The following is a 57,671-nucleotide window of genomic DNA, read 5'->3' on the forward strand; positions in this document are numbered from 1 at the left end:
GCGCAGAACACGCTCTTCCACCCGCCGCATCAGCCGCACTGTCCAAGCCATCCACGTACTACTGACCTGCGACTATTCACGATGAAAGAGGCTCACTGAAGTTTGATCGCCGTAGCTACGGGGCTTTCGGGGCCGACGTCTCCGGCTTGCACGGCGGCCGCCGCCTCCAGCAGAGGCCAGCCGTCAACCTCCACCGCCCGCCGCTCCTCCGGTTGCCACCCACGGGCCAGCGCTGCACCGAGCAGCGCCCGAACGGCGCCCGGCTCGTGCAGGTTCAGGTCTGCGCCCTGGGTGAAGCCCACGTCCCCGGAGCCGAAGGGGGCCCCGCCCGGGACGTACCGGCCGGGCCCGTCGGCAAAGACAATGCGCAGCGGCCCGCCGGTGCCGGCAGGCTGAGGGGACAGGGTGAGAATCTGGCGGCAGTCCATGGACCGCCCATCGTGGCCCCTTCGGTGGCTGTGGCGCATCGTCCACATGTACACGCGCCCGTCGGCGACCAGCCGACGGGGCTTCTTCGAATGGCGAGGCACACAGGTGAGGCTACGCGACCCGCTCCACAAGACACCCCGCGCGGTGAGCAAGATTCGATGAGACGAACAGGATGGTCGTCAAACTTCGGTGAGACCGGTCAAGGTCCGATGCGACAGGACATCCCTCCAGCCCCACAGGTCGCCCAGGACGCACTGGTGGATCGAGTCAGAAGTAATCCATGTGAATTCAAAAGCGCTATTGGATGCGCGATTGGACATGCAATCCAAGGTAGGGTGGGAGGGTGGAGGTGAGCTGCGTGCCCACTGAGAACGAGCTGTTCAGTGCAGTCGATGCGCTTTTGGAGCAGGTAGCGCAGGATGACCTGCCCTCGCCTGCCGAGCGCAGGCGCCTGCGGGAGGCCGCCGGGCTGACTCAGGGCCAGATCGCCAGCGCTTTGGAGACGCGTCGTGAGACGGTCGCCAACTGGGAGCTGGGCAAGACTGAACCTCGACCGCCGCAGCGTGCCGCCTACGCCCGCCTCCTGGAGAAGCTCGCTGAACGCTTCCCCGGCCCGGCCGCGGAGCCCGAGGTCCCGGAGACGGAGACGGAGACAGTCGCGGACCCCGCCGTGCCGGAGCCTGTGACAGAGCAGGCGCTCGAGCAACTGGCCTCCGAGCTAGCGACTGCAGTGCCAGTAGGCGAGGCGCCGGCGGATGCGGCTGGCTCGCACCGTCCGACCGGCGATGCCAGGCTGTCGGCGTCGCCGCGGCGCCCCGGCCCTAAGAAGGCGGCGAAGAAGCCGGCTGCCCCGGCCGCGGCTGCCGATCCGCGTTTCGAGAATGGTCCGCTGGCCGTGGTGGACGTCGACGAGGACGGTCAGGTCCTGGCGTACTGCGTTGGCGGTCTGGTCCTGGATGTGCCCGCGAAGTCGCTGCCGTCTCTGATCGAGTGGACGCTGGCCGAGGCCAGGCTCGGGCAGGCTCGCCTGCACCGCAACGGCCGTGACGCCGATCCGGTCCTGGTCCTCACTCCGGCCGCGCTGGAGCGCTACGGTCTGCCCGCCTCTCTGTCGGAGGAGGAGCGGCGCGCCGGACGGCTCCCGGACGGACACAAGGTGGTCAAGCAGCTCCACCGTGCCGAGTGGAAGCTGACTAAGCGCGGGTTCGGGCCGTGGGCGCGGATCTACCGCCCGGCCGAGGGCTCGCGGCGCCAGTGCGTGCAGCTGTGCATCCCGTCCTGGAATGCCCTGGATGCACGGGAGTGGAACAGAAGGGACGACCCGCAGCTGCCGACGATGCACCCGGCGGACCTGGCCCGGTACCTGGGCGCTTTTGCGCAGCGGGTGATGACGCCGCGCGGCACCGCGGCCGTCACCGGCCTGGAGCTGATGACCGCGCTGCGCCCGCCGACCCGTGCGGAGAAGGATCCGGTCACCGGAGAGTTCAAGCAGGCCTTCAACACCGACGCGCTCACCGCCGTGTACGACGTGGTGGAGTGCGAGGTCCCCGACGAACACCCCATCCTGAAGGGGAAGTTCGCCCGGCATCATCTGCGTACTGCGGCGGAGATGCTGATGGAGGAGCCCTACGACTGGTGCCGGCCGCTGACCGATGAGGAGTGCACACGCCGGTACCTGGTCGCGATCGACATCAACATGTCGTTCGCCGCGGCCGCCAACGGGCTCACCGTCGGTCTGAACGGCCCCACCCACCTCACCGGCAACCCGGCGTTCGACCCCTCCCTGCCGGGTTCCTGGCTGGTCGACCTGTCCCACGTCGACCTCTCCCGCGTGGACATCGCCGGCCGCACCGTCGACGGTGACCGCCTCCCGAGCCCGTTCACGCCCAAGGGCGAGACGCCCACCGGCCCGGCCTGGTACGCCACCCCGACCGTCGCCTACGCCGTGGAGCTCGGCTTCGACGTCGCGCCGATCGAGGCCTACGTGCGCACCCAGACCGGCCGCTACCTGGACCCCTGGTACAAGCGGCTGCGCGACGCCTACGTGGCCACGATGGCCGACCTCGGCGTGACCACCGACCTGGGCGGCCAGGAGTTCCTGGATGCGATGGCCCGCTCCAAGCAGGTCGACCCGGCGATGGCGCTGCTGGCGGGCGCGATCAAGGCGACCGCGAAGGGCGGGATCGGCAAGCTCCGCCAGCGCAACCGGGGCCAGGTGCCCTACTACGAGCCGTGGCCGGCCCTCGCGCGGGAGACGTGGCGCCCCGACATCCGGGCCGCTGTCCTGGCCAACCAGCGCATCGGCATCCACCGCAAGCTGATGAAGACCGCCGCGGCGGCCGACCTGTACCCGGTCGCGATCGGCACCGACGCCATCGTCTACCCCTCACCCGGCCCCAGCCCCCTGGACGTCCTGCCCCACACCGCGGAGGGCAAGCCGGTGCCGGGCGCGTTCCGGCTCGGCGTCTCACCGGGCATGGTCAAGCACCAGGGCACCCAGACCGTCCTGTGGGCCGAGGAACAGTTCGAAGAGCAAGGCGGCGTGTTCAACATCGCCAACCTCATCAAGAACGACCCCAGTGCCGGCGAAGGGGAGTAACACGCCATGGTCGACCGCATCGGGGACAGCCTGGATCGAGCCCTGGAGCAGGCCTTCACCCGGCCCGCCCCCAAGAGCGCCCAGGCCCAGATGAAGTACCTGGTCAAGCAGCTCAAGACCACCAAGCAGGTCGCCCAGCTGCTGGGCATCTCCCAGCGCACCGTGGAACGGTACGTGGCCGGCACCCTCAAGCGCCCCCGCCAGGCACTGCGTCAACGCATAGACCGCGAGGTCAAGAAGCGGTGGCAGCCGCAAGTGCGGGCCAGGGCGAAGAAGAAGGCCGCCACCACCGACGGTCTGGTCGTCTCCACCCGCGCCCGCTTCGGATTCACCGCCGCGCCCGGCACCACCGACGACGCCCGCATTCGCGACATCACCCAAGCCCTCCCACCCGAGTTCGCAGCCCGCCTGTTCACCGCCCGCGACCAGGGCGCCACCGAACACCAGCTCCAGCAGATCGCTGCCGAAGGCCTCGCACAGATGTACTTCCGCGCCAACAACACCCGCGCGCACGGCCTGGGAGTGGAGTTCACCGACGTGGAGCAGATCGAGATCGAGCTGTAGGCGCGCAAGGCGCCCCGTACGCTCGAGCGGGCCCTGTGAGCGTGCCGCACGGCGGTCCGTTGGGGAAACCACGCAGCCCGGCGAGACCGCGAGGGCGACCCGGAGATGGGTCTCTCCCGGATCGCCCTCGCGATCTCGCCGGGTCAGATGCGCCCGCGCGGGCCTTGGTCGTCGTCCGGGGCGAGGATGCGGCACTGGAAGCATGCCCAGCACCGCGTTGGAGGCGACGTCGCGTATCTCGTCCAGGATCCGGGCGAACTGGACGGAACCGACGGGCGCGTTCCAGGCGCGCTGCAGCTCGAAGGGATAGTCCTCCAGACCGTGGTGTCGGTGGACGACCCGCAAGTCGAAGGTGATCTCTGCCGCGTCGTCGAGCTTGTCGACCAGACGCACCACGAACGAGAACTTCACCGCGGCCTTGCCGAGCTGGTCCGGCGAGGTGAACTGCGCTCCGCGCTGATGTCCCCGCGGGGGCATCAGCCTCGGCAGCAGATGCGTCGCGTCGCTCGGCTCTGCCTGCGCCTCGGAGTAGAAGAACTTGCCCTGGAGCATCTCGTCGACCACGCCCCAAAGGCCCGTGAAGAGTTCGTTGAGCTCCCGGGCGACCCGGTCAAGGGAGTTCCGGCGTTCCAGGGCCAGCTGCGCGGCCTCGTGCGACGCGGCGGTCAGGACGGCGAGCCGGTCCTGCATCTCGGTGATCGACGCGGTCTCGCGGAACTCGGGCGGCTCGGCCAGGCAGGCACGGACCTCCTTCGCGAACTCGGCCATCGTGGCCGGCCCACCGGTTGGAGCACGGTGCAGCGCTGCATCAGCCGGTCCAGCTCGCCCGCCCACGGCAACGCGATGTGCCCCTGGAGGCTGTACTCGCCGCCGGACCAGTACTCCCCGGGCAGCAGCCAACGGGTCCGACGCAGCAGCACCTGAGCCGGCCTCCACAGATCAGGCACCCGAGTTCAGTACGGGATGGATTCAGTACATGCCGCATTCAATACACCATGTATCGTGAGCCTGTGAGCCCACCAGACGCCGTGTCCGGACCAGAGACCCGCCCGCCCCGCCGGCGGGTGCACACCCGTGCGCGACTGCTGGATTCAGCTGAACGCGTCCTCGTGGAGCGCGGCTACACCCAGACGACGATCGAGGACCTCTGCGCCGCCGCGGGGTACACGCGAGGCGCGTTCTACTCCAACTTCCGCAGCAAGGACGACCTGGTCCTCGCGCTCTTCGATCGGCACTCGGCGGACCGTCTCGACCAGTTGGAGCGGCTGCTGGTCGGGCCCGGGACCACCTCGGCCGAAGGGGTGGCGCGGGCGTTGCTGGAGGTCGACCCGCTGGAGCGGAACTGGATCCTGCTGTTCCTGGAGTTCCGCATCCACGCCGCCCGGGATGCGCGGCTCGCCGCCCAGCTGGACAAACACGACCGAGCGGTCCGGGAGGCTCTGGCGGAACTGCTCCAGCGGTGCTGTCCCGCGGTGGCTCGGGGGGCTGCGCCCGTCGGTGGTGTGGCGGCTACCCTGCTGGCCGTGCGTGAGGGCATCCTCGCGCGGACGGCGGGTGAGGGACCAGGGGTGCCGGAAGCCCTGGACGCCGCTGTCGCCACGCTCTCGGCGATTCTGCCAGCGCTCGGCATCCTGCCGGCCCCCGCGGCCCCGCAGCCGGAGTCATAGGACACGCGGGCCTGGCCCTGCACACGGATTTGCGTCAGGGGCACCGGTCAGGGGCCGGCGCCCGGTTCCCCCAACTTCCGCGAGGGATCACATCATGCAAGGCACGCCTCCCCATCCGGACGCCCGGCGGATACATTCCCGGCGCTGGAAAGCGCTGATAGTCATCGCGCTGGCTCAGCTGATGGTCGTTCTCGACACCACGGTCGTCAACATCTCCCTGCCCTCGGCACAGCACGACCTCGGCATCACCGACGGCAATCGCCAGTGGGTCATCACCGCCTACTCGCTGGCGTTCGGCGGACTGCTGCTCTTCGGCGGCCGCATCGCCGACCTGGCCGGGCGGCGCCGTATGTTCATCATCGGCCTCATCGGCTTCGCGGGAGCCTCCGCGCTGGGCGGTGCGGCGGTCGGCACGGCAACCCTGCTGGCGGCCCGCACACTGCAGGGGGTGTTCGGGGCATTGCTGGCGCCGGCCGCCCTGTCCCTGCTGTCCGTGACGTTCAGCGAACCGAAAGAGCGTGCCAAGGCGTTCGGCATCTACGGCGCCGTCTCCGGTGGTGGCGGCGCCCTCGGACTGATCCTCGGCGGAGTGCTCACCCAGTATCTGAGCTGGCGCTGGGCGCTGTACGTCAACATCCCCTTCGCGGTCGCCGGGATCGTCGGCGCCCTGACGGTGGTCCGCGAACCCGATGAGCGGCCCCAGCGGTCCCGGCTGGACATCCCCGGAGTCCTGCTGGCGACCGGTGGCCTGGTCCTGCTCGTCCTCGGCTTCTCACAGGCCGAGACACACGGGTGGCGCGCGCAGGACACCGTGCTGCCGCTGGTCGGTGCGGTGCTCCTGCTCGCCGTCTTCGTCCTGGTCGAAAGCAGGGTCGCGACGCCGCTGCTCCCTCTACGGGTCGTCACCGACCGCAACCGCGGCGGGGTCTACCTCTCGCTCGGCCTGTCGGTCATCGGGATGTTCGGCCTCTTCCTCTTCCTGACCTACTACCTACAGGTTGTGAAGGGGTACACGCCCCTCGTCACCGGACTCGCGTTCCTCCCGATGATCCTGGGCATGGTCACCGGGTCCACCCAGATCGGCTCCCGGCTGATGAACGTGCTTCCGCCCCGGCTGCTGATGGGGACCGGTTTCCTGGTCTCCGCCCTTGGCATCCTGCTGCTGACTCAGCTCGAGGTCGAAAGCTCCTACGCCGCCGTGGTGTTGCCCGCACAGGTCCTGCTCGGGCTCGGCATGGGAACGGCCTTCATGCCCGCGACGAGTCTGGCCACGCACCGCGTGCAGCCGCGGGACGCCGGTGTGGCCTCCGCCATGGTCTCCACCTCGCAGCAGGTCGGCGGATCGATTGGGACCGCGCTGCTAAACACCGTCGCGAGCAGTTCGGGCCACCGCTGGGCCGCCAGGCACCTTCAGCAGGCCAGGTCCCTCGGCAAGGCCGGCTACGCCAATCATGCCGCCGTCCACGGGTACACGGTCGCGAGCTGGTGGGCCGTGTCGATCCTCGGCATCGCCGCGCTGGCCGCCTTCACGCTCATCCAAGGTCCCAGCCAGGACGCCGGTGCAGCCGCCGCGACCGACACGGAGAAGACGACGACAGCGCCCGTCCTGCACGGCTGAGAGGACGAAGGGGTTCCTCCCGGTGGCCGGGAGGAACCCCTTCAGCGCGACGCTCCCACCATTCAGCCGGAGGTGAAGACCGCCTTCATCACCGACCCGTCGGACACCCGGGCCAGCGCCTCGGCATGGTCGCTCAGCGGGAACACCGTCACCAGCCGCGCGAGTTCGAAGCGCGCCGTCAGTGCCGGAAGAAGCCTCACGTACTCGACCAGGTGTGCTCCGGAGAACGCCCAGGAGCCGATCACGTCCAGCTGCCGGAAGACGATCTGGTGCGGGTTGAGCACCGTGTCACCGGCATCCGTGTACTGGCCGATCACCAGGTAGGAGCCCCCGCGCCGGGCCAGGGTCAGCCCCTGGGCCACCGCTGCGGGCACTCCCGCGCATTCGATCACCAGATCGGCGCCGTGCCCACCGGTCGCCTCCAGCACCTCGGCCAGCACCTCCTGGGGTGCTGCCGCGCCGGCCATGTCGATGTGCACGTCGCCGATGCCGGCCTCGGCCGCCAGCCGCAGCCGCTCGGCGGGACCGCCCACGATGATCACCTTGCCCGCGCCGGAGAGCTGGGCCAGTGCCGCGGCGGCGAGGCCAACCGGCCCGCTGCCCTGGACCACGACCGTCTCGCCGAGCCGGACCGGCCGACGCTCGTGGAGTGCGTGCACCACCGTCGGACCGGCACACGCCAGAGACATCGCGGCCAGCTGATCGACCCGCGGGTCGAGTCTGACGACCGTGGTCCCCGGGCGCAGCACGATGTGCTCGGCCCAGGCCCCGGAAAGGGCCGGCTCCTCCGTCGTGGAGCGGTTCACGCCGTAGGTGCGGCGCTGCTCGCACAGCGTCGGCTCTCGGTACTGCCGGCAGGGCACGCAGACGCCGCAGGCGATAGAGGACGCCCACATCACCGCATCACCCGCCCGCAGCGGCAGACCGGCTGCGTCCACGCTGGTTCCAGGACCCAGCTCGTGCACCACGCCCAGGCCTTCGTGGCCGAGCACCAGCGGAGTGGGCACCGCCAGGTGGCCCTTCTGAAGGTGCAGGTCGGTTCCGCACACCCCGCCGTAACCGCAAGCCACCACCAGCCCACCCGCAGGGGCCGGCGGGAGGTCGAACTCCCGCAGCTTCAGGGGCTGATCGAACTCATCGAGGACCAGCGCACGGGACCCCGGTACGGGTCGCGCGGTCATCGTGCGGCTCCGTCGAGGGATGCGAGGAAGGGTTCCGCAAGGGGCACCAGCGGCCGAGTGTCGCGCAGGACCACGTGCTCCGGGCGTGGTTCACCAGTCCAGCTCGGCAGGTTCGTGGTGTCGTTGTAGGTCGCGATGAGCAGCCGGCGCGGAAACGGGGACATGTTCGGAGCCGAACCGTGCACGATCTCCGGGGAGAAGAAGACCAGCGAGCCGGCCAGCCCCTTGGGGCTGGTCATGCCGTGCGTGCCCACCAGGTCGGCGAGCTGCTCGGCGGTCAGCGCGATGTCGTCCGGGTCGAGGTGCAGCTCGGACTTGGCCCCCTCGCGGCGGTCGTCGCGCACCAGACCGGCGCGGTGGGAGCCGGGGACGAAGATGACCGGGCCGTTGAACTCGTCCACGTTGTCGAGGAAGACGCCCACGTTGACCTGGCGCGGGGCGGGCAGGTTGTCGGCGATACGCCAGGCGACGTAGTCCTGGTGCCACGACCATCGTTCGCCGCCGAAGGCCGGCTTAGCGTTGATCTTGAACTGGTACGGGTAGACGTCCTCGGTCAGCAGCCGCCTGACCGGTCCCAGGACCCGGGGGTCACGGAGCAGCGCGGCGTACTCCGGCTGGCGCTGGTGGGAAGCGTAGACGGCCCGCACTGCGACACCGTCGTCCTCGACGATCCGCTGGGGTCCGGGGACCTCGCAGTCACGCTCGAACGCCGCACGCAGGGCCGCCACTTCGGCGGCGGTCAGTGCGGACTCCACCAGGAGGAAACCATCCTCGTGGTAGCGGTTGAGCTGTTCCTCGCTAATCAATTCTTTGCTTCTCTCGCTGTGTTACGGATGTATCTCGTGCAAAAGGCGCTCAGCCCATGAAGTTGCCCCCGTCCACAACGAGTTGCTGGCCGGTGAGATAGCGGCTGCGATCGGTCACCAGGAATTCGAGGGCGTCGGCGACGTCCGTCACCGTGCCGATCCGCCCGAGCGGGATCTGGCCCAGAACGCGCCGGCGTGGCTCCGGCTCGTCCAGCCGGTACCGCTCAACGACCTCAGGTGTGTCGGTGAAGCCGGGAAGCAGCGCGTTGACCCGGACCGCCGGCGCGAGTTCCAGTGCCAGACACCGGGTGAGCTGAAGCAGCCCGGCCTTGCTGGCGCAGTAGTTGGCCCCGTTCGGACGCGGTCGGATGGCGGTGGTCGCCCCGATGTTTACAATCGATCCGCAGCCTGCCGCCATCATCGCCGGGGCCAGCGCCTTGGTGAGGTGGAACGGCCCGGACAGGTTGGTGGCGATCACCTGGTCCCAGTCCCCGTCGGTCAGCTCCAGGAAGGGCCGGTCCCGGTTGACACCGGCGTTGTTCACCAGGACGTGCGGTGCGCCGTGGGCGGCGAGGATGCGCTCGCAGCCCGCCCGGACCTCGGCCGGACGGGTCAGGTCGATCCGTACGGCTTCGATGCCGCCCCCGCCCTGCCCGGCGGCCGCACGGGCCGCCCGCTCATCGCCCCGGTAGAGGGCGAGGACGTGGTAGCCGAGGGCGCTGAGCCGCCTGGACAGCTCCAGTCCGATGCCGCGGGTGCCGCCGCTCACCACGGCCGTACAGGCGGCCACCTCAGAACGGCCGGTCACCGGCGATGGCCGCACGGTCCACAACACGGCGGTGGGGGTAATAGTCGGACGTGGCGTAATGCTGCACTGCGCGGTTGTCCCAGAACACCACGTCTCCCGGCTGCCAGCGGAAACGAACCTGGTACTCGGGGTACTGGACCTGTCGGAACAGGTAGCGCAGCAGTTCCTCGCTTTCCGCGGGCTCCAGCCCCTCGATGTGTGTGGTGAAGATGGAAGTGACGAAGAGGCTCTTGCGTCCTGTGCGGGGGTGGGTCCGTACCACCGGATGGGCGACCGGCGGGAACAACTCCTGGAAGTGACTGCGCTGTTCGTCCGTCAGCAGGTCGCGGTAGTTCGCCGACGGTGTGAAGTCGTGCACCGCCCGCAGGCCCTCCAGACGGCTCTTCACCTCGTCGGGCAGGTTGTCGTAGGCGGCGCCGGTGTCGGCGAAGAGCGTGTCGCCCCCGGCCTCGGGCATCTCCACCATCCGCAGGACAGCACCGAGCGGCGGGTGGGGGATCCAGGGGAAGTCGTGGTGCCAGACGTTCTCGAAGCCGGGGTTGGCAGCCCCCTTCTCCAGACGGACGACGTCCTGGGAGGCACCTTTGGGCAGGAACGGATGTTGGTCGATCTCGCCCCAGTTGGCGGCGAAAGCCCGCTGCTGCTCGTGGGTGAGTTCCTGCCCGCGGAAGAACAGGACCTTCCACTCCAGCAGGGCGCGGTCCAGTTCCTCGAAGAGTTCGGGGGTCAGCGGTTCGGACAGGTCCAGCCCCTCGATCTCAGCACCCAGCAGTGGACCGTAGGGGCGCACCGAGAAGTGCCGGTACGGTCCGCCATGCTGGCCTTCGGCGAGGCGCCGGAGCAGCCTCGGCCCGTGGTAGTCCTCGCGGCCGTCGATTCCGTGCCGCACCAGCGCGCGGATGCGTGCCAGTTCTTCCTGGGCGTCCTTCGCTGCTTCGTCGCTCAGCTTCGTGTTCATGTGGTTTCTGCTCCGATCGGTCTGTCGGTCGGGTGATGGTCGATGTGGTCCAGGCACTCCTTGCGGGTGCCGGCGTGACGGACGACGGCCCAGCCGGCGGGGACGTCGGCGAAGGCCGGCCACAGTGAGTAGTGGCCTTCCCCGTCGGCCAGGACCAGGTAGGTCCCGTTCGGGTCGTCGAAGGGGTTCGGCACGGTCAGCTCCCCAAGAAGTCGCGGTCGAGGGCCGTTCTGTGCAGGTGGTCGGCGAGTACGGGCCCTAGTTGCACGAGAGCTTCGGGCGTGGTCATGCGGTGATGGGTCACGGTCACGTCATGCGTGTGGATCTCGCCGTCCACGTGCGCCCGCCAGGTATGGGGGGAGGTGCGGCCGGCCTCGTAGGGGTCGGCCGGGTCGGACAGCGCGGCGGTGAAGAAGAGCAGGTCGCCCTGGAAGCGGCCGGGTGTGAAGGAGGTCATCAGACGCAGGTGGTGCAGGAAGACTGCGTGCAGACGCCCGGTCGGCACCCCGTCCGGCATCTGGCCGGCGCCGCCGAACACAAGGCTGACGAAGGCGCGGTCGTCGATCTCGGGCGCCGGTCCCGTGCCGCTCGGGCAGGGGTAGGAGTCCAGGACGGCAAGCAGCGCGACCCTTTCGCCCGCCGTCTGGAGGGCGGTCGCCGCGGCATGGGCCACCAGCCCGCCGAAGGACCAGCCGAGCAGGTGGTAGGGCCCGGTGGGCTGTACGGCGCGGATCTGCTCCAGGTAGGCGGCGGCCATCTCCTGGACGCTGCCGGGCATCCGGCCGAGGTCCGTGAGGCCAGGCGCCTGGAGCCCATACACCGGCTGGTCGGGGCCGAGGTGGCGGAGCAGGCCCTGGTAGGACCAGCTGATGCCGGCGGCGGGAGGGAAGCAGAACAGCGGCGGGCGGCTGCCCTGGCGGCGCAGCGGCAGCAGCGGTGCCAGGGGGCCCCCGTCCGGTGCCGCAGCGGCCATCCGGTTGTCCAGCGCCGCCACCGTCGGGGCCTCGAACAGGTCCCGGACGCTCAGTTCCACCCGGAAGTCGGCTTGGATCCGGGCGAGGAGCCGGGCCGCCAGCATCGAGTGACCGCCGAGTTGGAAGAAGTCGTCTTCCACGCCGACTCGGGCCACTCCCAGCACCTCGGCGAAGTGCCTCGCCAGGGCCTTCTCCCGCGCGGTGCGCGGGGCACGGGTGGAGGCGGCCGCAGTGAAGTCGGGTTGGGGCAGGGCCCGGCGGTCGAGCTTGCCGTTGGGGGTCAGCGGGAAGGTGTCGAGCACAACCACGGCGGCCGGCACCATGTGTCTGGGCAGCCGCTCTGCCACATACGTGTGGACGGCCGCCGGAGTCGGTGCTTCCCCGCTCTGCGCCACCACATAGGCGACCAGACAAGCGGCCCCGGAGGGATCTTCACGGACGACGACCTCGGCCTGGGTGACGCCCGGACACCCCGCGACGGCGTTCTTGACTTCCCCCGGCTCGATCCGGATGCCCCTGATCTTGACCTGGTGGTCGGTACGGCCCAGGTACTCCAGATCGCCGCCGGGGAGGCGGCGGACCAGGTCGCCCGTGCGGTACATCCGGCTTCCGGGCTCGCCGAAGGGATCGGCCACGAAGCGTTCGGCTGTCAGTGCCGGGCGGTTGAGGTAACCGTGGGCGAGTGCCGAGCCGGCCAAGTACAGCTCACCCGCAACGCCTGGTGGCGTCGGACGCAGACCGCTGTCCAGGACGTAACCGGACACGTTGGGGATGGGTCGTCCGATCGGCACGGAGGCGGGCCAGTCGGCGGGGTCGGCCGCCAGGGTGTGGGCGGTGACCAGGTGGGTCTCGGAGGGGCCGTAGTGGTTGTGCAGTCGCCGGTTCGGTACCCGGCGGCAGAACTCCCGGATGGCGCGGCTCGGCACAAGGGCCTCGCCTCCCTGGGCGAGCACCCGCAGCGCGGGCAGTTCCCGGTCCCGTGCACCGGCGGCCTCGCAGATGGCCTCGATCACCAAGTGAGGTGCGAAGAACTCGTTGATTTGCTGTTCGTCCAGCCACTCCACCAGGCGGTCCGGGTCGCGTCGGACGTCGTCGTCCGGGATGACCAGGGTCTTACCGAAGAGCAGGGCCGAGGTGATCTCCTGCACTGACACGTCGAAGCTGAGTGCGGTGAACTGGGCCGTCCTGGTGCCGGGAACCTGCGGGACGTCGGCGTCATGCCACCTGAGCAGGTTGACCAGGGAGCTGGTGGGCATCACCACGCCCTTGGGGGTCCCTGTGGTGCCCGAGGTGTAGATGACGTACGCGGTGTGCCACGACTCCAGCCGGCCGAGCCGGTCCTGGTCGCCCACCGCGGCGCCGGACAGGCGACGAAGTGCCTCGGCGGTCTCGGGCCCGTCGACCACCAGGGTGCGGACGCCCGTCCCGGGCAGGCCGGGGAGAACCTGTGTGGTGGTGAGCAGCAGCGCGGGCGCGGAATCCCGCAGCATGAAGGCGATCCGCTCCGCCGGGTAGTCCGGGTCGACGGGAAGGTACCCGGCTCCGGCCTTCAGGATGGCCAGCAAGGCAACGATCATGTCTGTCGACCGGGACGCCGCCAGGGCCACGATTCGGTCCGGACCGGCGCCTTCGGCGATCAGCAGCCGGGCGAGGCGGTTCGACGCGAGGTCGAGGTCCCGGTAGGTCACGGCACGTCCGTCACAGTCCAGCACGGCCGTCGCCATGGGGGTGCGTGCCACCTGGGCGGCGAACAGTTCGGGCAGCGTGGATTCGTGATACTTGACGCGGTTGGCACGGGACTCGGCGAGCAGTCCGGCACGCTCCTCCTCAGTGGCCAAGTCGATCAGGCCGACTGCTCGCTGCTGGGCGTTGGGCGCAGTGAACTCCCTGAGCAGCGCAAGGAAGCGGCGGTGGTGGGCAGCCAGCTCTTCAGGCCGGTACAGCTCGGGATTGCCGACCAGGTCGATCCGCAGCCCGCGGCCGTCGGAGCGGTCGTAGGCCGTGACGGAGAGGTCGTCGACCAGCCCCTGGGTGAGGTTGTGCGCGTGGGCTCGGTGCCCGGCGAACTCCAGGTCGTAGTCGAAGGACATGATGTTGACTTGGGGGGCCGTCAGGAAGCTCTCTTGCGGCTGGAGCCCGAAGGAACGGGAGAGGGACTCCCCTCGGTGGCGCTGGTGCCGAAGCAGCAGGCGGAACTCCCTGGAGACCTTGCGTATCAGGTCGAGTACCGACTCCTCCGGGCGCACTTCCACGTGCAGCGGCAGAGCGTTGGAGAGCATGACCGGCACCGTGCGGAGTTCGGCGTCGGGCCGGGCCGCAACCGGCAGGGTGAGGACCACGTGCCGCTCCCCTGTCATCTTGTGCAGGTAAGCGGCGGTGGCGGCGATCAACAGCACCGACCAGTGTGTGCGCGCCTGCCGCGCCGCGGTACGGAGCAGGGCCGTGTCTGCAGGGGTGAGCCGCCCCGTCTCGGTCAAGTTGTGGTCCGGTGTGCCGGACGGGGTTCCGGCCAGCCTGGTCGGCCTGAGTTGCTCGGCGGACCGGCCAGCCCAGTGGGCCTGGTCGGCCGCACACGCGTCCGACCGCTGGTACCGACGCTCGTTCTCCAGAAGGGTGCGCAGGCTGCCGTACGCTTCCGGAACTGGGTCGCGGCCTTTGACGGCGGCGCTGTAGAGCTCGGCGACCCTGAGGGAGATCAGTGCGCCGCTGTGCCCGTCAGCCACGATGTGATGAGCGCTCAGGTACCAGACGAAGTGTTCGGGACCGAGCCGGAACAGGGCATACGAGAAGAGGGGCCCGGTGGACAGTGGCAGCCGGCGGGCAAGGTCTGCGCGCATCCACGCCGTGGCCGCCGCCATGGGGTCGTCCTTGGCGCTGACGTCGAGAACCGGGAAGATCCAGTCGTCGCCCACGTCGGGGGTCTGCCAGGGCACGCCATCGCTTTCGCCAAACCGGACCCGGAAGGGTTCGGCCTCGGCGATGGTACGCCGGAGTGCGGCTTCGAATCTTTCCGTGTCGATGGGGCCACAGATCTCCAGATACTCACTGATACGAGACTGCCGCCCTTTTGGATTCAGCTGCTCGGCGAGCCATATCTCGTGCTGGGCAACCGAAAGTGGCAGACGAGTGCCGTCCAACTCTTTCCCCCGTAAATCACGTTGTGCGGATATTTCAAAGATTAGACGGCACCACTAAACTTCCCCATACGCCGGACCGTTCGCACTTCATGCGACGGACAGTGCATTTGCCACAACTATGGCGTACGTCACACCCGATCGTCCCTAGTCGCGCCGGGGCTCAAATCGCGGTGAGAGAAACACCAACTCTCGGCAAAAGGAACGTCCTGACCTTGCATGAGGTCCGGCGCGCTGTGGAAGATCAGCCGTTGGCGGGACTGACCATCTCGCCATCACAGAAGAACATCACGGGGGACACAATTGAACTTCCATATACTCGGCCCAATTGAGATTTCGGCGGCCGACGGCTCGACCTCGCCGGGCCCGGGCGCGCTCAAACAGCGAGCGCTACTGGCACTGCTGTGCCTGAACGCCGAGCGAGTCGTCTCCGCCCAGCAGTTGACCGACCTCGTCTGGCCGGACAGCCCACCGCGCACCGCGGCCACCGCTCTGCAGGTCTACGTGTCCAGACTGCGCAAACACCTGTCGGCGCTGGGCGCGGACCCGGGCGTCCTGACCACGCGGACCCCCGGCTACCTCATCGACTTGGGGCAGCGGCACGAACTGGACCTGCATCGCTTCGAGTCGACGGTGGCCAGGGCCCATGGGCTGAGAACCGTCGGGCGGATGGCGGAGGCCTCGGAACTGCTGGCCTCCGCCATCGCCCTGTGGCGCGGGCCGGCGCTCGCCGACGTCCGCGGCCTGCCCCTGCTGGACGACCTGGGCCGCCAGCTGGACGAGAAACGGAATTCCGCTCATGAACTGTGGGTGGAAACGGAACTCCGGCTCGGCCATAACTCCTGGGTGATCAGCGAGACCTACGGTCTGGTCGCGGACCAGCCGCTATGGGAGAACCTGTATCTCTATCTGATGGTGGCTCTCTACCGAAGCGGCCGCACCGCCGATGCACTCGGCGTCTACAACACCCTGCGGAACAAACTCGTCGAAGGGCTGGGAATGGAACCGAGTCTGCGGCTCCGGCAGGTGCAGCGCGCCATTCTCTCCCGGGCCTCCTGGCTGGAGGACGGGGCCGCTCTTCCGCTGGTCTCCTAGATAAGTTTCCCCAGGACGTCCCTTCCCCCGTCTCAGACGGCGGAAGGGCCGTTCTCGGCCAGGGCCGGCGCCAGGGTGGTCCGTCGCCCGGCACGTCCGGGCCTGGGCAGTTCAAGGGTGATGAATGCCTCGGCCCGCATGATGGCGAGCCCGATCCGGGGCAGATCGCGCGCCCGTGGGTACACCAGGAAACGCGGCTCCCAGTCCGGCTGGAATTTGGCGTTGAACTTGTAGAGCGACTCGATCTGGAACCAGCGCGAGGCGAAGACCAGCAGGCCGCGCCACACGCGCAGCACCGGTCCGGCTCCGAGCCGCTCCCCTCTGGCCAGGGCCGAGCGGAACACCGCGAAGTTCAGTGACACGCGGCGCACGCCCATCTGCTGCGCCGCCTGCAGTGCCGCGACGATCAGCAGTTCGTTGAGCCCAGGATCGGCGGAGCGGTCGCGCCGCATCAGGTCCAGCGAGATGCCCTCAGGCCCCCAGGGCACGAAGTGCAGGAGCGCCTTCAGATCGTCACCGGACGGCTCCTGCCCCGTTGCCTCGTCGGGTGCCCTGTGGGCGGTGACGACGACGCACTCGCCGTCCGCGGGATCTCCGAACCGGCCCAGCGCGGTGGAGAATCCGCGTTCGACGGTGGTGCCCCGCCACTGTGCCGCAGCGTCGCCGATCCGCTGCCGCTCCGTCGCGTCCAGTTCGGCGACCCGGCGCACCCGGCAGACGTAGCCGGCACGTTCGATCCTCTTCACCATCTGCCGGACGTTGCGCATGGCCCGGCCCGACAGCGAGAAGTCGGCCGTGTCGACCACCGCCTCGTCGCCCAGCTCCAGCGCGTCGAGTCCGGCCTCCCTGGCCCAGATCTCCCCGCCGGTCTCACTGCAGCCCACGACGGCGGGAACCCAGGCGTGCTCGCGGGCCTCGACCATGAAGGCATGGATGGCGCCCGGCCATGCCTCGACGTCGCCGAGCGGGTCGCCGGAGGCCAGCATGACCCCCGAGACCACCCGGTAGGCGATCGCGGCCTTTCCTGAGGGGGAGAAAGCCACGCTCTTGTCGTGCCGCAGCGCGAAGTAGCCCAGGGAGTCGCGGGCACCGTAGCGGTCGAGCAGCGCTCGCACCCGCGACTCGTCCTCCGCCGTCAGCTCCGGTTTCGGCGTCTCCGGGCGCAGCGCGAGCCAAGCGGTGGTCAGCGCGGTCAGCAGGCCGAGGGCACCCAACGAGTAGCCCACCAGGTCGGCGATCGGGGCCGAGGTGTACCGGACCGGCCCCTCGAAGCCGCACAGCCCGTACAGCACGTGCTCCAGCCGCTGCGGGAAGCCGTACGGCCGGCGCTCGCTCGATGGGTGGACGCTGACGATGAGCAGCCCGAGCAGAACGCTGACACTGCCGAGACCGAGCAGGCCGACGAACGCTCGCAGCCGGGTGCGCGGGTCGGCCTTGGCGTAGAACTCACGCCGGTGGACCACGATCGCCCCCAACAGCACCAGCGCGATCAACGCCGTGACCAGCTGGTGGCGGTGCAGCAGGTGAAGCGCCGCGCTCACCGGAAGCAGCACGACCACAGCGCGCCAGGCCCGGCGCTTGCGGCGGCGCAGCGCGTGGCCCAGCAGGATCAGCAGCAGTCCGCTGGTCAGCTGGCCCACCGCAGCGAGTGTGGTCACACCGCCGGGAAGATCACCGAGCCAGCTGTGCACCCGGGAGTGCCGGAAGCCGGGGAAGAGGGCACTCACCAGATCCAGGACACCGATCAGCCGGCAGACATGGCCCGCCACCGCCGGAACCCATGGCCGTCCGTTCCGATAACGCTCGTTCATAGTGCAACCCTAGAGGCTGGAAAGGGCGATAGCCCCTCTCATATCGGCCGATTTCGAGATGCGTTAGCGCGAGTTTAGTTTCCTCTCGAAAATGTCATACAGGGGTAAAGATTGCGCGATCCGAAGTGGCGCCTGAACGCCAATGACCTGTAAGAACCATCAGTAACCCCCCTGGATTTGAGCTTTTACTGAGCCTGGAGCCTGCAACTCCGTTTGGCGGGCGCGAAATCTGTTGAGCGTTCCGTGACGTCATGGTTAGAGTGAAGTCACTCCCCGGTTACTCAAGGCATTAAGCGTGCCATGCCGAGCCTTGGGAGAAAGTGCGCACTTTTTTGCGAATCGATTCGCGCATCCTCTTGAATTCTCACCACTCGAAGGGAACCACCATGAACGGCAAGCGTGCCGTCGCCGGTGCGGTCATCGCGGCTCTCGCCGCAGTCGGCACCGCGGGTCTCACCACGTCCAGCGCCTCGGCTGCCTCCCTGCCGCAGCACAAGGCCGCCGCCCAGCACTCAGTCGCCACCGCCCAGGTGCTCAGCAAGGGCGCGCAGCCGCAGTTCTGGCACGCGATCGCGCAGAGCGTCGCCGCGGCGACGGTCGTCAAGGCGTCCGAGGCAGCGGTGAAGGTCACGACCAAGCTGAAGTCGAGCGAGTCCTCGTCCTCCAGCGAGTCGTCGTCCTCGTCCAGCGGCGGTCCCGCCCTCAGCGGCGCGGCGGCGCACGGGGTGATCCTGGGCGACACCGCCTACGACGCCCACTGACCCTCGGCGTCGAGCAGTTCCGTACCGCCGCACGACATGCGGCACCGAGAGATCCACTGGCGTCGGCCGACCACCGGCGCCGCGTGACCTGTGGCGCCGGCAGACATCCGGCGCAAGGGGGAAGAGCCACGGCACCGCCCGGCAGGCGGAGCCGCGTGGCATACGGCATTGACCGACCGTCGGTGCCGGTGACGTGAGCCACCGCAGGACCAGCGGTGCGAAGTGACATGTGGTGTCGTGTGCCCACCGATGCCGATCGACCCCCGGTGCCGGGGCGGGGCGCCCCGCCCCGGCACGCAGTCTCGCGCGGATCCACCACCGTTTCCGAACCGACCCGACCTGGACGTCGACCCACCTGGATGTGGACAGCGATGAGAGTTCCCGCGCGCTCGCGCGCATCGGAGGGCGCACCCCCGGCGGCGGGTGCACCCCTCCCGCCGGCCGTACGGATCAGTGCGCTGGCAGCCCTCGCGGCCGTGGCGGTGTACTGCCTGTGCTGCCTGGTGTACAACGCCCCCGCCTCCCCGTTGAAAGACCGCGTCAAGGGCCCCGCCACGGCCGTAATGGAGCCGTACTTCTGGCAGGACTGGCAGCTCTTCGGGCCCACGCCCGGCAGCAGCGACGACCTCATCTACCTGCGTGCCCGGATGAGGCTTCCCTCGGGCAGGACCTTGGAGTCGAGCCCCGTCGAGATCGAGCAGGCCATCGACAGAGCGCCGCAGGACTTCCCCGTGAACCCCACGAAACTTCCCGGCGTCCTGCTCGCGTTCGACGCCGCGGCCAACCACTACGCGAGCATCGCTACCAAGTTCAACAAACTGCCCGCGGCCGACCGCAAGGACGCCCGGGCACGTCTCGACCACCAGTTCGCATCGGACTTCGAGGAAATGCGGCGGTTCTTCTCCGTCCAGGCGAAGGCGCTCTACCCGGACGCCCAGATCATCGCAGTCCAGGCGACCTTCAAGAACCGTCCCATCGTCCCGTTCTCGGCCCGGTACGCGGTGCCCAAGCCGAAGGAGCACGAGCAGGGGCTGCTGGCGACGTCGTGGATGACCTACGTACCGGGGGTGGCCCAGTGACCCGCGTATCCGCTCTGACGGCCAAGGCATGGCGAACCGGTACGGCACGGCTGGACACGGCGCTGCTGCGTCTCGCGACCCGCAGGCACCGGCTCATCGGCATCGCGGCGCTCCGTGTCGTCATCGGCTTCGCCACGGTCCTGTACTGCCTGTCCGACTACTCCAGGCGCCGCTTCCTGTGGGGGCCGGACTCCTACAACTCCCTCTCCACGGCGAAGGACGCGCTGCCGCGCTGGGGCTTCTCGCTCTTTCTGTGGAGCCACTCGACGCTCTGGTTCGAGATCGTCTTCCACGCCGTGATCGTGGTCGCCCTGGCCTTCATGATCTTCGGCGGCCGATGGCTCGCACTGGCCCAGGCCGTAATGATGTGGTCGCTGCACAACCGCAACCAGGACGTGCTCGAAGGCGGCGACAACCTCGCCCAAATCCTCATCCTGTTCATGGTCTTCACCGTCTCCGACGCCTACTTCGCGCCCGGCGCCAAGCGGCGGCGCGCGCGGCTGAGGGAGCGGGAGCGGCCGGCGATCTCCACCGTGCTGCACAACCTGGCCGCCTTTCTGATCGTCTTCCAGACCGCGGTGCTGTACTTCGCCGCCGGCTACTGGAAGATCACCGGGAAGATGTGGCAGGACGGCGTGGCGATGTACTACATCAGCCGGATCACCGGCTTCCAGATGTCGTCGGCGTACACGCACCTGATGAGCAACGCCTATGTGGGCACTGCCGTCTGCTACTTCACAATCGCTGTCGAACTCGCGCTGCCCTTCGCGATCCTGTCCGCCCGCCCATGGGTCCGGAAGGCCAACACCCTGGCCCTGGAGGCCATGCACGTGGGCATCATGGTCTGCATGGGCCTGGTGTGCTTCGGCCTGCTGATGATCGGCGCGGACTGCACCTGCCTGCGCGACGACGACTACCGGTCGCTCGCCCGGCGTCTGCGGACCCTCAAGGAGCGCCTGCTGCTCCGTGGTTGGTCGCCGATGCCCGCGCGCGGTATGAGTTCCGTGGCGATCGCGGCCGGACAGGACGGGGTGACAGATGCGTGACACAGCCACGGAACCGGTTGGCGGCACCGGCTCGCAAGGCGCGGCGGCGGATGCCCTGTACCGGTTCCTCACCGCCGGGCGCGCCGACCGGGAGCGCCTCGCGCCGCGCGTGGTCGCCGCCGTGGGACGCGAGCAGCTCGACGAGATCGTGGACACCACCCTCGCGCGCGTCGGCGAGGTCACCGGCGTGCACGACAGCCCCGAGGGACTGGTGATCGGCGGCACCCGGGGAAGCGCTCTTGCCTTCGCTGCCACCGCGGACGGCCGGACGCTCGACCATCTCCTGATCGCCCCCGGCACGTACCGTCCCTCACTCCCGCTCCTCGCCCGGCTGCGTCGGGCTCTGCCGTGGACCGTGCTGGTGGCGCTGTTCGTCGTGCGGATCGACGCCTGCTGGGAGGCGCCCTCCCAGATCGCCTGGTGCGGGCGCCTGCTCATCGTCGCGGTCGGGTACCTGGTCATCGAGGGGTGGCGTGCCCCCGCCCTGATGCCGTGGTGGGCCCGCCGGCCGCTGGAGGCGGGGGCCCTCGTCGCCCTCGCCTCCGCCTGGCGGCTGCCGGGGCTGCCCGCGTCGGGCGGCGCCGGCGAGCTCGTCGTGGGGGCCTGCCTGGTCGCCGTCGTCGGCGTACTGCTGGCGCGGGCACGACGCCACCGCTGGGGAACAGCCGTCTCCCGGCCGCTCGTCTTCCCTTTGCGGGGCGGCAGTTGGTACATCGCGCAGGGCGGAGGGCGCGGCCTCAACCACCATTTCGCCTTCCCCGAGCAGCGTGGCGCCCTGGACGTGGTTCAGGTCGGCCCCGGCGGCACGCGGGGGCGCTCCCGAGGCATGAACGAGAGCTACCTCGTGTACGGACAACCCGTGCACGCCCCCTGCGACGGCACGGTCGCCGCCGCCGCCGACCACATCGACGACCAGGAACCCGGCACCATCCGCTACCAGCCCGCCTACGGCAACCACGTGTGGATTGACACCGGCGCCGAGCTCGTCAAACTCGCCCACCTGCGCCCCGGCACCGTGACCGTGGCCAAGGGCGACACCGTGCGCGCCGGGCAGGTGCTCGGCGAGGTCGGCAACTCGGGCAACAGCACCGAGCCGCACCTGCACATCCACGCCGAACGCGACGGCGTCGGCCTCGACCTGGAGTTCGAGGGGGTCTCGGGCCCGCTGTGCCGCGGCCGGACCGTCCGCTCGTAGACCACACCACGCCCTTCATCACGACAGGCAGCCCTGCGGCCCGCACGGACGACACGCCCGGGCCGCCTCGTCACGTCCCGCGCGCCCTCGGCACCCCCTCACCAGAAGGTCTTCACCCGTGCCCCTCCATGCCCCCATACGCCCGCTGCGCAGCCTGCGCGGCTCGCTGGTCGCGGCTTCCTGCGCCGCCCTGCTGTGCACCGCCGGGTTCCTGCCCACCGCCCACGCCGCCGACCGGCATCCGCTCATGGGATCCCGGCCCGCCTACGCGACGCCGGCCGCCGACGTGGGACCAGTGCCCGGCGACCGGCGCGTCAGCGCACGGCTCTACCTCAACTCCCGTGACCCGCAAGGCCTGGCGGCGTTCCTGCACGATGTCACCGACCCCCGCAGCCCGCACTACCGGCACTTCCTCACCCCCGCGCAGTACCAGCGCCGCTTCGGCCCGGCCAACCGTCAGATCCAGACCGTCACGGCATGGCTGACCAGGTCCGGGTTCACCGTCACCGGCCGCACCCCCCACTATCTGGGGATCGCGGGCCCCGCCCGCGCCGTCCGGCAGGCCTTCGGCACGAGCCTGCATCGCTACCGCACCGGACGCGACACCATCGACGCCCCCTCGGCCGACCTCAGCGTGCCCGCCTCCCTCGGCTCCGCCGTACTCGGCGTCACCGGTCTGTCCCTCCCCGGCGCGGCCCGCCCGCTGTCCACCCCGGCCCCCGCCCTCGACGTACCCGCCGACGGTGCCGTCTGCTCCGGCCACTTCGGGCAGAAGCCCGCCACGAACATGCCTGAGGCGTACGGCAGGACCTCCACCTACGCGCCCTGCCCCTACACCCCCGCCCAGCTGCGCCACGCCTACGGCGCGGGCGACAAGGGCAGCGCCACCGGCCGCGGCACCACCGTCGCCGTCGTCGACGCCTACGGATCTCCGGACATGGCCGCCGACACGGTCCGCTACGCCCACGCCACCGGCGACCGTCCTTTCCGGCCGGGCCAGTACCGCGAGCACGTCACCCCCTCCCAGTGGCACATCGGCGACACGTGCGCGCCTCCTCGCACCTGGGCCGGCGAACAGGCTCTCGACATCGACCTTGTCCACGGCCTCGCCCCGGACGCGAACGTCCTCTACGTCGGCGCGAACTCCTGCCTCGACAACGACCTGATGAACGCCGAGTCGTATGTCATCGACAGCCGCCGGGCGGACGTCATCTCGAACTCCTGGGCCGAGATCATCCACTCCGACCCGGGGCATCTCACCCCTACCCTGGTCGCCGCGTGGAACCTGCTCTTCCAACAGGCCGCCGCCGAAGGCATCGGGGTCTACTTCGCGGCGGGTGACTGCGGCGACTCCTCGCCCCAGGCAGCTCAGACCGGCGTCAACTGCGACCCGAAGACCACCCGCGCCCAGGCCGACTTCCCCAGCGGCTCCCCATGGGTCACCTCAGTCGGCGGCACCACCCTCGCCCTGGACCGACACGACGACTACGCCTGGGAGACCAGCATGGGCGACGAGTTGTCCATCCGCACCGACAAGGGCAAGGGACCCTGGGGACCCATCCCCGGTATCTTCGCCTTCGGCGGCGGCGGAGGCGCGAGCGACTTCCCACAGCCCTGGTACCAGCGCGACCGCGGCACCGGCGACACCAGGCACCGCACAACTCCCGACGTCGCGATGGAGGGTGACGGGGCACTGCCCGTACTGGTCGGCTTCACCGACGCCGGAACCTTCCACCTCATCGGATTCGGCGGCACATCGGCGGCGACCCCCGCCTTCGCCGCCCTGCAGGCCGACGCGGAACAAGCCTCCGGGCACCGGATCGGCTTCGCCAACCCGCTCCTGTACGCACTCTCCGGTTCCCGCACCCAGGTGTTCCACGACGTCACCGACCGGCCCGCGAACGCCGGAGCCTCTCCCCTCACCGTGGTCCGCGACGAGGGCCCCGACACCGACACCTCCACCGGCGCCCAGCGCTACATCCTCTACACGCTCGGCCATGACTTCGGCCTGCCTGCGCACCGCGGCTACGACGAGGCCACGGGCCTGGGCTCCCCCGCCCCCGGATACCTGCGCTGGTTCCAACACACCAAAGGCGCCCTGCGGTGACCGCCGACGCCATCGTCGTGGGAGCGGGACCGAACGGCCTCGCGGGCGCCGTCACGCTCGCCCAGGCGGGCCTTTCCGTGACCGTCCTGGAAGCCGCCGCCACCATCGGCGGCGGGACACGCAGCGGCGAGGTCACCGTGCCCGGCCTGCTCCACGACCACTGCGCCGCGGTGCATCCCATGGCCGTCGCATCGCCCTACCTGCGCACTCTCGGCCTCGAACGCCACGGACTGCGCTGGGAGCACGCCGAGACCGCCCTCGCCCACCCCCTCGACGGCGGCCACGCGGCCGTGCTCCAGCGTGATCTGGCCGCGACCGTGCGGGGTCTCGGCGTCGACGGCCCGGCCTGGCGTCGTCTCTTCGCACCCCTGACCGCCCACTACGACGCCCTGAGCGAAGACCTCATGCGCCCCCTGGCGCGGCTGCCCCGTCACCCCGTCCTGACGGGCAGGTTCGGGCTTCTGGCAGCCCAACCTACGCAGTGGACCCTGCGCCGATGGCGTGACCAAGCGGCCCGTGCCCTGTTCGCAGGGATCGCCGCCCACGCGCTGCAGCCGCTCGCCGCCCCAGGCAGCTCCGCCATCGGACTCATGCTCACCGCCGCCGCGCACCGGCACGGCTGGCCCGTCGCCCGTGGGGGCTCTCAGGCCATCACCCATGCGCTCGCCGCCCGTCTCGTCGAACTCGGCGGCACCATTGAAACAGGCACCCCCGTTCGTTCCCTGCCAGACCTTCCCCCCGCCCGCACGATCCTGCTCGACCTGGCTCCCCACGCGGCAGCGCGGGTGTGCGGTCCCCGTCTTCCCGCCCGCGTCCGACGCGCCTACACCGACTACCGGCACGGGCCCGCCGCGTACAAGGTCGACCTGGCGGTGGAGGGAGGCGTGCCATGGCGTGCCGAGGCGTGCCGCAAAGCGGGCACCGTCCACCTCGGCGGAACCGCGGAGGAGATCGCGGAGGCCGAACAGGCGGCGTCCCGCGGACGGATGCCCCAGCGCCCCTTCGTTCTGGTGGCCCAGCAGTACCTCGCTGACCCCGGGCGTTCGGCCGGCGACATCCACCCAGTCTGGGCATATGCGCACGTCCCACACGGCTACGACGGCGACGCGACGGCCGCCGTCCTGGACCGGATCGAGCAGTACGCCCCCGGACTGCGCGACCGCGTCGTCGGCCTGTCCACCCGCTCCCCGGCCCAGCTGGAGGCGTACAACCCCAGCTACGTCGGCGGAGACATCCTCACCGGCGCCAACTCCCTCGCCTCGCTCGCATTCCGCCCACGCCCTGCCCTCGATCCGTATGCAACGGGCATCCCCGGCGTCTACCTGTGCTCGGCGGCGACGCCACCGGGCGCGGGCGTGCACGGCATGTGCGGCCACAACGCTGCGAGATCGGCACTGCGAGAACTCGGCCTGACCGTGGCCGCGCCGGGACGCCGGCACGCCGGCAGCCGAACCCAGGCGCAGAGACAAAAGGAGCGAGGCGGCCGACAGACGGGCCGGGTGCGGTGAGGCGCTGTCAGCTCACCCCGAGTTTTTGCAGGGCGGTGGTCCAGTCGGTGGCGATCGCTTTCTGGGCCGCGGCCAGTGTGATCCTGCCCGCGCAGACCGCGGTGTGCAGCTGCGCTTCGACGGGGTCCTTCTTGTTGTTCACCCCGCCGTGGGCGCGGTGGCCCGGGTCGGGCTCTTCCACCCACAGGTTGCGGGGATCGTTCGGATCGCCGCCCAGCTCGAGGCTGACGAGGTGGTCGTACTCGGCATCGCCGAGCCTGCCGGTGTACCCGTACGAGGCGGCGTTCAGCTGCTTCTCCCGGTCGGTGATGGCGGCCGGCGGCCGGATCTTCTTAGTGTAGCCGCCTTTTCGGCAGATCGTCTGCTTGAGGTCGGCTTGTGTGACCGTGGGAGAGATCGCGCCGGGTGTGCACGTGGGGTCCGGCAGCGGTTCCCCGCCCTCGCTCCGGTAGTGGCAGCTGCCCACCGGGGGCTGGTGCTGGACCCGGTACACCTGCTGCGGACCCGGTCCGACCGGCAGACCGCCTGCGGACCCACCCGAGTGCGACCCGCCCGCCGCCGGCGGGTTCGGGGAGGCCTTCGCATCGCTTCCGGCTGACGTCGGACGGCAACCTGCCACCAGCAGGCAGGCAAACACCAGGCAGGACACGGCACGGGCAGTACGCATGACGACCTCTCACCAAACGGAGCTAACGAGCAGAGAGTGCCCCGTCGAAGCCGGTGCTCTACACACCGAGAACCGCCACAGCGTGGGGGTGTGCTTGTTACTCACTTTCGGGTGAACGCCTCCGGGACGGTGGGGTGGCGGGAGCGGACGGGTGGTTGCCTCAGGCCCGTGTTTCCGGGGCTGGCCGAGGTGAGAGGTCATCAACAGGGCTTACGGGGACTTAAATGGTCGCTACAGGTGTAAGTCCCAGAAATCTGCAGGATCAGTAACATAGTTCGCATTTCCTCCGTGGTGTGGGGGAGTGGCGTGCAGGGTGTGGGTGTGCGGCCGACCGGTCGCGCACCAGCACAACGCATCCTGCCCGACCTGCGGCTACGGCCACAGCCGGGCTGGGTGTGGGCACCATGAAGGAGGACCTCTGTGTCCGTTTCTTCTTCCGTCCGTCGCCTCACCGCTGCCGCCGCTGTCGCAGGCGCTGCTGTGGGAGCGGTTGCGCTGCCGGCCTCGGCCGCTGACCACCACTCCGGCTACCCCCGGCATACCGCGGTCTACATCAGCGAAGTGCACTACGACGTCCCCGGCCGCGATAACCGGTCGAACTGGGCACTGAACAGTGAGTGGGTGGACGTCACCAACGCCACCCGTCAGGGGGTGAATCTGGACGGCTGGACCCTGTCGGACGACGAGGGCCGCACCTACACCTTCCACCACGTGTGGCTGGAGGGACGTGGCACGGTCCGGGTCCACACCGGCTACGGCCGTGACACCCGCACCGACGTCTACCAGGACCGGCGGCGCGAGGTGTGGGACGACCGCGGTGACACCGCGACGCTGCGCAACGACCACGGCCGGTTCATCGACGCCGTCTCCTGGGGCTACGTCCGCGACCACCGCGGCGACGACCGTGACCACCGCGGCGACGACCGCGACCACTGGGGTGGGCACCGTCACTGATCTGCCGAGCGGGTCCTGACGCCGCTCGCGGAGCCGACGCCGAAAGCATGCAGGGCCTCCCTTCCGGACAGGAGGGAGGCCCTGCGCGCTTTCGTGTGGCTACTTGAACCAGTAGCGCACGCCGTGGTGGTGGGAGCAGGTGCCCTGGGAGTGCCGCGAGTACGACACGGAGGCGTCCTTGCACTTCGCGGTCTCGTACTTGTCCTTGGGCTTTTGGTGGTGCGTCCAGCCGCACACGCCGGTGGTGTGGTGGATGCAGTGGTGGGCGGTGTTGGTGGACGGCAGTGTCGCCGCGGATGCGGCTGGTGCGGTGAAGAAGACACCGGCCACGGCGACAGCCACCACTGAGACGGCAAGACGAGTGCGCAAAGGAACCCCCCTCGAGTTCGAGCAAGTGCAGGGGAACTCTATAGGGATTTCAACCGCTTGCATGCTGTTTCGGAGTCTTGGCTGCGTGTGGCTGCAGTGCCCGTGGGCGCTGATGGGACCCTCCGCGGCGGCTCCCCCTCGCAGAGCGCGGTGCCGCCGATCTCCATGCCCTGCGTGAGAGGAAACGGGTTCCGGCGTCTCGCGGCGACCGTTTGAGGGATCTCGGCGACTGTGGCGCCGTCCCAATGAAGAGGGCGGGCGCGCGAGAGGCTGGCCCGGTGGGTGGTGGACTGCCTTGCACTTGGTGTTGGTTGTCGCGCTGTTGCTGGTCTTCGTGCGAGAGGCCAACGGCGGTCACGGCCCGGTTCGGCGGCCTGGCCTGTTGAAGCTGCTGCAGCACATGCATGGGCCGCCGTGAGGGGCGGGGCGGTCGAGCAGTGTCTTCAGGTCGGCCGCGGCGGTGTGCGGTGGGGTGGTCATGAATGTTGCCGGGTACAGCATCGTCCGCTTTTCGTTTATGGCTCATCTATGGCTGAAACTGATCAAAAAGGGATGCATCCCGTGTGCCAGGCGTGCTTGTATGCCGCCAACGCGACGGGGGTAACGCAGAGTTGACCGCTAGCCCCTGTCGGCTGCGTTCAACACAGGGGGTACACGTTGAAATTGCGAGTGCTGCTCGCCACGGGGGCTGTGACGCTGGGGCTGCTGGGAACGGCCGCTCCGTCGGCTCTGGCCGACCAGTCCGCTCCCGGTCAGCTGCGGGTCACCATCGGCCCGGCCCGGTTCCAGCCGAGCAACCTGGCAGCAAGTCCATCCTCGAACGCCACCTGCACCATCAACAAGATCACAATCAACCGGTTCAGTGAGTGCGAGTGGGTCACCATCCACGTCGACGTCATCAAGGTCGTCAACGGTAAGCCCGAGCTCGAGGGAACCGTGGACTTCGACGTCAAGCACCAGATGACCCTGAACGCGAAGTCCGCCAACTGGTCGGAGAAGTTCTCCCTGTCCAAGGCGAAGACCACGCGCGCGGGCAAGGGTGTCCACGTCGACATCGCCGCCTCCTCCGGTGGCGGGACGAAGGCCACGGTCCACTACTCCCAGGGCCACGTCCTCGACAGCGCCTCCAGCGGCAGCGTCACCTACACCACCGGGACGATCCCGAAGAAGAAGATCAACCCCAAGGCCAAGACGCACTACACCTACACGTTCACCAAGCCCGGCTACACACCCGGAACCGTCTCCTACGACTCCGCGGTCTACCGGTGCGACAACTACTACGGCACCAGCGGCTGCACCCTCCCCGACGCCCCGACCGGCGTAAGCATGATCAACCAGCCGCGCATCGACGAAGGCATCCGCAACCTCCGCGCACACGGCGGCCACTACGGCGACCCCAACGGCGGCAAGCCGCTGCACTGGATGATCAACGACAAGCAGAAGGCCAAAAACAGGGCCGCGGTCTGCCCGAAGACCCCTCCGGCCGACATGAAGCGCGCGGGCCGCACCTCCTGCGACGAGTACCCCTTCGCCTCCACCTACGAAGGCGGCACCCACCTGCCCGCCAACCAGCGCACCATCACCTGGGTGAAGAAGGCCGAGAACGACAGCCAGGGCGCCACCATCACCAACTGGCGCCGCGCCTTCCACGTCATGGACCACGACCCCTTCTACGTGATCGTCTGAACCACCGCACCACCCTGTGCTAGACCGAGGGTGCTCCTCCCACGCCTGCCGGGGGAGCACCCTCGCAGTGCGAACGGGAGCGCTCATGCTGGTGCACGAAGCACACTTCACCGTCGACCTCGGCGAAAGCGGATACCTCATCGGCTTCACCGAGCACGACGACTACCCCGACGAGATGCCCTACGGCTGGCGCTGCGGACCCGCCGGCCCTTCCAGCGCCGTCGTCCTGACCACCACCGACACCGGGCCCTTGCACCTCACCGTCCAGATCCACGACAGCGAGCCCGCTTCAGAAGCGGACGACGCGTGGGAGCCGGCGGAGGAGCTCAGCGTGCAGGCCGAGAGCGGTCGAGTACACCTCGCCACCCTCGATCCCGGCGACATCACGGACGCCTGGCCGGAGGAGGAACCGCCCCTGTCGCTTCCCACCTCGCCCGAGCAGGAGCCCTGGGCGCGGATGCGCCTGTACTGCCACGCAGATGACCCCGAAGCCGGCATCGGCGACCACGGCGAACGACACCTGATCCAACTGTGGCCCGCACCGCCAACCGATCCAATCCATCCCGCCCTCACCGACGAGGACCGCCAGGCACGCGCGGAGTACACCGCCGGCCTGGCCGGGACTGTGGAGGACTACACCACCGAATATCCGCCGCAGGGCTGACACTCCCGCCCAGCGAAACTCGTGGCGGTCGTCTGGCATCCGCTGACGGGCTGGCGCAAGCACGTGGAGTCGACGCGGCGAAGAGCCCGGCCGCCTCTGGGTGTTCCGGCCTCGCACAGGTACCACGTGTGCCGGCAGTGGCTTTTGAGGGTACGGCTGGGGCGCGTTATTGCTCCTGCTGGGGTGGCCGTGCGCTCGGCGGGGAAAGCACGCCGAGCGTCGTGTCGCTCAGGCCGTTGGGGCTGCCCAGGTGCTCGGTCATGGTTTCTCCCGCGGGGCAGGCCGTAGGCGTCTGGTGCGAATGACCGCGTGGCTGCGGGACATGGGCCATCTCACGGACGTGGTGACTCTGGAGCGCGGCGCGGACGACCGCCTCGTGTGCCAATCCGGCCGCCCGGCCTCGAGCCGGCACACGGTGGACGGGTGGTCCAAATCCACATCCTCGCCGACAACCCGGCCGACGATCCTCCGCACCTTTTGCCGCGCCTGTCCCCACACCCGCAGGTCACCACGCTGGCCCTGCCGTGGTCGAGACGCCGACATCCCCTCTACGCCCCGGAGCCCCGCGCCCCAGGGCAGGAAGAAGAGAGAAGTGGGTGGGTGGGACAAGCCCGGACGGGGGGTGAGGGGATCGGGCCGCCGTGGGTGCTTCTCGCGCGCGACGGCCGGGCCGCGCGCGCCGTCGGACGGACAGGCCGCACGGTCCGGCTGTGCGTGCCTCGCACTGAGGCACGAAGAGGGTCTTTGGCGGGTTGTTCCGACTGGCCCCCGTCGACCTCGGTACGCGAGGGGCAGTGCCGCGGCTGCACTGCATCAGTGAGTGTGGGGGTTGGGGCCTGAGGGAAGAGAGCAGGGGCTGAGTGGGCTACTGTCGATGTCGGGGGGCGTCGTGGAGATTGCGGCGTTGGTGGTGTCGGTGGTGGCGTTGATGGTTTCAGGCGCGGTGTCGTTGCGACAGTTGCGGCTTACGGAGCATGCCAACACGCTGCCGGTTCTGGTGGACCTCTTTCGGGAACATCGCAGCATGCGAATGGCGCGGGCACGGCAGTTCGTCCACGAAGAACTGCCTGCTTGTGATCTGTCCGCTGGGCTGGCCGGGCTTCCGCAGGATGGGCGAGACCCGGTACGCGAGCTGGCGTGGTACTACGACAACTGATGAGCCGCTCGGGATAGCCGGCGGTGCGCAGCTGGTAGGCGTTGGCGGGGTCGGTCGGGTCTGTTCCCTTCCCGCCGAATCCCATGGGTCGCAGCGTGCTCACCCACGTCACGAACGCCTTCCGGTCGGCGGAGCTCAGCAACTGGGTGGTGCCCGGCACCGGCGGCAGCGGAGCCTTGTACGGAACGTTGGAGTCGGGGTCCCGGTAGGCGGCGGGTATGACGCCGGGCAGGCCGCCCTTGTACGACGCGAGCGCCAAGGGCACGGGTACCGGCTCGGGGACCGGGAGAAACGGCAGGCCAGGCAGGCCGGGCGGATCATCGGAACCGTGAGGCAGCTTGACGCGCTTCTCGGAGGTGTCCAAGGCGTGAGCCACATCGCCCAGTCGGTGGATCCAAGGATCACCCAGCACGGCATCGAGGAGACCGCCGTCGTCACCGTTGCCGCCGAACATGGGCGAGTCCCAGGGCATCTCCACATGGAAGATGTTCTCCCGGTCATCGATGATCTTCACCTTGGCCGACTCGACGTGGTCGGCGTACGGGTCGCACGCCTTGGCGAGCTGAGTGCAGGCAGCTACCAGATTTGCGACCAGCGGCTCGTTCGGGGTGAGCCTGCTCGGGCGGGGCAGCGAAGCCGACGAACCCCTTGAAATAGCTGCGGAACGCATCAGCGGCCTGGCCGGAGTGGGCCTTGTCAGCGGTGTGAGCGCAAGCCTGTGCATCCTCCAGAAAGCGCGTCATCAGCTTCGCCCCCCGTCGCCACGTACCTGCCACGTCCCGCAGCTTCTCCGGCGAGCCACGGAAACGGTCACTCATCCCGGCGGGCGTGTATTGGTCGTACCACGCGGTGTCACCGACAACCTCCGGAAGCTCCTGCCCAGGCCGAGGAAGCTCTCCGAGCAGTCCGCGCCGGGATCACCCATGCCCTCGGTCAGATCCACCTGCTGGCCGAGAATCGCGGCGGCGACACTGCTCTCCCGCGCCATGAACTCACGGCAGGTACGCATCAGCCCCTTGCCGGTCTCGCCCATGACATAAGCGCTGAAGCCGATCTTGTCGAGCGTTGTGGCCGCCGCAGACTTGTACACCTTCGCGAACGCGCGCCCAGCGTCGTCATCCCCGGCCATGCCGTGCTGCCGGTCCAGCTCGTGAAAGAGGGCGATGGCGGTGTCCCGGATGCCGACCATGACCGTGTCCACCATGCCCATGGACGCCTTGATCATCCCGTCCACGATCAGTTGCAAGTCCGGTCGCAGCCCCACAGAATCCCTCCGCGCTCGCTCGCCCGGAAAGGTGAGCGATCAGACCTCTGTTCTATCCCACGAAGATCCTCATGACAGCGGCGAGTCGAGTAAAAGGCCATTGTCGCAGGGCTCATTGCGCCTCGGCTCAGCCGGCTACCCGGGGAACGCCGCCTTCTACGGCCCACACCGGAAGGCGACGCGGTCGACCTTGGGAAGACCGGCACGGTCGTTGCGGCGGCAACGCCAGCCTGCGCGGCGCAGGCGATCTATTTCCGGATTCGGCTGGAACCGGCGACGGGCTCTTAGCGTCGGCTCGTCAGCGCCCAGTGCGCGCTCGCCTACAGGAAGGGAGGAAGCCAGATGCGCATGCCGAGCTGTCGATAGGCGTCTGCGTTATCCCGGATCGACCACCAGTTCCGGCGGGTGAACTGCAGAGAGGTCGGCTGGCCGGGGTGGCGCTTGCCCAGGTCCGAACAGATCTCCGTCAGGTCGGGAGGGAAGGCCAGGACGCCCGTCACGGAGAACGATTCATAGACGACGAGCGTGTACCAGTCGACGCCGGGGATGCTCCGCACAGTGTGTTCGTTCGGCCAGTCAGAGAGAGGGTTGGCCAGGTACTTGACCTGTATGTACTCGCCATCGGCCGATACCACGTCGTAGTTCGCCTGCACGCGGGACTCGGCGAGCTGGCCTCCTCCCCACAGGGCTGCCACCAGGTGTTCGGCGAACTCGGCTAGGGGGTCCCGATTCGACCGGCCAAGTCCCAGAGCGCCCAGGAGGCTTTGCCGCGCCAACCGGTAGGAGTCCAAGAGGCTCAACAGCTCGGGTACGTCAGCGCTGTGCGGCGCAGGGCGAAGAACGTTGTCGGTCACGCTGCCACGATGTCGCACAAGGCCGCAGGTCCGCCAGCGTCCCTACAACTCCGCGCCTGCGGCCAAGCCCGTCACCCACCAGGCCTTGTTCGGCCTCACCAGCAGACTGCTGGTCGACGTAAAGGCCCAGCCGGCGTGCAGCAACCACACGGTGCGATGGTTGCTGCTGTCCGCCTTGCGGGCATCGTCGGTCAGACGGTTTGACGTGCGGGAGTTACATGATGTCGCGATTCGGTAACGCGCCCGCGCTTGGTGTCGGTTAGCCCATAGCGTTTGGTGCTGCTCGACAACTTCCTTGTTCGCGTAGATGAGCTGACGGGGTTGCCGGCTCGTCCCGTTGGGGCACAGCATCGATCTTCAATGAACGGTACCTGCATGGTCTGTGGTTCGGTCGTTTCGCGGCAACCTTCGGCAGAGCCGATGTGGCGCGCGATTCCGAGTGGCCTACAGCTGTGGGGATGCACGGATGGGGCCTTGCCTGGCTGAGGGTGTGATCACCGTCGGGTGGTGAGGGGGGCCGACACCAGTTGGTGGTGGATAGCTGTCAATCAGATGTTCGACGGCGCCGAGGTGGTAGCTGGCGTTGTCCAGCCTCGTTGGCCGAGGCCGCTTCGCGGCTTGCTGAGGAAGTGACTCACTCTCCGCAACAACGTTAGATAAATCAGGCACCACTGGTAGTTGCGAGCTCACATGAGTGCGCTGCTGCCACAAGCAAGTGTGAACGGGGGACCTCGTCGTGCTTCTGAGCGACCTGGCAAAACGCACCCTAGCGGCCGTCTCTGCTCGTACAGTGGATAGCGATGGTCTATGGGGCGGGGGCGTGATGGATCCAGTGGTTCTTGCCGCCACCTCGGCATCGATCGTGGAAGCTCTTTCAACCGATGCGTGGCAGCAGGTCCGCGATCGGATGGTCGAGCTGTTTCGCAGGGCCCGCCCTCAAGAAGCTGATGATGTGTCAGTCGAGTTCGAGGAAGCTCGAGATCTCATCCTCTCTGCGCGCGGTGATGCTCAGTCCCAGATTGAGTATGAGTTGACGGTCACGTTCCAGCGTCGCTTACAGGACCTCGCCCGTGAAGCCTCTTCCATTGATCAAAACGTACTGCACCTCCTGAATGATCTGCTGGCTTCGTCGCAAAGCACCGCGCTGCCTCACGCGCTATCCGTCGCGGCGGCTCGGAACGCCCCTGGGAACATCAGTGGCCGGCAGATCCACATGCCCATGGTGCTGAGGCCGCAGGCGCCGGTCGCTGAGGATCCATCGGGTGCGTCAGCTGCGTATCTGCCGACGCACACGGTGTTCGACCGGTTGGGACCGGCGCGGATGCTGCCTCGCGACGTTCCGGTGTTCATCGGGCGCGATGAAGAAGTGCGCCAGTTGCTCGAGGCGGCAGCCACAGATGATGAGCCATCAGTGTGCCTTGTCCACGGGATGCCTGGAGTGGGCAAGACGGCCTTGGCCGTTCATGTCGCTCACCGTTTATCAGAGTCGTTCCCCGATGGGCAGCTGTTCATCAATCTGCGTGCCCATGATCCGGCAGATGAACCAGCTTCTCCGTATCAGATCCTTGGGTCGTTGCTAACCGCAGCCGGCTTTCCGGTCCGCGTTCAGCCGAAGAGCGTTCACGGTCGCGCCGGACTGTGGCGAAGCTGGCTCTCCTCCAAACGCATGATGATCATCTTGGATGATGCTGCGGACTTGAGCCAGGTTGAACCTCTACTGCCGGGATATCCCGGATGCCCGACGGTGGTGACGAGCCGCGTTCGGCTGGAATCGGCCGAGGTGACTAAGTCCATCGCGGTGACCGAGCTCGCTCCTGAGTCGTCAGCAGAGCTCTTCGACCGCCTATTGCGCCACCGCGGATCATTCAGCGACGACGACAGCGCCTCCAAGGTGGCCCGCCTGTGCGGGAACCTCCCGCTCGCTGTGGTGGTTGCTGCGAGCAGCCTGCTTGCCCATCCGACCTGGCAGGTTCGCCATCTCATCCGAGAGCTTTCAGACTCTTCTCAGCGGCTGGTCCGCCTGGCCGGCGGCCACGCATCCATCTCTGAAGCACTCAACCGCTCTGTGCGGAGTCTGGATGATCCCGAGCGGCGATTTTTGAGGCGTCTTGTCTTGCATCCGGGGCCGGCGCTGGAGAAGCATGCGGCGGCCGTGCTGGCTGACACCACTGTCGAGGATGCCGATCGGCGCCTTGATTCCCTGTACCGGCACAGCCTGCTGAGCGAAGTCTCCCCCGGGCGCTTCAGCATGCACGTGCTGGTCTCGTCGTACTGCCACGCTGCCCCGCTCGAGGAGTTCGCCGACACGGACGGGCCTGACGGCGCGGGACGCGAGGAGGAGGTGCGGGGTCGGCTCTTCAACTACTACTGGCGTACAGCGACGGCGGCCTACCTGTTGGAGACGCAGCAGCAGTCCGCCGATGCGGTAGTTGCCTCACTGCCGGAGCACGCTCCTGTTCTTCGGAACGCTTCTCAGGCAGCGCAATGGCTCGCACAGGAATTGGACAACCTGGCTGCATGCACGCAGTACAGTGCGGACCATCCCGAGGCGGTAGTCGACCTGACCGCCGTGGTGATCTCCCACCTCTTGCAGCGCGGTGATGAGGGCGTCCAGGCAGCGCACGTGCTCGTGGAGACCGGCGAGCGCAGGGCAGTCAGCCGCGGGGATGTACGTGCGGAAGCCGTGTTCGCGCATCTGTCCGGCCTGCTAAGCATCGCTGAGAATGACCTGGACGACGCAGAGGAAGCTCTCCAACGAGCCGCGCGGATGAGTCTTGACGCCGAGTGGGTCCTTGGCGCAGCGCGGGCATTCTACGGCCTGTACCTGGCGTTGCGTCTGCGTCGCCGCTTCAACAACGCTCGCGGTGCCCTTGATGAGGCTGCCGAGTTGTTCGCCAGAGCAGGCGATCAGCCCGGCTTGAACAAGGCCATAGCAGAAGGCGCGGCGCGTCCGCCGTCTCTGCCGGAGCAGTTAAAGGCAGGCTGGGAGCCCTCCAGTTCTGCCACTGTTGCGGCACCCGGAAATGTCCTTGCCCAGCTCGAAGAGCTCATCATGCATATGCAGGCGCAGCACGGACAGCAAAATCCTGCTACGCCAGGCGTAGGATCGGGCAGCGGCCTACCAGCGCCTGATCCGCAGTCGTCCGGGCCGGAGACACAGCACGACGGTGGCGGACGCGGCTCGGGTGGTGGGTCGCACACGCCTCCGGGGCCCGGCTGCTCAGACGACGATGACTGGCCGGACAGTGAGGACGAGTCAGAGAGCGAAGACCTTGCTCCAGGTGTTTTGGCGGCACATGAACTGGACGCTGTGGATGATCAGCACATCAACTTCTGGTTCACAGATGGCGCAGCCGATGACGCACCCTTGCGCGTAGGGGAGAGCCGGACTGGCTGTTTCCAGGTCGGCCCCGACCATCCGGACAATCTGGCGGAGGGCGAACGCATCATCCCCCATGAAGAGATCCCGGACGCTAGGCTGGATACGCGGTGGATCGTGTCGTCATCGACCTGTGAGCTGACCCTTCCCGAAAGCGCATATCCGCACGCCAGAGAAGGGATCACGATCGGAGGGGACGAGCCACAGTGGAACATTGAGTTCTCGCTGCTGATCCCGCCGCACGGCACATCTGACGAACGCTTCGTGGTCATCACTCCGAAAAAGACTGGCACGGCTCGCATCGACGCAGTGGTCATGGTGGACGGTGATCCTTACCGGGAGCTGACTATCGAGTTCCCCGTGGATGAGTCCGCTCCCGGGCCCCAGGACGGCCCCGACGATGGCCTCAGCGGGCAGGCCGGGAGTGATCCGGTCCCCGCTGACCAGCCGGTGGATCTACCTGGTCAGCGCCCGCAGGCTCCCGACGCTTTGCCAAGCGACGCGCCTCCTTTGGCAGGCTCGGCAGCCCGCTCGTTATGCGCTCCCCGGGTTCGGCCACGCCATCGAGGCTCGGTGCAAATCCGCGCGCGGCAGCGCGTCCCTGCCCGGGAAACAGCGCTACGGCCTCCACATGCGTGGCAGCGCCCGACTCATACGCTGTCGCTGTACGTCAATCCGCCCAGCGTCTGGTGTCCACCCCCGTGCGGACTGGACTGTGCCGAGCCAACGAGCCCTGCTGGACCATGAACAGGCCTGGGCCATGGACGCGTGCAGCGAACAAATGCGATCCCTTGCCCGCGCCGGCCGGCAGCTCTTTCAAGCGATGTTCCCGGAGGACACCCCACTCAACTCCTTGGTCAAGGAGCTGGCACCGGGTGACCGGCTGACCATTCACTGGAAGGACTGTAGCCCGCACCACGTGCCGTGGCCGTTGCTGTTTCGCGGCAGCATGCCGCGGCCGGGCCAGCCGGTACAGGCTCAGGACTTCCTCGGCTTGCGGCTGCGGATCTCCCATGTGGTGCAGCCACACGACACCACCCGTTCCCTGAAGGACGACGCCATGCGCGCGCACCTGATGTACTGGGGTGGCCAGCCAGACGACGAAACCCTGCAGACAGCCCAAGAACATGCCGCGGAACTGGCCTGCTGGCACCCCCACGGTGTTGCCGGCAGGGGACCAAGGACGCAAGGAGCAGCTGTCGGCGTTCTTATGGGATCCGGCTCCCGTATCGCTGATCTATGTCTTCTGTCAGGCTTCCACAGGAGCGGGAAACACACCCAGTCTGCGATTCGGCAGCACCAATGAGGCCTGCGACGTCTTGCAGCTGACTGACATGGGCGACGAGCCCCTGGCCGACCAGCCACTCGTCTTCGTCAACGCCTGCGAGACATCAGCCGCCGAGCACACCTACAGCAACGAACTGCAGAACATGTTCCTGGAACGCGGCAGCCGCGCGTACATCGGCAGCGAATGCAAGGTGCCCACCAGTTTCGCTGCACGTTTCGCCAGCGTCTTCTTCCACTTCCTCTACACCCGCGGCCACAGCGACGCCCCCACGGCGGCCGGCGAGGCGCTGGCCCAGACCCGGAAGTTCTTCTGGGACGAGTACCGAAGCATCGGCGGGCTGTTCTACAGCTACGTCAACGACGACCAGATCTTCTTCGCGAAACCCGACGAAGTGGCGGCAATGCACCGCCCCGATCTCCGCACGTCCCAGACATGAGCGAGGCAACCGTGACATCACCGTCCCACCCACAGGACTACGCAGGTCGCTTCCTCACTGCGGACACACTCACCCGAATGGCCCTCGTGCGTGACCCGGCCGCCGCTGACGCCCTGCGCAGCCTCCTCGGCACCGCCGCATACGATGAACTCGCCGCACTCGCCGGCCCGCCTGCCCAACACCACCTTGCTGACACTTCACCCACCAACCTGGTCTTCGTACCCGGCGTCATGGGCAGCACTCTCGTCAGCGCCGGCCTCGGCGGCATCTGGTGGCTGGACATCAGGTCCCGCAACCGAATCAACAACCTGGCCCTGGCCACCGACGGGAAAAACGACGCCCATCCCTCCTACAAAGTCCGTCCCGTGGCCGTGGACGCCTCCTACGAAGGCTTCCTCTTCGCCGCCCAAAAACACAGCGACTTCCAGCATGTCGCCGTCCCCTACGACTGGCGCAAGCCATTCCACGTCAGCGCAGACAACCTCTACGAAGCTGTGACCGCCGCCCATCACGACAAAACCCCAGTCCACATCGTCGCCCACAGCATGGGTGGCCTCGTCGTACGCACCGCGCTGATGCGCCACCCCGAACTGTGGAACCACATCGCCAAGATCGTTTTCCTCGGCACACCCCACTACGGCGCTCCGGCCATCGGTGGATACCTCAAAAACCACCTCTGGGGCCATGACTTCCTCACCCTGCTCGGAAAGTACCTCTCCCGCGACACCTTCCGCTCTCTGTCAGGCGTGCTGAATCTGCTGCCCGCCCCCGCGGGGGTCTACCCGGAAACAACCGACAGCAAGGACGGCACCGAGGACGCCGCCGACTACGATCACCCCTGCGCCAACTTCGACCTCTACAACGCCGCCGCCTGGCACCTCAAGCTCAGCCAAGCCCAGGAACTTCACCTGCAGTCCCTCCTCGACGCAGCCGCCCAACACCACCGAGACTTGCAGGCATGGCACGGCGCCTTGGACCAGCGCCAGCGCGACCGCATGGCCGTAATCGCCGGCACCGGCTTCAAGACGCTTTTCCGACTCGCCTACAACAAGCGCATGGGCTTCCTGTGGCAGCACATGGACCGCATCACCACCCGCATCCCCCACCACCCGGACCGGGACGGTGACGGACGAGTGCCACTCGCCTCGGCCAAACTCCCATGGGTCGGTGAAACTCGATACATCAACGGCGAGCACGGTAGCCTCCCGAACCTGGTCCCCGTCCAACAGGACGTCTGGAACTTCCTGGCGGACAAACCACTTCGACTTGCCACTAGCCCGGAAGCAGCGATGGGCGAGCACCTCGCCTCTGACTCGCCACGAATCTCGGCGCTCGCACTCCCTCCGCTCCCAGCGCAGCGATCACCCGATGACCCCGGATATCTCAGCATCACCGGACCGACAGCAACCACGCTCGATGTCCTTGATCAACAGCTCGAGGCAGGAAGCCTCCCGGACTTCTTGCGGACACGGCTTCTATGAGACGTGCACTCGCGCGTGCTGCTTTGACGCTTCCGGAAACGCGCCTTGCCACAGAGAACCTGGGCGCGGCGACGTTCTCTAGTGCCACGGTTGACTGCCGAAGCCCTGCGCGAGCCGCACTTGACGGCCCCGCCCCACAGTGAGGGACGTGGTCATGCCCCATGGGCTGATGAAGCCAGGACCGGTGTGGGCACCGAGCAGGTCGCCCAACTACTGTGGGCGTCCCGGCACACCATGGACCGGTAGGTGGCCGGCCAGCTCAAGCGGCACCACCGTCAGCTGCGCGTGCGCCATACACCGCGAAGTCAAAAAACGGTGGTAGCCGCAGATCAGGGCCACGGCAAAGCAGAAGGCTGCGACCACCGACGCCCTGGTCGTCTCCACCCGAGCCCGCTTCGGATCCACCGCCGCCCCCGGCACCACCGACGACGCTCGGATCCGTGCAATCACCCAAGCCCAGCCGCCCGAGTTCGTGGACCGACTGTTCACCGCCCGGGAGTAAGGCACCACCGAACAGCAGCTCCAGCGGATTGCCGAGGCCTCACTCGGACGCATGGTCTACCAAGTGGCTTCCCTGGAAATTCGCCGATGTCGTCGACGCGCCAGCGGAGCGGTCGATCACCCAGGGTCTGGACACGATTTGAACGACATCTGCATGCGACGCGGAAGCGGCCGGTCTCAAGAGAGCCCGGCGCCGCTTCATGTTGGGCTCAGTCTTCCCGTATGAGTTCCTGCAGCATCTGGTGGGTGGCGGAGTCGGTGGCATGGATGCGAGTGGTGTGGGTTCCGCGGGTGAGGAGGACGCGATAGATGTTGAGAGCGTAGGGGAGGTACTGCTCGGGCGTGAGATGGCGGAGGTCTTTGTCGCGGCTTTGTTCCGGATGGGCGTGCCAGCGGTTGTTTCTCCAGGTGAGATCGGGGCCGATGATGACGCCGGCGTGATGGTATTCGAGGCCTTGGGCGGTATAAATGCAGCCAACCTGCTGGTGGCCGCCGGTATGGCTGGCCCAGAGCTGGCTGTGGGGGGCCAGGGGGGTGCCGTGGGGGTCGGTGAGGGCGCTGGCTGCGTTCCAGGCGGCGCGCCAGGTTCGGGCCGGGGCAGTGTCCGTGGTGCCGACGTCGATCTGGATGTCGAGGGGGAGGGCGGTCGCGCCGCGGGGGCGGGTGCGGGTCCAGGGCCAGCAGAATCCGGCCGTGGTACGGGCGGTGTGACCCGCGGCGGTGGCCTGCTCGATCCATTCCTGGAGCTGGAAGGGGTCGTCGGCGAGGCCGAGCTCGTAGCCGGCGTGTCCGGTCCACGGTACGGGAGTGCCGTAGAGAAGGGCGTCGACCCAGCCGGTGTAGGCGGCCGAGCCGCTGCACCGGAAGGACCCGGTCAGTTCCAGGTGGTGGTGGACACGCCCCAGTCGGTGGGCGGCGGCGCGGATCTCCTCAACAGTGGTGCCTTCATCAGGGCGGATGATCTGCCGCTCGTCGAGGAAGATCACGGCCAGCGGTACGTGTTCCAGCACGGCAGCCAGATCGGCCGGCAGACCCTGGCCACCACCTCGTTTGATGCGCTGTGCTTCGTCGATGACGAGCGCACCTGCCTGGCGCGCGGTGCTGCGCAGGGAGCCGGCCGGGGGGAACAGTTCGCGGGCGGCGCTGTGGCCGCGGGCGGCGTCCAGGAGGTGGGCGCGCAGAGTGCCGGAAGGGGTGAGGAAGCGGGGGCGGGCCGCGGGGTGGGCGCGCATGAGGTGGCCCAGCAACCGCACAGCGAGCGCGGTCTTGCCGCTGCCCGGACCACCGCTGACGGTGACGACCGCTCCGCTCATCGCCTCGCCCTGGCCGTCCGGTGCCTGATCTGCGCCAGCGGCCGCCACGGCGGGCAGGTGGCGGGTGGCGGCGGCGCGGATCCGTATGAACGCGTCCTGCTGGTCACCGACCAGCGCGAACGCGAAGCTGCCCTCGAGGACGGAGCCGACCTGGTCAAGCAGCCGGGTGGACGGTGTCCACTGGATGCCCTCGAAAGCGGCGATGTCCCTGTTGGACGGCGCGAGGACGTCCGCGCACCGCAGCAGACCCAACAGCGTCTCGGCGGGCAGCGACAGCTCCTCGCCGCTGAGCACCGGGATGTCGGCGACCGCCGGAACCCCCGGCCGCAGCACCCGGGCCTCCGCAATGGTGGCGTTGTGCAACACCACCACGGCACGCACATTGAGCCGAGGCGCTGTTGCCGGCCGCCAGTGCTGGAAGAAGCTCCGGTAGGACGCCACCTGGAACACCGGATGGACCGTGACCTGCCCGTCGCCGAGCATCACCCGCTCCCGATCGAGGATGCGGCAACGATGCCATTGCTTGAGCTCAACCACGACCAGGACCAGCTCCCCACCGGACCTGCTGCCGACCAGCAGCGCGTCCAGGCGCCGGCTGCCCCCCGGAGTTCCGTACTCCAGATAAACCTGTACATCCTGCAGCCCCGCTCGCACCAGCGCCTTTAGCAACGGCGGCCATGACCGCCGCCATGCGCGCACTTCCGCCTCGCCGGGTTCCCCGAACCCCGCTGCCCGGTATCGCTCGACGCACCGGCCGATGAACGAGCCGTCCTCCAGCTCACCGGCGATCTCCCGCACCCGCCCCGCGGCAGCACACGCCACCCCAGACCTAGCGTCTACGGACGCTGCCCGGCCGGTGTTGTGCGGCACCGCCTCGACGCCGCCGCAGAACACCGCGCCAGCAGGCCTCAGCTCTGCCACCTCCCGCTCCGCCCTCACTCCGACAGCCCCCACCACGTCCTGCAGCCAGCTCTTCCGACCTCTCAACCCTCCGCCCCGTCAGGGAAGTTCCCGATCAGCGTCGTTGGTCTCCGCAGCCCTGGGCACCGGATCCACACCGAACGACGAAACTCTATAGAGCGCTGCATAGACAGCCTATTACGCTGCCCTGCATGATGGTGAATTCACAATTCGTGATGGTGCATGTAGGTCAAAGCACTGAGGCCCAGCGCAACTTGGTGCACGGCATCGAAACCCGATCATGGGGTTTCCCTGAGTCCAAACCGGAGTACGCAGGCGCTCAGCCCAAGTTCGCCGTGCTGGCAACAGGCGCGTCTCCGCGGGTCCAACTCGACCAGTGGCTGGCAGGCACAGCGACCCTCTACCTGTTCGAGGTCCGGAAGGGCTTCTACACCGGCCACGCGCCGCACTGGCCCGATGAAGAGGCAGAGGCGCGCGTCAAGTATCCGCTGCGCTTCGGTATCGAGCCCCTCGCGGTCCTCCAAAACGTGCCGCTGGGTCCTGCCGGACCATTGACGGAGGCGGGCAGTGACGCAATCCGTCGTTCCGGAACCGACCGCGGCATGGGCAAGCTCGTCGACATGCCGGTTCTGCCGCTGCTGGACCTCGCAGGCATCCCCGTCGACACCACGGCGCCGGAGAAGGTCCCACTGGACAAGTCACCCGGCTTCACCGGCGACCAGGTCGCGGGCAAGAAGAAACCACAGCGCCGGCGCCGCGGCGCTGGCTACATCTCCGACCCCAAGAAGCGCAAAGCGATCGAGCTACACGCCGAAAATCTGGCCATCGCCCACTACGAGAGCCAGGGGTGGACGGTCGAGCGTCTGGGCAAGCCGTACGACCTGCGCTGCACACGCGGAACCGAGGAGCGGCACGTGGAGGTCAAGGGCACCACCGGAGCCCCCACCAGCGTGGAACTGACCATCAATGAGGTGCTCCATGCCCGCGACAAGGACAACACAGTGGATCTGTACGTCGTCAGTGACATTGCGCTCGACATGCAAACGGAGCCCTATACCGCCAGTGGTGGGGAGGTCAGCCACTACCGGGACTGGGAGCCCGCCGAGGAGGACCTCAGGCCCCGCAGGTACGAGTACCGCCTGCCGTTGAGTAGTGGATCGACGCAGTGATAGGCGATCGGTAGATCGCTGGTGTATTGGGCGTCGGCCGAGGCCGCCGCGTCGTGCCGCTGTCAGTGCGGCGATGTCAGGCGGGGGACGTCAGTGGGGGAGAGGTCGGTGCGGGCGCGGTGCCATCGGGCAGGGCGCCGCCACCGGCCGGAGGCGTCGCGGGCGACGTCGACGCCGACTTCCACCACAAGCTCTGGCTTCACGAGGGTGACGTTCAGCTGCTCCCGACTGCCCCAGCCGGCGGAGAACGACCAGCCCGTCCACGGATGCTCGCTCTTTCCTGCAGCGAGCAGGGCCGGCGACCGCCGCGCCTGCAGCGCGGGCAAGGGTGGTCGTGCGGCCGACGTACTGCAAGCCGCCTTCGTCGTCGTACCTGCCGAGCAGCAGCGTCCGCGCAGCGGCCAGCGAGCCGGTGACCGCGCCGACGATCGCCTCCCTGGTCTCGCAGATCTTGTACTTCTCCCAGCCCCGCACCGACGGCTTGTAGACGTCGGTGAGCTTCTTGAAGACCAACGCCCTCCATCCCGATCGACGCCCAGGACAACCACTCGCGTACGGTGGCCGGGTCGGTGGTCGACGGGCACAGCGTCCACGGCGCGAAGAGCCGACGGCCGGCGAACAGGGACTCCAGCGCGGCCCGGCGCCGCTGGTACGGGCCACCCCGCGTGGGAGACGCGAACAACCACTCTGGCGAGCGACGCCGCACCATCCATCAGACGACCTGTGACCGAAGCCGCGAGCCGCGATCGCTGGCCGCAGACACCCGCGGTGGCGTCGACCAGACCCGACCACGGCTGGTCAGCACAGATGCTGCGTGGAGACAGACCCGTGCCGTCGTCTGCGGTGGCCGCGCCTCGTGCCTGCCGAAGCCCGGGCACGGTCCAGGGGACGCGCTGTCGGGATCGTGGACGGGGCGCCACACGGACGCGGCGCGCCGAGACACAGGCCCGCAAGCGCAGCGGCGTCTTCAGGCGCTGCCGGTAGCCGCCCGGGCGCATCCCCACGTCTCCGCAGAGCCGACCGGAGCGGCCACACCGCCGAGTAGACCGACCACGAGGCCAACCACGCTGCCTCCAACCCCGACCATGACCCCGACCACGGCTGGTCAGCGAGGCTTGGTCGCCGATCGCAGCGCTATGGGCTGGGCTCTTGGCGCAGGTCCAGGAAGCAGCGCAGTCGTACACCGGGCTCGCCGGGCTCCCGGGTCGTTCGGTCCGCCGGTGCGACCGCGCACCGCGCGGCGAGCAGCTCCTGGACCGCGAGCGCGGTTTCGTCATCGGCGGCCGCGACCTCCACCACGGCCAAGCCCGGCTCTGCCACGTGCGCGTCAGTGATCTGCCTCATGCCTGGCACTACGCATCGGTGGCAGCAGAAGTTCTCCGATCATGGCGTCTTCACTCGACCGAGTACGGAGGCGAACTGCGGCTCGACGTGGACGCTGTCCAGGACCTGGCTGCGCGTGATCGGCGACCAGTTCCAGGCCGTGAGCGTTGCGCCAGGTGTTGCGCTGGATGTTGCGCGAAGTGTTGCGGTAGATGTTGCGCAAGCCGTCACAGCGTCCTGGAATCCGTCCAGGTCAGCATGGGCGTACGGCGTGGTCGGGTCGCTGACATCCCCGTTGCGGCCCCCTCCGCCCATGCTCTGGCTGGAATTGAAAGGAGAGGGAGGGGCGGGATGGGCGGCGCGGCCGCTGCCGGGATGGGGGCGTGCTCGCCAGTGTTGCGCGTCGGCGCCGCCGCCGCGCCGGGCCGCCGACCCTGCGGCGGCCATCAGGAGCCATCCTGCTTCTGGTCTCCTGCGGCGATGCGCCTGGGGGCGGGCCATGTGCAGCACCCATCCCGAAGGCCGGGGCTCTCCGAGGACCTCGCCGACCGCCGACTGCGGCGTCTTCTCCGGAAGGTCGGTGACGACCTGGTCGTAGTCGACGCCGTCGACTTGCCGCACGTGCTGCGGAGCGCGCGCTCATACCTCCCTGCTAGGCAGCGGCCTCCACGCGCCAGGCGACAGGGCAGTGGAACCTGGGCCAGGATGGGAGCGGAGATCGTGGAGGGGGAGAGCGTGCGGCTGGTCATCGATACGCAGAGCGACACCTACGAGCAGGCGATCGCCGCGGTGCAGGCCGCATACGGGTTCAACGCCGGCGCCCTGGTGAGCGACTGGCCGGAGGCCCCCGCCCTGGAGCCCCGGCCGGGTCCGGAGGACCTCAGCGGCGAAGATCTCGGAGAGGGCTGGACGGAACGGCTACTGTTCGACACGATCGCTGCCGTGATGCCCGGCGCCCGCGCCGTCCTGCGCCGCCTGGTCGACCTGGGCGGCACTGCCTCCTACGACGACATCCAGGAGTATTTCGCCGACCACCCCGAGACGCCGATCCCTCGGGGGAGGATCGGCGGGACGCTCACCAGCGTCCGCGCGGTACGCCGCCGGATCGGCCCGGACAACAACACCCGGCTGCTCGAACTCGACGACCGGGTCCGCGTCTACCGGATCGAGCCTTTCCTTGTGGAGGGCATGAGGCGGGCCTTCGCGCTCGCCGACGCCCGCCCGGACCTCCTGCGCCAGGGACCAGCCTGTCCGTGACCGGCGGGTCCGCTTCTGTCCCGGTGTCCGGCGGCGACAGGCTGCACAACATGGCTGTGCAGCCCGCCGCGCTCACGCACCAGACGGCCGGTCACCTCACCAGCGGCACGACGATCGCCAGCACGGCGATGCACAGCGTCATGACGCTGAGGGCCACGATGCTCCCCCAGCCGATCGCCCTGTCCACCGGCGCCTTGACCAAGCGGGCGACGCCGAACCCGATGAGGCCGGCGAGAGCGGAGAAGAGGACGCACATGCCCAGCACGAGCATCAGGACCACGAGCAACTGCACGGTCACGCGGCACCCCGCTGCTTGCCGTGGCGGGTGCCGACCTTCGTGTGGAGCTGCTCGGGGATCCAGATACGCCGCTCGCGGGCCGCGTTGTACAGGACGCCACGGAAGCGGGTCTTGCGCATACGGACCGCCGCGTGGGTGATGTTCAGCGCGTCCGCGATCTCGGTGTCCACGTAGCCTTCGACGGTCATGCGGATGACGGCCTGGGTGACCGGGGGCTGTTCGTTCAGGATGTCCTCGAAGTTGGTGCTGAGGACAGCGGCCTCGGGCTCGGAGAGGTAGCCGGCCTCCAGGAGCGGGCCGAAGAGCTTCGGGTTGGCGTGCGCGGCCTCCTCCGAACCGTCGTACAGCGCGTGCTGCTTGGCCCACTCCTGGCGGTTCTTCGCCCACCTCGTGTACACCCGGCGGAACTCCCAGATGCACTGGCCCACGAAGTACGTGGTCAGGCAGCTGGCCCCTCGCCCCTGCTTGTAGTCGGGGTTCCATCCGCCCTTGATCAGTGCCTTACGCCGGAACGACGTCCGCGCCCGCAGCACCACGTCGACGAGGATCTCGTCACGGGCCCTGGGATCGGAGCGCAGCAGTGCGTAGTCGTCGGGGTGGATCCAGAACGGGAGACCCCGCTCCGCGCACCACTTCAGCGCGATCCGGGCGAGCCGGCCCTCGCGGAGCATGCCGCGCAGGATCGGCCAGGCCTCCCCGCACAGCTCGTCCTCGAACACCTTGTAGGCCGGCCCCTCGAAGCCGCCCGCGGCCAGCTTGCTGATCCGGGCGGCATCCCTCCGGATCCGGGCCGACCGGTCGGCGGACAGGCCGTCGTCGACGGCCTCCACGACCTCACGTACCGCATGCATAGAAACTCCTCCGTCTTGGACCACTTTCGACCCCTGGCCATTTCCTTACAGCGCGCGCAGGTCATCAGCAGTTGCCTGGTTGTACGGAGTCATGTGCAGAGCAGAAGTGTGAATGTCACACACCGCTCCAAAGTTTTTCCGTCGGCGGCTTTTTGACCGCTGCAGATTGCTGAGCGCACCGAACTGACCTGGGTAAATGCACCGTCCTGCAAACCGGACTTTGCTGCACGGATCGAGCTGCAGCTCGCAGGAGGGGCTGGTCGGGGGAGCCGAAGCTGAAGCCCGCCGTCCCTGACGACCTGTGTGCCGCCACGGGAATCTGTCCACAGGAAGATCGTTTTAGCGTCCTTGCCGAGCGCGCGGGGTGCCCGCTTCCGGGGGCACCGTCGCGCCTCACATACCCCAGTGCGAAGGGCGTTGGACGGCATGGCGCAGACGAAGTTCGACAGGCAGGTGGAAGAGACCGCCGAGGCCCTTATGTTCGGCATTGGCCGGTTCCTGGGCGGACGGGAACATGGAGGCATCAAGCGGACCGACGCCACGTTCTGCCGATGCTGGTCGCGTACTCAGTAGATGGTGACGGACACCCCGCACAGGCCGCGTGCGTGCGCCGCGGCATGCCGCCACATCCGCAGCGGACCGTCCAGGACGCTCTCCTCTTCGTCGCCGTAGCCCAGCCAGTCCTGGTCTTTGGCCCTGGCACGTTCTTCCGCCGTGAAGCCCAGTGCCTGCTCGACAGCAGGAAGCGTCTGGCGCACCTCGGCGGAGGTGAGGAGGAAGTTGCCGCACCAGCCCGGCAGGAGTGCGGCCCGGGCGGGGCCGATGGCGTGGAAGAAGGACCTCAGCGCGTACTCCTTGCTCTTGACCGAAACGAAGATGTCCTCAGTGTCGGTGACCAGGTCCCACACGTGGGTGAGCAGTGAGAAGTCGTCGGGCGACAGGCCGTCGTACATCTCCTGCACATGCTGCCCGGAAGCGGTCAGCTCCAGGAAGGAGTCCAGTGCGTCCGCCTCCCTTCGGCAGAACTGACCGAAGGGCTTCCCCCAGGTCCGGAAGTCCGGCAGAGGTTCTTGGCGCCAGCGTTCCCAGCGTTCTCGTGCGAGCGGCTCGGCCCGCTCCGCAGCGATCAGTGGGAGCAGCCGAGGAGCCAAAGCGGTGATGAAGTCATCGTCGTGGGCGCTGATGGACCAGGCCGAGGTGAAACCCATGCCAGGACGGTACGAGGCACCACTGACAGCCGGGCCCGAGCCGGGCGGGGCCGGCGGACCTGCAGAGGGAATCGGCTTACGGCGCGACGGTGTTCGCTACGGCCGGCTTGCCGTTACAGGCTGACCGGGGCGAGGAGGTGGGGGTCGTTGTTGCGGACGTTGTTGACGGCCGTGGAGACCGGGCGTGCGTCGAGGTGCCCGTCGGCGGGCTGGTCCTCTGGACCACCCAGATCCTCGACACCCTCCAGGGCCTGCTGAACTGCTGGACCGGCACCTGCACCACCCGCCACCAACCCCTGCCAAGCAGGACCTCAAGATCGAGCAGACCAAACGGAGTCCTGCTAGCTCCGGATGGCGCGGGCGAGCCAGGGGGTCAGAGTCACACGCTGGATCGGCTCTTTGTAGGTCTCGTCCCCGGGCAACGGGACGGTCAGCCATGCGCCGGGCGGGAAGACCCGCCCCGTCACGTAGGCCAGGCCGCTGTAGACGGACCGCAGGAAGGCCGGGGCCGAGTCTCGGGGAACATCGTGGAACACTACGTCCTCGACACTGATCTTGGCGTCGTCCTCCGGGAAGATCTGTACGGTGACGGCCGGGGAGCCTCCCAACTCGATGAAGGCCTCGTGCGGCAGCGAGCCGTCCGGGTCGAGAACGGTGAACGCCCCGGCCGAAGTGCGGCGCGACGTCTGGTCCGCACCGATGTCGTCGGTCACGGTGATGGCGAGGCCGTACTCCCGCGCAATCTCACGTATCGCGGTGACGGCGGCTTCGGTGGTGGGCAAATGTGGATGCGTCATGATCCCACTGTCGCAGCAGGCTGCTAGCTAGTAGCCCAATCCAGGAATCCGACCGACGACCGGACGAGTGACGGCATTTAGAGGTCGCGCAGATAGGCGTGGGCCGGGGGGAGTTGGCAGACGGGGTAGGCAGAGGTTCCATGATCATGGAGTTGTGACGCTCTGCGCTCATGGGAGACCTGTGCCTGCGCTGCCATCATGGCTGACTGAACCGCTGTGGGACCAATTCGCCGTCCTGCTGCCGCAGCGGCCCGAATTCGATCCGACCCACCCGCTGAGCTGCCACCGACGCCGGATCAGCGATCGGATCGTTTTCGACAAGCTGTTGCAAGTCCTTCCCTTCGGCTGCTCCTACGAGCCGATGGCCGGCAGGAAGTCCGCGCCGAGCCGGCCGAGGGGCACGAACTGGGCGAAGCCGAAGCAGAAGACCACGGCGAAGAAGGCGGCTGCCAAAAAGACGGTTCGGGATGGCTTCGCCCCCCTGCCACGGCCGGGGGGCGAAGCCGGGGTGGTCAGCGGTGCCAGCGGCGTGGCAGGAGTGAGCGCCAGGTGAGGCGTCGGGGGCGGTCGCGGTCGGTGGGGGCCTGTTGGGACGGGCCGGGGGTGATGGGCGGGCGCGGCGGTACGGGACCTGCTGACGGTGCCGGCGCTGCCGACGTCGGCGTCGGCGTCTTGAGCGCATCGGTCGGTTCGCCGGCTGCGGTGGCCAGCCCGCTTGCGTGGGTCTCGGTGCTGTTGTGGGCCGGGAGAGGGAGCTGGACGGGGGTGGTGTGGGTGTTGTGCTGGGCATGTTCGCGGGCGCGGCGGCGGCGGTGGCGTTCGCGGCCGTGTTCGGCGCGTTCGAGGGCGGACATGGTGGCGTGGGCGGCGGCGGGGCGGAAGTCGGGTTGTTTGCCGAGGGCGAGCAGTGGCTGGGCGACCAGGCCCCACCAGGTGGCGCCGTCAGCGGGGCGGGGGTGGGAGATGGTCCAGTCGCGTTGCCAGGAGGCCATCTGGCCGCTCCAGTCCTCGCCGGGCTGGGGGGTGTAGGTGCGTGGGTGGCCGCCGTAGGGCAGGAGGACGGTGTCGTCGGCGAGCCAGCACACGGTGGCGCCGGCGGCGGCGAGCTGCCGCTGGGCGGGGGTGGGGCGCACTTTGGTGTGCGTGATCGTCTTGCCGTAGGGCTGGACGTTGACGGTGCCGGCCACGTCGCAGTGCAGTGGATCGTCGCGGTCGAACACCCACCAGTGCACTGCTGTGGGCCCGTGCTGGGTGCGGGTGTCGGCCAGGCGACGGGTGACCGCGGCCGCGGTGAGCAGGCGCCGCGGTCGCTCGAAGACGGCGACGTGCTCGCCGCGGCGCACGATCAGGGCGGGTGGTATCTGCCAGCGCTGCCCGGCGAGTTCGGGGTCGATGCGAAGGCTCAGGCTCGCCGGGGGCAGCACGCGCAGCAGCGTCTCGCGCAGGGCGAGCATGGTGGTGAGGTCGGCCTGGACGTCGGCCTGGTGCTGCGCGGGAGCGGGGCAGTGATCGGCGCCGGAGGAGACGGTGTCGTGGCGGAAGCGAGGTGTGAATCGGGAGGCGGGGCTGGAGGGCCACTGCAGGATCAGCCGGTGCCCGCAGGCCAGGCACCGGTAGCGGCCGCCGGCGCGGCCGTGGGGGAGCCGGGCGCAGGCGTCGGCGTCGCGGCGCAGGTCGATGATCCGCCCGCGGTCGAGGGTGTCAAGGGCGAGCTGGCCCATGCGCGGCAGCTTGCTGCGCGTGCCGCGCCGGGCGGTGGTGGGCAGGGCGAGTGGGCGGGGAGGGGCAGTGGGCGTGACGGCGGGGCGGGGCGAGCGGGCGGGGGTGGTGCTGGCGGCGGGGCGGGTCATGCGGGGCAACTCCAGGGCCGAAGGGAAGGGACGGGGCGTTGAGACCAGCGTTGCCCGGATGGAGTTGTCCGCCTGTTGTCCGATGGTGTTCACGCAGGTCGGGGCCGGACATGGCCGGACTGACCCGGACAGGCTGCGCTGGCCGGACAACCTGTGCTCGCGCTCTGTCGCCGGTACGTGACCGTCCGTACGCTGATCACCAGGGTGTCTAGCCGGGGGAGAGCCGGACGGCTGGGAGGGGTCATGGCGGAGAAGAAGTCGGGCGGCCGGGGATACGGCGGGTTCCACCAGGACGCCACCCCCGAGACCATCGAGCTGGCGAAGTACCTGCGGGCCCTGGTGAAGCGGGCGGGCAAGACGCAGCGGGACCTGGAGGTGCCCACCGGCTACGGAAAGAGCAGCATCTCCCAGTACCTGAGCGGTGAGGCCCTGCCCTCGGAGACCTTCGTACGCAAACTGGTCGCCTACGTCACCCATCCTCGGCAGCGACAGACGTGTATGGACCAGGCCTTACGCCTGTTCGTCGCCGCCCAGCGCCCCAAGCCGGCCCCGCAGCTTCCCGCCCCGCGGCCAAAGGCGGACGGCGACCCGCCGGGGGCGGCGGCTTTGGCCAGCGTCGCGGCCACTGCCCAGGACCAGGCCGCAAAAGCCCAAGATCAACTCGCGCAGGCCCACGAACGCAACCGGGAGCTGATGGAAGAGCGGGGCCGCACCCAGCAACTGGTCTTGAACCTGAGCCGGATGACCGCCGATCTGCAGCAGCAGGTGACCACGCTCCAGGACCAGCGCGACGAGGAGAACGAGGAGAACGAGGCGCGCCTTCGTCAGCTCACCGACCAGTTGCAGGCCGCGCAACGGGAACTGCGCCGGGCGCGATCCAGCCGCGACGAGACGGAAGTCCTCCTGGCCCGGCTGCGCAAGCGCAGTGACGAACTGGAGGAGGAACTCGCCCAGTCCCGCCGCACCGTCACATCTGGCGAGGAGCTCGGGCTGCCGCCGATGCCGGAGGAACTCCAAGAAGCGTTCTTCCGCGCCGACTTCGAAAAGGCCCTGCGCGCCGCGCACGGATTCCTCGATGACGGCCAGCAGCGGCGGGACGAGGTCAGCGACGAGTGGGGCCTGCTCAGGCGCCGCTCGGCGTTGCACACCGCCGAGCGGTTGCGCACCTGCTGCCATGTGCTGGGGCGTGCGTTGGGATGCCTGGCGATGATGTCCGCAGCAGCGCTCCATCTGGCGGCCACCCGCTCCGGCGCCGGCGGCTGGACGGTTCTGCTGGATGTGCTGATGCTGGTCGGCATCGGCTTCGTCATCGACCCGTGGGGCCCGATGGCGCAGCTGTGGCCGGCCATCCGCGCCGGACTGCGCCGGGAACCGATGACGAGGCCCATCACCATCAGCGCGCGGGCGACGGCCGTACGAGCAGGACGGTGCCTGCTCGCCGGGCTCGCCGCGGCTGGCGCCGCGCTGAGCGTTCAGTGCTCGGTACAGTGGAGCGCCTGGTGGCTGTTCCCGCTGCTGCCGGCGACCGCCGCATGCGCCGGCTACGCCGTCTTCGGTCACGACCAGCGCGTCGTCCTCCTGGTGCAGGAAGCCCTCGGAGAACTGGGCGCAGACTTCAAGACCCCGCCGCCTCCGCAGCGCGCACCGATCGCCGCGATGGGCATGACGGCGCCGGTCGTCGTGAGCGACTCCGAATGGCTGGAGGCGCGGCGCAAGGAAATCGGGGACTCCCTGACGGGCGGCTGGAAGGCAACCGCCCTGTGGATCAAGCTCCTCGTGCTGTTCTCGGGCGTCCTGGTCGGCATCGCCGTCCTCGGGGTCTTGGCGAACACCGTGTCGCACACCACTCGCACCTGGCACACCCCACACGGGTGGCACTGGCACGGCGTCATCGCCACGATCGACCAGCCGGTCCGCGCCTACCTCAGCACGCACTCCGCCGGACTGCCGCTGCCCGTCACCTCCCTGCATCTGCTATGGATCGGCAGCGGCTCGGTGCTGCTGGCGATGAGCTTCCTGTTCGGCGGCTTCGGCGCGCGGACGACCTGGATCCTGTGGGGTGCCGCCACCGTCGTCATGGTGTGGTCGGGCACCCCCGGGCCTGCCCGCCAGGTCGCAGCCGGCCTTGCCACGATCGCCTGGGGACTGGCGTCGATCCTGGCGATGCAGGGCTTGAACCTGCGATCGAGCACGTCGCATAGCGTGTTCATCTCGAAGGACTCCTAGCGCGCCGGGTCCGGCGTCCCCAGCGCAGGGCCCAAGTGGCGGGGCATGGCGTTCAACGACTTCACCGGCTGGCTCCTTCAGTTCCACAGCACGCGCACTGGCACGCCGGTCCCTCCGCATCCCCGCACTGGTTTTCCGTCCCGTACAGCGATCAGCTCGACCACCAGGCGGAGGCCCCGGCCCCGAAAGGGTGACGGGGATCGGTTCTGCAAGGCCTGCAGTCGTCTGTGTCGCTTGGGCTTCACGGGATGTCCACGGCGTGCCGGGCTTAGTGTGATGTGCGCCACGGGTTCTGACAGGTGGGGGAGCGCTATGTGTCGGCGCGGGTGCCGTTTCCCCAGCTCCGACCCCGCGAGTCGAACACGCGTACCGCATTAGTAGTCACGTTCCGTTTATGGAGAAGATCGCAGAGTCACGATTTTCGAGGGCCGCATGAGTTTCGAGCCCGGAAAAACGACAGGGTGGTGCCTGAGAGGCCGACGCAACTGGTCTCTCGCGTGGGCGAGTTGGCTCGCGCAGGACACCGCCGGCTTCAACGACGAGGCCGGCGCCCGCATCTCCTGGAGGACCGTATGGGCAACGGCGACGTCAGCACTGACGTATCGCCCCAGGACGGCTGCCACGGCCAGCCCGTCCAGGCCCCTCCCGAACTGCCCCTCGACTTCGAGGCCTTCTACCTGGGTCACCAGGAGTTCTTCCACGACTTCGCGGAGATCCACCTCGGCAGCCGGCGGGTCGCCGAGCAGGTGGTCCACCAGGTGTTCCTGGAGATCCTCGGGGGCTGGGACGAGCTGCTGCAGCAGGGCGACCTCGAACAGCAGACCCTCGCGGTGCTCCACCGCGGTGTCACGCGCCGCCTCAACGACGACGGACGCCCGCCCGCGTTCCTCATCAACGGACCGATAACGAAGAACCTGGAGGCGGTCCGCAACCAGATGGAGATCGCCAGCAGCACCAACGGCCTGTACGAGGCGATCCTCGAGCTGCCCACCCGCCAGTTCACCGTGATCGTCCTGCGCCACCTGCTCGGCTATCCCACCAAGCGCATCGCCCGCTACATGGGCCTGGACACCCGCACCGTCGACTACCACGGCCGCAAGGGCAAGGAACGCCTGCGTATCAGGCTGGGCCTGCCCGCGGCTCCCGCCAAGAACAAGAAGGGGGCACAGTGACCGCCATCGACGACCTTCTGGCCGACGCCCGCATCACCACCACCCGGCGCGACGGCTTCGACGTCGGCGCCGCTCTGCGCCGACTCGCCACCGACGCGGCCGACGCCGCGGCCAAGCCGCACCCGGACACGGTCCGCGCCACCCAGGCCGGGCAGCGCCTGTCCGTGGTGTGCCGCTGGATCCTGAACAAGCCCGACGCCGCCGACCACGTCGAGAGCCTCGCCCAGGAACCCCAAACCCCCACGGACGACGGCCACCTGGACGTCGACGGCGCCCTCGTCTTCGCCTGCCTGCTCTACCTGACCGACCACCGCGAGAGCGCCCAGTTCTGGTGGCAGCTCGCCGCCGGCGCCGGCCACCGCGCCGCCGCCTACTGCCTGCACCTGCACCACCTCGCCCTCGGCGAGACCCGCGAGGCCCGGCACTGGCTGCACGAAGTCACCGACGACGTCCTCGACTCCGAAGCCCCCGACAGCACCTTCCTCGCCACCCTCGAAGCGGTCGCCATGTACGTCCGCAGGACCGGCACCAGCCTCGCCAGCGCCCCCACCGGCAGCCTCGAGATGGAAGTCGACCGCCTGGCCACCGCCAAGACCGACTCCTGCATCATCGTCCAGCGCCCCGACCGACGTCTCGCCGACCTGCTGCACGACTTCACTCGTCGATGACCCGAGGTCACAGGCCATTTCGGCGACGTACTTCACGGTCTTGTGCCACCCGATGACGCTCGCCGCCGCTCGGTGTCATTCGGAGCCGCTCGGCACCGCCCGCTCCGGCGACGCGTACGTCTTGTTACTGACCGTCGTTAGACTCCCCCACAAACGCGCAGAAGGAGCCCTGCGTCCCCAACGGGTTTCCTAGGCCACTGAGTTGGGAGGGCTCCCTGCGCGGTGTTCCGGCACGCCGATCAACGAGAGGAACTCCGTATGGATGAGAGTAACGCCAAAGACCAGCCCGAGCACCCGTCCCGATGGGACCGGCTCTACTCCGCCATCATCCGCCACCTGCGCAAAGGGATCAGCCGTGAGGGACAGAACGTCTCCGGCGAGTTCCTGAAGGGCGCCGCGTACAAGCTCGGCAGCGGCGCCGTGACGCTGCTCATCCTGTGGTGGGAGACCCGCCACTGATGCTCGGGGTGGGCCCACCGCGGTGGGCCCACCACCTGTCCGCCAATCCGCCGTCGTGGACCGCGCAGCCTTCCAGAGGAAGAACACGCTGACGATGTGCTGGCTGAGGGGGCGCCATGCCAGAGGACCTGGTTCGGGGCGGCTTCAGGCACCCGCCACATCACATGCCGGGAGCGGGTACGGCGCGCAGAAGGCTCGCAGCGATGCCGATCAGGGCCTCAGCCTCCCCGCGGCTGTAGGAGAAGTCCTTCGTCACCTCGTCAGCGTGTTCGGCACCTGATGCCTGATCGAACGCTGCCTTGTAGATCGCGCGCCAACGCTGTGCCTGGCTGCGCTGGAGCAGATCATCGTTCTTGCTGATCGACGGCCAGCCAGCAGAAGCGAGAATCCGCTCCATAGCCTGACGGGCACTGCCGATCGCCTTGTCAAACTCCCCATCGTGCAGCAACCGGCGGGCATCTTGCAGGTACACCGCGGCGTCCCGCTGCGCTCCGTTGGGCGCGTGGAGCGGGATGGCCAGGGCAAAGCCGAAAGAAGTACCGAGCCGCTCCAGCTCGGTCTGCCACACGCTCGCCGGCACCCGGATCGATTCGCGGCTCTCAGCGGAGGCGAGCCACGTTTGAAAGAACCCGCGGATCTGCAGCTCCAGCAACAGATCCTGCCCAGCGCGGTGCTCCTCAAGGGACAGCAGTTGCTGGTTGGTGAGTGCGAAGGCGAGCTGGAGGCTCGTGCGGGAGTGGTTGGTCACCGAGACCCGCAGGGGGGTGGCAGTTGTGAGCCACCGCCAAGAAGGTGAAGAGACGTACAGCTCGGCGGTTACCTCGCACCGCATGTTGTCATACTCCAAGCCGTAGGGCAGCAGCTCAGCCGTGATGCTGAGCCGGTGCACGTCGAAGCCGGCCGCGAGGTTGATCTGGGTGGGATCAATGCGGATCTCCACGTACTGGGTGGTGTCGAACTGGAGCACAACGGGCCTTCCTCCTGACGGGGTTAACCGCCCATTGTCCTGGTAGGCGAGGCCTACGTGCCTCTGGTTTGTTCGCACTCCCCCCAGTTGTGCCGTCGGTCATGCGGCTGCTCGCCCGGGCCGCCGTCGCTGGAGGCGTCGGCTTGAGTGGCGGGGGAGTGGTCGGCCTGTGGTTCCAAGAGCCTGCCTGGTGGACCGGCAGCCGCCGGCCCGCGACGGGGGGCGGGGCGGCGGGAGGGGTCTATGTCACCGAGCCTGACACCGACAGCGGCAGCGACCCGGAGCCAGAAAGGAGTGGAGAGTGTCGTGGCAGCGCTGCCGGCGCGGGGCTGCGAAACGAAAATGGGGAGGACTCGTGATCCCGATGCCGCACCGTACGAAGGGGCCCGGCGTGATCGGCGCCACGCCCGAGCGGCCCGTCGGGCCGTTCGGCTGCTGGACGGAGGCAGCGAGGACGAGGAGACCGACCTGTGTGAGGCCGCCGCTCAGACCGCCCCATCTCCAACGTGAACAGCCACACTTATATACCGGGTATACGTAAATCAGCTTTTTCTGCGCATATGATGGTCTACGCGCATGAGTGATCCAGCGGCGGCGCGGCAGACCACGTCCGCGCCGCCGTGCGCTGTGCACCAGCCCGTCGCCGTGCAGGGCCACGACCGCTGTTACTCCGCGCCCAGGGTTTGTGCACGGCATGACCGTTATGACGTGCGTCTTATGTGGTGGTGTTGTCCGTGGCCCGGATGTCGGTGATCAGCGGGCCGCAGTGTCCGGCGTTGGTGGACAGGAACTGCAGTCGGCTGTGGCGGCCGGTTGCGGGCAGGACGGCCCGCTCGAGCTGCCAGCGCGCATAGCGGCCCGGGGTGGCGACGGTGCCCAGACTGAAGGACTCGGCTCGGCTTGTGTTGCCGGCGAACTGGACGAGCAGGCTCTGGTTGTTGCTGCTCTCATACGTGGCGCAGAAGGGGTGGTCGTTGATCTTAGCGGCGAAGGTGATCGTCACCACAGAGCCGGGCTCGGTCCTGATGGTCTGCTCGATGCCGCCGGTTGTCGAGCCGTTGAGGTCCACGGCCTGGGAGCCGCTGTCCACCACGGACGAGCCACTGGTCTTGGACGCTGCGCGTCCGAAGACGTCGACGTCGTTGTTGGTGAC

Annotated in this window: 49 protein-coding genes and 1 pseudogene (1 of these 50 running past the window's edge); 27 read left to right on the forward strand and 23 right to left on the reverse strand. The window is 68.5% G+C overall.

Annotated features, from left to right (window positions below; genetic code table 11):
• Window positions 1-92 precede the first annotated feature (92 nt).
• Window positions 93-428 (reverse strand): hypothetical protein, encoded by a 336-nt coding sequence (locus tag ACGFZN_RS37935; RefSeq protein ID WP_393863035.1) that lies wholly within the window; start codon window positions 426-428, stop codon window positions 93-95.
• Window positions 429-787: 359 nt separating this feature from the next.
• Between ACGFZN_RS37935 and tap the strand changes: the two genes are divergently transcribed.
• The 5 genes from tap (at window position 788) to ACGFZN_RS37960 (ending at window position 6,877) form a co-directional block, all read left to right on the forward strand.
• Window positions 788-3,028 (forward strand): telomere-associated protein Tap, encoded by a 2,241-nt coding sequence (gene tap / locus ACGFZN_RS37940; protein ID WP_393863036.1) that lies wholly within the window; start codon window positions 788-790, stop codon window positions 3,026-3,028.
• Between the two features lie 6 nt (window positions 3,029-3,034).
• Entirely contained in the window at window positions 3,035-3,592 is a 558-nt protein-coding gene (gene tpg, locus ACGFZN_RS37945; RefSeq protein WP_393863037.1) for a telomere-protecting terminal protein Tpg, read from the forward strand.
• A 186-nt stretch (window positions 3,593-3,778) separates the two neighbouring features.
• Window positions 3,779-4,516 carry a hypothetical protein gene (locus ACGFZN_RS37950; RefSeq protein ID WP_393863038.1) on the forward strand — a complete coding sequence of 246 codons (738 nt, stop codon included), beginning with the start codon at window positions 3,779-3,781 and terminating at the stop codon, window positions 4,514-4,516.
• A gap of 86 nt (window positions 4,517-4,602) precedes the next feature.
• Window positions 4,603-5,259 (forward strand): TetR/AcrR family transcriptional regulator, encoded by a 657-nt coding sequence (locus ACGFZN_RS37955; protein WP_393863039.1) that lies wholly within the window; start codon window positions 4,603-4,605, stop codon window positions 5,257-5,259.
• 94 nt (window positions 5,260-5,353) lie between these two features.
• Entirely contained in the window at window positions 5,354-6,877 is a 1,524-nt protein-coding gene (locus ACGFZN_RS37960; RefSeq protein WP_393863040.1) for an MFS transporter, read from the forward strand.
• Window positions 6,878-6,939: 62 nt separating this feature from the next.
• Here the strand turns inward: ACGFZN_RS37960 and ACGFZN_RS37965 are convergent, their stop codons facing one another.
• From ACGFZN_RS37965 to ACGFZN_RS37990, 6 genes are read right to left on the reverse strand one after another with little or no spacing between them, the layout of a single operon-like run.
• Window positions 6,940-8,058, reverse strand: coding sequence for a zinc-binding dehydrogenase (locus ACGFZN_RS37965; RefSeq protein ID WP_393863041.1), 1,119 nt, complete (start codon window positions 8,056-8,058; stop codon window positions 6,940-6,942).
• Window positions 8,055-8,864, reverse strand: coding sequence for a phytanoyl-CoA dioxygenase family protein (locus tag ACGFZN_RS37970; protein WP_393863042.1), 810 nt, complete (start codon window positions 8,862-8,864; stop codon window positions 8,055-8,057). The genes ACGFZN_RS37965 and ACGFZN_RS37970 overlap by 4 nt, the downstream gene beginning before the upstream one ends.
• Before the next feature lie 49 nt (window positions 8,865-8,913).
• A complete protein-coding gene (locus tag ACGFZN_RS37975; RefSeq protein ID WP_393863043.1) occupies window positions 8,914-9,672 on the reverse strand; it encodes an SDR family NAD(P)-dependent oxidoreductase in 759 nt (252 codons plus the stop codon).
• The gene (locus ACGFZN_RS37980; RefSeq protein ID WP_393863044.1) at window positions 9,656-10,630 is read right to left on the reverse strand and encodes a TauD/TfdA dioxygenase family protein; all 975 of its coding nucleotides are present in this window, start codon (window positions 10,628-10,630) and stop codon (window positions 9,656-9,658) included. Before ACGFZN_RS37980 ends, ACGFZN_RS37975 begins: the two co-directional genes overlap by 17 nt.
• A complete protein-coding gene (locus ACGFZN_RS37985; RefSeq protein ID WP_393863045.1) occupies window positions 10,627-10,824 on the reverse strand; it encodes an MbtH family protein in 198 nt (65 codons plus the stop codon). The genes ACGFZN_RS37980 and ACGFZN_RS37985 overlap by 4 nt, the downstream gene beginning before the upstream one ends.
• 2 nt (window positions 10,825-10,826) lie before the next feature.
• Window positions 10,827-14,741 carry an amino acid adenylation domain-containing protein gene (locus ACGFZN_RS37990; protein WP_393863046.1) on the reverse strand — a complete coding sequence of 1,305 codons (3,915 nt, stop codon included), beginning with the start codon at window positions 14,739-14,741 and terminating at the stop codon, window positions 10,827-10,829.
• A 300-nt stretch (window positions 14,742-15,041) separates the two neighbouring features.
• Between ACGFZN_RS37990 and ACGFZN_RS37995 the strand changes: the two genes are divergently transcribed.
• On the forward strand, window positions 15,042-15,833 hold the full coding sequence (locus ACGFZN_RS37995; protein WP_393863047.1) for a BTAD domain-containing putative transcriptional regulator: 792 nt from the start codon (window positions 15,042-15,044) through the stop codon (window positions 15,831-15,833).
• A 32-nt stretch (window positions 15,834-15,865) separates the two neighbouring features.
• Here ACGFZN_RS37995 and ACGFZN_RS38000 read toward each other — a convergent pair whose 3' ends face one another.
• Window positions 15,866-17,644 carry a phosphatidylglycerol lysyltransferase domain-containing protein gene (locus tag ACGFZN_RS38000; RefSeq protein ID WP_393863048.1) on the reverse strand — a complete coding sequence of 593 codons (1,779 nt, stop codon included), beginning with the start codon at window positions 17,642-17,644 and terminating at the stop codon, window positions 15,866-15,868.
• A 386-nt stretch (window positions 17,645-18,030) separates the two neighbouring features.
• Between ACGFZN_RS38000 and ACGFZN_RS38005 the strand changes: the two genes are divergently transcribed.
• The 6 genes from ACGFZN_RS38005 (at window position 18,031) to ACGFZN_RS38030 (ending at window position 25,340) form a co-directional block, all read left to right on the forward strand.
• Window positions 18,031-18,405 carry a hypothetical protein gene (locus ACGFZN_RS38005; RefSeq protein WP_393863049.1) on the forward strand — a complete coding sequence of 125 codons (375 nt, stop codon included), beginning with the start codon at window positions 18,031-18,033 and terminating at the stop codon, window positions 18,403-18,405.
• 371 nt (window positions 18,406-18,776) lie between these two features.
• Entirely contained in the window at window positions 18,777-19,484 is a 708-nt protein-coding gene (locus tag ACGFZN_RS38010; protein ID WP_393863050.1) for a DUF5819 family protein, read from the forward strand.
• Window positions 19,481-20,530 (forward strand): hypothetical protein, encoded by a 1,050-nt coding sequence (locus tag ACGFZN_RS38015; RefSeq protein ID WP_393863051.1) that lies wholly within the window; start codon window positions 19,481-19,483, stop codon window positions 20,528-20,530. The genes ACGFZN_RS38010 and ACGFZN_RS38015 overlap by 4 nt, the downstream gene beginning before the upstream one ends.
• Window positions 20,523-21,725, forward strand: a complete 1,203-nt coding sequence (locus tag ACGFZN_RS38020) for a M23 family metallopeptidase (protein WP_393863052.1) — start codon at window positions 20,523-20,525, stop codon at window positions 21,723-21,725. The genes ACGFZN_RS38015 and ACGFZN_RS38020 overlap by 8 nt, the downstream gene beginning before the upstream one ends.
• A gap of 118 nt (window positions 21,726-21,843) precedes the next feature.
• Window positions 21,844-23,832 (forward strand): protease pro-enzyme activation domain-containing protein, encoded by a 1,989-nt coding sequence (locus ACGFZN_RS38025; protein WP_393863053.1) that lies wholly within the window; start codon window positions 21,844-21,846, stop codon window positions 23,830-23,832.
• On the forward strand, window positions 23,829-25,340 hold the full coding sequence (locus ACGFZN_RS38030; protein ID WP_393863054.1) for a phytoene desaturase family protein: 1,512 nt from the start codon (window positions 23,829-23,831) through the stop codon (window positions 25,338-25,340). The genes ACGFZN_RS38025 and ACGFZN_RS38030 overlap by 4 nt, the downstream gene beginning before the upstream one ends.
• A 7-nt stretch (window positions 25,341-25,347) precedes the next feature.
• On the opposite strand, the gene ACGFZN_RS38035 is transcribed toward ACGFZN_RS38030, so the two are convergent.
• Window positions 25,348-25,980, reverse strand: a complete 633-nt coding sequence (locus tag ACGFZN_RS38035; RefSeq protein WP_393863096.1) for a hypothetical protein — start codon at window positions 25,978-25,980, stop codon at window positions 25,348-25,350.
• Between the two features lie 447 nt (window positions 25,981-26,427).
• On the opposite strand from ACGFZN_RS38035, the gene ACGFZN_RS38040 reads away from it, so the two are divergent.
• Window positions 26,428-26,961, forward strand: a complete 534-nt coding sequence (locus ACGFZN_RS38040) for a lamin tail domain-containing protein (RefSeq protein WP_393863055.1) — start codon at window positions 26,428-26,430, stop codon at window positions 26,959-26,961.
• 99 nt (window positions 26,962-27,060) lie between these two features.
• Here ACGFZN_RS38040 and ACGFZN_RS38045 read toward each other — a convergent pair whose 3' ends face one another.
• Complete coding sequence (locus tag ACGFZN_RS38045; RefSeq protein ID WP_393863056.1) at window positions 27,061-27,303, reverse strand: DUF3761 domain-containing protein; 243 nt, start codon at window positions 27,301-27,303, stop codon at window positions 27,061-27,063.
• Window positions 27,304-27,987: 684 nt separating this feature from the next.
• Between ACGFZN_RS38045 and ACGFZN_RS38050 the strand changes: the two genes are divergently transcribed.
• A complete protein-coding gene (locus ACGFZN_RS38050) occupies window positions 27,988-29,016 on the forward strand; it encodes a NucA/NucB deoxyribonuclease domain-containing protein (protein ID WP_393863057.1) in 1,029 nt (342 codons plus the stop codon).
• A gap of 85 nt (window positions 29,017-29,101) precedes the next feature.
• The gene (locus tag ACGFZN_RS38055; RefSeq protein ID WP_393863058.1) at window positions 29,102-29,680 is read left to right on the forward strand and encodes a hypothetical protein; all 579 of its coding nucleotides are present in this window, start codon (window positions 29,102-29,104) and stop codon (window positions 29,678-29,680) included.
• 965 nt (window positions 29,681-30,645) lie between these two features.
• On the opposite strand, the gene ACGFZN_RS38060 is transcribed toward ACGFZN_RS38055, so the two are convergent.
• The 3 genes from ACGFZN_RS38060 to ACGFZN_RS38070 all read right to left on the reverse strand — a co-directional run bounded on the left by ACGFZN_RS38060 (window position 30,646) and on the right by ACGFZN_RS38070 (window position 32,954).
• Window positions 30,646-31,350, reverse strand: a complete 705-nt coding sequence (locus ACGFZN_RS38060; protein ID WP_393863059.1) for a hypothetical protein — start codon at window positions 31,348-31,350, stop codon at window positions 30,646-30,648.
• A gap of 300 nt (window positions 31,351-31,650) precedes the next feature.
• Window positions 31,651-32,061: a hypothetical protein gene (locus ACGFZN_RS38065; protein WP_393863060.1), complete on the reverse strand. Its 411-nt coding sequence runs from the start codon at window positions 32,059-32,061 to the stop codon at window positions 31,651-31,653.
• Between the two features lie 359 nt (window positions 32,062-32,420).
• Window positions 32,421-32,954 (reverse strand): hypothetical protein, encoded by a 534-nt coding sequence (locus ACGFZN_RS38070; RefSeq protein WP_393863061.1) that lies wholly within the window; start codon window positions 32,952-32,954, stop codon window positions 32,421-32,423.
• Window positions 32,955-33,690: 736 nt separating this feature from the next.
• On the opposite strand from ACGFZN_RS38070, the gene ACGFZN_RS38075 reads away from it, so the two are divergent.
• The 4 genes from ACGFZN_RS38075 (at window position 33,691) to ACGFZN_RS38090 (ending at window position 39,538) form a co-directional block, all read left to right on the forward strand.
• Window positions 33,691-37,080: an ATP-binding protein gene (locus tag ACGFZN_RS38075; RefSeq protein ID WP_393863062.1), complete on the forward strand. Its 3,390-nt coding sequence runs from the start codon at window positions 33,691-33,693 to the stop codon at window positions 37,078-37,080.
• Window positions 37,081-37,093: 13 nt separating this feature from the next.
• Window positions 37,094-37,639: a hypothetical protein gene (locus ACGFZN_RS38080; RefSeq protein ID WP_393863098.1), complete on the forward strand. Its 546-nt coding sequence runs from the start codon at window positions 37,094-37,096 to the stop codon at window positions 37,637-37,639.
• Window positions 37,530-38,057 carry a CHAT domain-containing protein gene (locus ACGFZN_RS38085; protein WP_393863097.1) on the forward strand — a complete coding sequence of 176 codons (528 nt, stop codon included), beginning with the start codon at window positions 37,530-37,532 and terminating at the stop codon, window positions 38,055-38,057. Before ACGFZN_RS38080 ends, ACGFZN_RS38085 begins: the two co-directional genes overlap by 110 nt.
• Before the next feature lie 77 nt (window positions 38,058-38,134).
• On the forward strand, window positions 38,135-39,538 hold the full coding sequence (locus tag ACGFZN_RS38090) for an alpha/beta fold hydrolase (protein ID WP_393863063.1): 1,404 nt from the start codon (window positions 38,135-38,137) through the stop codon (window positions 39,536-39,538).
• 710 nt (window positions 39,539-40,248) lie between these two features.
• On the opposite strand, the gene ACGFZN_RS38095 is transcribed toward ACGFZN_RS38090, so the two are convergent.
• The gene (locus ACGFZN_RS38095) at window positions 40,249-42,273 is read right to left on the reverse strand and encodes a DNA/RNA helicase domain-containing protein (RefSeq protein WP_393863064.1); all 2,025 of its coding nucleotides are present in this window, start codon (window positions 42,271-42,273) and stop codon (window positions 40,249-40,251) included.
• Window positions 42,274-42,464: 191 nt separating this feature from the next.
• On the opposite strand from ACGFZN_RS38095, the gene ACGFZN_RS38100 reads away from it, so the two are divergent.
• A complete protein-coding gene (locus tag ACGFZN_RS38100) occupies window positions 42,465-43,442 on the forward strand; it encodes a DUF3883 domain-containing protein (RefSeq protein WP_393863065.1) in 978 nt (325 codons plus the stop codon).
• A 334-nt stretch (window positions 43,443-43,776) separates the two neighbouring features.
• Window positions 43,777-43,929, forward strand: a complete 153-nt coding sequence (locus ACGFZN_RS38105; RefSeq protein WP_393863066.1) for a hypothetical protein — start codon at window positions 43,777-43,779, stop codon at window positions 43,927-43,929.
• Window positions 43,930-44,576: 647 nt separating this feature from the next.
• Here the strand turns inward: ACGFZN_RS38105 and ACGFZN_RS38110 are convergent.
• Window positions 44,577-44,786: a DUF6207 family protein gene (locus ACGFZN_RS38110; RefSeq protein WP_393863067.1), complete on the reverse strand. Its 210-nt coding sequence runs from the start codon at window positions 44,784-44,786 to the stop codon at window positions 44,577-44,579.
• Between the two features lie 684 nt (window positions 44,787-45,470).
• Here ACGFZN_RS38110 and ACGFZN_RS38115 point away from each other — a divergent pair.
• Window positions 45,471-46,022: a hypothetical protein gene (locus ACGFZN_RS38115; protein ID WP_393863068.1), complete on the forward strand. Its 552-nt coding sequence runs from the start codon at window positions 45,471-45,473 to the stop codon at window positions 46,020-46,022.
• Between the two features lie 91 nt (window positions 46,023-46,113).
• Here the strand turns inward: ACGFZN_RS38115 and ACGFZN_RS38120 are convergent, their stop codons facing one another.
• The 5 genes from ACGFZN_RS38120 to ACGFZN_RS38140 form a co-directional block, all read right to left on the reverse strand.
• Window positions 46,114-46,320, reverse strand: a complete 207-nt coding sequence (locus ACGFZN_RS38120) for a hypothetical protein (RefSeq protein ID WP_393863069.1) — start codon at window positions 46,318-46,320, stop codon at window positions 46,114-46,116.
• The gene (locus ACGFZN_RS38125; RefSeq protein ID WP_393863070.1) at window positions 46,317-47,171 is read right to left on the reverse strand and encodes a hypothetical protein; all 855 of its coding nucleotides are present in this window, start codon (window positions 47,169-47,171) and stop codon (window positions 46,317-46,319) included. Before ACGFZN_RS38125 ends, ACGFZN_RS38120 begins: the two co-directional genes overlap by 4 nt.
• A 566-nt stretch (window positions 47,172-47,737) precedes the next feature.
• The gene (locus ACGFZN_RS38130; RefSeq protein ID WP_393863071.1) at window positions 47,738-48,379 is read right to left on the reverse strand and encodes a hypothetical protein; all 642 of its coding nucleotides are present in this window, start codon (window positions 48,377-48,379) and stop codon (window positions 47,738-47,740) included.
• A gap of 113 nt (window positions 48,380-48,492) precedes the next feature.
• Window positions 48,493-48,669, reverse strand: coding sequence for a hypothetical protein (locus ACGFZN_RS38135; protein WP_393863072.1), 177 nt, complete (start codon window positions 48,667-48,669; stop codon window positions 48,493-48,495).
• Between the two features lie 51 nt (window positions 48,670-48,720).
• Window positions 48,721-49,176, reverse strand: a complete 456-nt coding sequence (locus tag ACGFZN_RS38140; RefSeq protein ID WP_393863073.1) for a hypothetical protein — start codon at window positions 49,174-49,176, stop codon at window positions 48,721-48,723.
• Between the two features lie 181 nt (window positions 49,177-49,357).
• On the opposite strand from ACGFZN_RS38140, the pseudogene ACGFZN_RS38145 reads away from it, so the two are divergent.
• A pseudogene (locus ACGFZN_RS38145) lies at window positions 49,358-49,591 on the forward strand (IS5/IS1182 family transposase); the annotation flags it as partial.
• A gap of 97 nt (window positions 49,592-49,688) precedes the next feature.
• On the opposite strand, the gene ACGFZN_RS38150 reads toward ACGFZN_RS38145, so the two are convergent.
• Entirely contained in the window at window positions 49,689-51,026 is a 1,338-nt protein-coding gene (locus ACGFZN_RS38150; RefSeq protein WP_393863074.1) for a hypothetical protein, read from the reverse strand.
• Between the two features lie 243 nt (window positions 51,027-51,269).
• Between ACGFZN_RS38150 and ACGFZN_RS38155 the strand changes: the two genes are divergently transcribed.
• From ACGFZN_RS38155 to ACGFZN_RS38170, 4 genes are all read left to right on the forward strand, one after another.
• Window positions 51,270-53,252 carry a helix-turn-helix domain-containing protein gene (locus ACGFZN_RS38155; RefSeq protein ID WP_393863075.1) on the forward strand — a complete coding sequence of 661 codons (1,983 nt, stop codon included), beginning with the start codon at window positions 51,270-51,272 and terminating at the stop codon, window positions 53,250-53,252.
• Between the two features lie 572 nt (window positions 53,253-53,824).
• Window positions 53,825-54,424: a sigma-70 family RNA polymerase sigma factor gene (locus ACGFZN_RS38160; RefSeq protein WP_393863076.1), complete on the forward strand. Its 600-nt coding sequence runs from the start codon at window positions 53,825-53,827 to the stop codon at window positions 54,422-54,424.
• Window positions 54,421-55,092, forward strand: coding sequence for a hypothetical protein (locus ACGFZN_RS38165; protein ID WP_393863077.1), 672 nt, complete (start codon window positions 54,421-54,423; stop codon window positions 55,090-55,092). The genes ACGFZN_RS38160 and ACGFZN_RS38165 overlap by 4 nt, the downstream gene beginning before the upstream one ends.
• Before the next feature lie 258 nt (window positions 55,093-55,350).
• A complete protein-coding gene (locus tag ACGFZN_RS38170) occupies window positions 55,351-55,551 on the forward strand; it encodes a hypothetical protein (RefSeq protein ID WP_393863078.1) in 201 nt (66 codons plus the stop codon).
• Between the two features lie 160 nt (window positions 55,552-55,711).
• On the opposite strand, the gene ACGFZN_RS38175 is transcribed toward ACGFZN_RS38170, so the two are convergent.
• Window positions 55,712-56,518 (reverse strand): hypothetical protein, encoded by an 807-nt coding sequence (locus tag ACGFZN_RS38175; protein WP_393863079.1) that lies wholly within the window; start codon window positions 56,516-56,518, stop codon window positions 55,712-55,714.
• Between the two features lie 715 nt (window positions 56,519-57,233).
• On the reverse strand, window positions 57,234-57,671 hold the 3' portion of the coding sequence (locus ACGFZN_RS38180; protein WP_393863080.1) for a DUF642 domain-containing protein. The gene runs 216 nt beyond the window's last position; only the last 438 of its 654 coding nucleotides appear in the window; its start codon lies off the right edge, out of view — the gene reads right to left on this strand; the stop codon is at window positions 57,234-57,236.

The sequence above is a fragment of the Streptomyces sp. NPDC048192 genome (genome assembly GCF_043202415.1).
GTDB lineage: Bacteria > Actinomycetota > Actinomycetes > Streptomycetales > Streptomycetaceae > Streptomyces.

Coding starts and splice junctions, on each gene's coding strand:
- ACGFZN_RS37965 (WP_393863041.1), bottom strand. CDS start 8,058: ATGACCGCGCGACCCGTACCGGGGTCCCGTGCGCTGGTCCTCGATGAG.
- ACGFZN_RS38155 (WP_393863075.1), top strand. CDS start 51,270: ATGGCGGAGAAGAAGTCGGGCGGCCGGGGATACGGCGGGTTCCACCAG.
- ACGFZN_RS38140 (WP_393863073.1), bottom strand. CDS start 49,176: ATGACGCATCCACATTTGCCCACCACCGAAGCCGCCGTCACCGCGATA.
- ACGFZN_RS38125 (WP_393863070.1), bottom strand. CDS start 47,171: ATGCATGCGGTACGTGAGGTCGTGGAGGCCGTCGACGACGGCCTGTCC.
- ACGFZN_RS37950 (WP_393863038.1), top strand. CDS start 3,779: ATGCGGCACTGGAAGCATGCCCAGCACCGCGTTGGAGGCGACGTCGCG.
- ACGFZN_RS38170 (WP_393863078.1), top strand. CDS start 55,351: ATGGATGAGAGTAACGCCAAAGACCAGCCCGAGCACCCGTCCCGATGG.
- ACGFZN_RS37960 (WP_393863040.1), top strand. CDS start 5,354: ATGCAAGGCACGCCTCCCCATCCGGACGCCCGGCGGATACATTCCCGG.
- ACGFZN_RS38090 (WP_393863063.1), top strand. CDS start 38,135: ATGGCCCTCGTGCGTGACCCGGCCGCCGCTGACGCCCTGCGCAGCCTC.
- ACGFZN_RS38160 (WP_393863076.1), top strand. CDS start 53,825: ATGGGCAACGGCGACGTCAGCACTGACGTATCGCCCCAGGACGGCTGC.
- ACGFZN_RS38115 (WP_393863068.1), top strand. CDS start 45,471: ATGGGAGCGGAGATCGTGGAGGGGGAGAGCGTGCGGCTGGTCATCGAT.
- ACGFZN_RS38000 (WP_393863048.1), bottom strand. CDS start 17,644: ATGAACGAGCGTTATCGGAACGGACGGCCATGGGTTCCGGCGGTGGCG.
- ACGFZN_RS38005 (WP_393863049.1), top strand. CDS start 18,031: ATGAACGGCAAGCGTGCCGTCGCCGGTGCGGTCATCGCGGCTCTCGCC.
- ACGFZN_RS37935 (WP_393863035.1), bottom strand. CDS start 428: ATGGACTGCCGCCAGATTCTCACCCTGTCCCCTCAGCCTGCCGGCACC.
- tpg (WP_393863037.1), top strand. CDS start 3,035: ATGGTCGACCGCATCGGGGACAGCCTGGATCGAGCCCTGGAGCAGGCC.
- ACGFZN_RS38065 (WP_393863060.1), bottom strand. CDS start 32,061: ATGATCAAGGCGTCCATGGGCATGGTGGACACGGTCATGGTCGGCATC.
- ACGFZN_RS38100 (WP_393863065.1), top strand. CDS start 42,465: ATGATGGTGAATTCACAATTCGTGATGGTGCATGTAGGTCAAAGCACT.
- ACGFZN_RS38130 (WP_393863071.1), bottom strand. CDS start 48,379: ATGGGTTTCACCTCGGCCTGGTCCATCAGCGCCCACGACGATGACTTC.
- ACGFZN_RS38080 (WP_393863098.1), top strand. CDS start 37,094: ATGGACGCGTGCAGCGAACAAATGCGATCCCTTGCCCGCGCCGGCCGG.
- ACGFZN_RS38010 (WP_393863050.1), top strand. CDS start 18,777: ATGAGAGTTCCCGCGCGCTCGCGCGCATCGGAGGGCGCACCCCCGGCG.
- ACGFZN_RS38055 (WP_393863058.1), top strand. CDS start 29,102: ATGCTGGTGCACGAAGCACACTTCACCGTCGACCTCGGCGAAAGCGGA.
- ACGFZN_RS38110 (WP_393863067.1), bottom strand. CDS start 44,786: ATGAGGCAGATCACTGACGCGCACGTGGCAGAGCCGGGCTTGGCCGTG.
- ACGFZN_RS38150 (WP_393863074.1), bottom strand. CDS start 51,026: ATGACCCGCCCCGCCGCCAGCACCACCCCCGCCCGCTCGCCCCGCCCC.
- ACGFZN_RS38020 (WP_393863052.1), top strand. CDS start 20,523: ATGCGTGACACAGCCACGGAACCGGTTGGCGGCACCGGCTCGCAAGGC.
- ACGFZN_RS37980 (WP_393863044.1), bottom strand. CDS start 10,630: ATGAACACGAAGCTGAGCGACGAAGCAGCGAAGGACGCCCAGGAAGAA.